The sequence below is a fragment of the Streptomyces sp. NPDC008317 genome (assembly GCF_042955955.1).
In the GTDB taxonomy this organism is placed as follows: Bacteria; Actinomycetota; Actinomycetes; order Streptomycetales; family Streptomycetaceae; genus Actinacidiphila.
The window spans coordinates 56,576-114,246 of record NZ_JBIBFQ010000005.1; the positions used below are offsets into that span (position 1 = coordinate 56,576).

At 72.0% G+C, this 57,671-nt stretch carries 44 protein-coding genes and 2 pseudogenes (1 of these 46 cut by a window edge); 30 read left to right on the plus strand and 16 right to left on the minus strand.

The window, feature by feature from the left end; genetic code table 11:
• The first annotated feature begins 103 nt into the window (after positions 1-103).
• The 3 genes from ACFY9V_RS17390 to ACFY9V_RS17400 are packed head-to-tail and all read left to right on the plus strand — an operon-like array spanning position 104 to position 3,091.
• On the plus strand, positions 104-1,345 hold the full coding sequence (locus tag ACFY9V_RS17390) for an FAD-dependent oxidoreductase (protein WP_391161795.1): 1,242 nt from the start codon (positions 104-106) through the stop codon (positions 1,343-1,345).
• On the plus strand, positions 1,329-1,625 hold the full coding sequence (locus ACFY9V_RS17395) for a 2Fe-2S iron-sulfur cluster-binding protein (RefSeq protein WP_391049958.1): 297 nt from the start codon (positions 1,329-1,331) through the stop codon (positions 1,623-1,625). The genes ACFY9V_RS17390 and ACFY9V_RS17395 overlap by 17 nt, the downstream gene beginning before the upstream one ends.
• Entirely contained in the window at positions 1,622-3,091 is a 1,470-nt protein-coding gene (locus ACFY9V_RS17400) for an FAD-dependent oxidoreductase (RefSeq protein ID WP_391161796.1), read from the plus strand. Before ACFY9V_RS17395 ends, ACFY9V_RS17400 begins: the two co-directional genes overlap by 4 nt.
• 95 nt (positions 3,092-3,186) lie before the next feature.
• Here ACFY9V_RS17400 and ACFY9V_RS17405 read toward each other — a convergent pair whose 3' ends face one another.
• Together ACFY9V_RS17405 and ACFY9V_RS17410 are read right to left on the minus strand one after the other, a co-directional pair.
• On the minus strand, positions 3,187-4,149 hold the full coding sequence (locus ACFY9V_RS17405; protein ID WP_391161798.1) for a helix-turn-helix domain-containing protein: 963 nt from the start codon (positions 4,147-4,149) through the stop codon (positions 3,187-3,189).
• Positions 4,150-4,285: 136 nt separating this feature from the next.
• Positions 4,286-5,797, minus strand: coding sequence for a glycoside hydrolase family 3 N-terminal domain-containing protein (locus tag ACFY9V_RS17410; protein ID WP_391161800.1), 1,512 nt, complete (start codon positions 5,795-5,797; stop codon positions 4,286-4,288).
• 569 nt (positions 5,798-6,366) lie between these two features.
• On the opposite strand from ACFY9V_RS17410, the gene ACFY9V_RS17415 reads away from it, so the two are divergent.
• The 6 genes from ACFY9V_RS17415 to ACFY9V_RS17440 all read left to right on the plus strand — a co-directional run bounded on the left by ACFY9V_RS17415 (position 6,367) and on the right by ACFY9V_RS17440 (position 12,267).
• Entirely contained in the window at positions 6,367-7,428 is a 1,062-nt protein-coding gene (locus ACFY9V_RS17415; RefSeq protein ID WP_391161801.1) for a phytanoyl-CoA dioxygenase family protein, read from the plus strand.
• On the plus strand, positions 7,410-8,729 hold the full coding sequence (locus ACFY9V_RS17420; protein ID WP_391161802.1) for a DUF6271 family protein: 1,320 nt from the start codon (positions 7,410-7,412) through the stop codon (positions 8,727-8,729). Before ACFY9V_RS17415 ends, ACFY9V_RS17420 begins: the two co-directional genes overlap by 19 nt.
• 8 nt (positions 8,730-8,737) lie before the next feature.
• Entirely contained in the window at positions 8,738-9,949 is a 1,212-nt protein-coding gene (locus ACFY9V_RS17425; protein ID WP_391161803.1) for an alanine racemase, read from the plus strand.
• Positions 9,946-10,548, plus strand: coding sequence for a GNAT family N-acetyltransferase (locus tag ACFY9V_RS17430; RefSeq protein WP_391161804.1), 603 nt, complete (start codon positions 9,946-9,948; stop codon positions 10,546-10,548). The genes ACFY9V_RS17425 and ACFY9V_RS17430 overlap by 4 nt, the downstream gene beginning before the upstream one ends.
• Before the next feature lie 5 nt (positions 10,549-10,553).
• A complete protein-coding gene (locus ACFY9V_RS17435; protein ID WP_391049942.1) occupies positions 10,554-11,765 on the plus strand; it encodes an MFS transporter in 1,212 nt (403 codons plus the stop codon).
• A gap of 61 nt (positions 11,766-11,826) precedes the next feature.
• On the plus strand, positions 11,827-12,267 hold the full coding sequence (locus tag ACFY9V_RS17440; protein WP_391161806.1) for a GNAT family N-acetyltransferase: 441 nt from the start codon (positions 11,827-11,829) through the stop codon (positions 12,265-12,267).
• Here the strand turns inward: ACFY9V_RS17440 and ACFY9V_RS17445 are convergent.
• On the minus strand, positions 12,243-12,839 hold the full coding sequence (locus tag ACFY9V_RS17445; RefSeq protein ID WP_391161807.1) for a GNAT family N-acetyltransferase: 597 nt from the start codon (positions 12,837-12,839) through the stop codon (positions 12,243-12,245). The two genes, ACFY9V_RS17440 and ACFY9V_RS17445, sit on opposite strands and share 25 nt — an antisense overlap.
• A gap of 161 nt (positions 12,840-13,000) precedes the next feature.
• Here ACFY9V_RS17445 and ACFY9V_RS17450 point away from each other — a divergent pair, with 161 nt between their 5' ends.
• Positions 13,001-13,903, plus strand: a complete 903-nt coding sequence (locus tag ACFY9V_RS17450; RefSeq protein ID WP_391161808.1) for an oxygenase MpaB family protein — start codon at positions 13,001-13,003, stop codon at positions 13,901-13,903.
• A gap of 73 nt (positions 13,904-13,976) precedes the next feature.
• On the opposite strand, the gene ACFY9V_RS17455 is transcribed toward ACFY9V_RS17450, so the two are convergent.
• From ACFY9V_RS17455 to ACFY9V_RS17490, 8 genes are all read right to left on the minus strand, one after another.
• The gene (locus ACFY9V_RS17455) at positions 13,977-15,233 is read right to left on the minus strand and encodes a peptidase S8 (protein ID WP_391049934.1); all 1,257 of its coding nucleotides are present in this window, start codon (positions 15,231-15,233) and stop codon (positions 13,977-13,979) included.
• A gap of 264 nt (positions 15,234-15,497) precedes the next feature.
• Positions 15,498-18,470 carry a trehalase family glycosidase gene (locus ACFY9V_RS17460; protein WP_391161809.1) on the minus strand — a complete coding sequence of 991 codons (2,973 nt, stop codon included), beginning with the start codon at positions 18,468-18,470 and terminating at the stop codon, positions 15,498-15,500.
• 293 nt (positions 18,471-18,763) lie between these two features.
• A complete protein-coding gene (locus ACFY9V_RS17465) occupies positions 18,764-18,946 on the minus strand; it encodes a hypothetical protein (protein WP_355349108.1) in 183 nt (60 codons plus the stop codon).
• 112 nt (positions 18,947-19,058) lie between these two features.
• Positions 19,059-19,319, minus strand: coding sequence for a DUF5133 domain-containing protein (locus ACFY9V_RS17470; RefSeq protein WP_391161810.1), 261 nt, complete (start codon positions 19,317-19,319; stop codon positions 19,059-19,061).
• Positions 19,320-19,444: 125 nt separating this feature from the next.
• Positions 19,445-20,194 (minus strand): GPP34 family phosphoprotein, encoded by a 750-nt coding sequence (locus ACFY9V_RS17475; RefSeq protein WP_391161811.1) that lies wholly within the window; start codon positions 20,192-20,194, stop codon positions 19,445-19,447.
• A gap of 247 nt (positions 20,195-20,441) precedes the next feature.
• A complete protein-coding gene (locus tag ACFY9V_RS17480) occupies positions 20,442-21,182 on the minus strand; it encodes a hypothetical protein (RefSeq protein ID WP_391161812.1) in 741 nt (246 codons plus the stop codon).
• Between the two features lie 597 nt (positions 21,183-21,779).
• Complete coding sequence (locus tag ACFY9V_RS17485; RefSeq protein WP_391161814.1) at positions 21,780-22,706, minus strand: hypothetical protein; 927 nt, start codon at positions 22,704-22,706, stop codon at positions 21,780-21,782.
• A gap of 204 nt (positions 22,707-22,910) precedes the next feature.
• Positions 22,911-23,189 carry a hypothetical protein gene (locus ACFY9V_RS17490; protein WP_355349093.1) on the minus strand — a complete coding sequence of 93 codons (279 nt, stop codon included), beginning with the start codon at positions 23,187-23,189 and terminating at the stop codon, positions 22,911-22,913.
• 382 nt (positions 23,190-23,571) lie between these two features.
• Here ACFY9V_RS17490 and ACFY9V_RS17495 point away from each other — a divergent pair.
• The 6 genes and pseudogenes from ACFY9V_RS17495 to glgX all read left to right on the plus strand — a co-directional run.
• Positions 23,572-24,033 (plus strand): annotated as a pseudogene (locus ACFY9V_RS17495) (alpha-L-rhamnosidase C-terminal domain-containing protein); the annotation flags it as partial.
• A 127-nt stretch (positions 24,034-24,160) separates the two neighbouring features.
• Complete coding sequence (locus ACFY9V_RS17500; RefSeq protein ID WP_391161815.1) at positions 24,161-25,198, plus strand: alcohol dehydrogenase catalytic domain-containing protein; 1,038 nt, start codon at positions 24,161-24,163, stop codon at positions 25,196-25,198.
• 220 nt (positions 25,199-25,418) lie between these two features.
• Positions 25,419-25,930 (plus strand): annotated as a pseudogene (locus tag ACFY9V_RS17505) (hypothetical protein).
• Positions 25,931-26,165: 235 nt separating this feature from the next.
• Positions 26,166-29,801, plus strand: a complete 3,636-nt coding sequence (locus ACFY9V_RS17510) for an alpha-N-acetylglucosaminidase TIM-barrel domain-containing protein (protein ID WP_391161816.1) — start codon at positions 26,166-26,168, stop codon at positions 29,799-29,801.
• A 103-nt stretch (positions 29,802-29,904) separates the two neighbouring features.
• Positions 29,905-30,948, plus strand: coding sequence for an alcohol dehydrogenase catalytic domain-containing protein (locus ACFY9V_RS17515; RefSeq protein WP_391161817.1), 1,044 nt, complete (start codon positions 29,905-29,907; stop codon positions 30,946-30,948).
• Between the two features lie 166 nt (positions 30,949-31,114).
• Positions 31,115-33,229 (plus strand): glycogen debranching protein GlgX, encoded by a 2,115-nt coding sequence (gene glgX / locus ACFY9V_RS17520; protein ID WP_391161818.1) that lies wholly within the window; start codon positions 31,115-31,117, stop codon positions 33,227-33,229.
• 85 nt (positions 33,230-33,314) lie between these two features.
• Here glgX and ACFY9V_RS17525 read toward each other — a convergent pair whose 3' ends face one another.
• Positions 33,315-34,844: an AMP-binding protein gene (locus ACFY9V_RS17525; protein WP_391161819.1), complete on the minus strand. Its 1,530-nt coding sequence runs from the start codon at positions 34,842-34,844 to the stop codon at positions 33,315-33,317.
• 294 nt (positions 34,845-35,138) lie between these two features.
• Here ACFY9V_RS17525 and ACFY9V_RS17530 point away from each other — a divergent pair, with 294 nt between their 5' ends.
• The 4 genes from ACFY9V_RS17530 to ACFY9V_RS17545 all read left to right on the plus strand — a co-directional run bounded on the left by ACFY9V_RS17530 (position 35,139) and on the right by ACFY9V_RS17545 (position 40,694).
• Positions 35,139-36,833 carry an NAD(P)-binding domain-containing protein gene (locus ACFY9V_RS17530; protein ID WP_391161821.1) on the plus strand — a complete coding sequence of 565 codons (1,695 nt, stop codon included), beginning with the start codon at positions 35,139-35,141 and terminating at the stop codon, positions 36,831-36,833.
• Positions 36,830-37,909 carry an alpha-hydroxy acid oxidase gene (locus tag ACFY9V_RS17535; protein ID WP_355349069.1) on the plus strand — a complete coding sequence of 360 codons (1,080 nt, stop codon included), beginning with the start codon at positions 36,830-36,832 and terminating at the stop codon, positions 37,907-37,909. The genes ACFY9V_RS17530 and ACFY9V_RS17535 overlap by 4 nt, the downstream gene beginning before the upstream one ends.
• The gene (locus tag ACFY9V_RS17540; RefSeq protein ID WP_391161822.1) at positions 37,903-39,345 is read left to right on the plus strand and encodes a cytochrome P450; all 1,443 of its coding nucleotides are present in this window, start codon (positions 37,903-37,905) and stop codon (positions 39,343-39,345) included. Before ACFY9V_RS17535 ends, ACFY9V_RS17540 begins: the two co-directional genes overlap by 7 nt.
• Positions 39,346-39,407: 62 nt before the next feature.
• Positions 39,408-40,694 (plus strand): cation:proton antiporter, encoded by a 1,287-nt coding sequence (locus ACFY9V_RS17545; protein WP_391161823.1) that lies wholly within the window; start codon positions 39,408-39,410, stop codon positions 40,692-40,694.
• 36 nt (positions 40,695-40,730) lie between these two features.
• Here ACFY9V_RS17545 and ACFY9V_RS17550 read toward each other — a convergent pair whose 3' ends face one another.
• Positions 40,731-42,203, minus strand: a complete 1,473-nt coding sequence (locus tag ACFY9V_RS17550) for a serine hydrolase (RefSeq protein WP_391161824.1) — start codon at positions 42,201-42,203, stop codon at positions 40,731-40,733.
• Positions 42,204-42,648: 445 nt separating this feature from the next.
• Here ACFY9V_RS17550 and ACFY9V_RS17555 point away from each other — a divergent pair, with 445 nt between their 5' ends.
• Entirely contained in the window at positions 42,649-44,103 is a 1,455-nt protein-coding gene (locus ACFY9V_RS17555) for a ricin-type beta-trefoil lectin domain protein (protein ID WP_391161825.1), read from the plus strand.
• Positions 44,104-44,354: 251 nt separating this feature from the next.
• Here the strand turns inward: ACFY9V_RS17555 and ACFY9V_RS17560 are convergent, their stop codons facing one another.
• Positions 44,355-44,579 (minus strand): hypothetical protein, encoded by a 225-nt coding sequence (locus ACFY9V_RS17560; RefSeq protein WP_391162235.1) that lies wholly within the window; start codon positions 44,577-44,579, stop codon positions 44,355-44,357.
• Here ACFY9V_RS17560 and ACFY9V_RS17565 point away from each other — a divergent pair.
• The 7 genes from ACFY9V_RS17565 (at position 44,497) to ACFY9V_RS17595 (ending at position 51,801) form a co-directional block, all read left to right on the plus strand.
• Entirely contained in the window at positions 44,497-45,963 is a 1,467-nt protein-coding gene (locus tag ACFY9V_RS17565) for an ATP-binding cassette domain-containing protein (protein ID WP_391162207.1), read from the plus strand. The genes ACFY9V_RS17560 and ACFY9V_RS17565 overlap by 83 nt on opposite strands.
• A complete protein-coding gene (locus ACFY9V_RS17570; RefSeq protein WP_391161826.1) occupies positions 45,960-47,006 on the plus strand; it encodes an ABC transporter permease in 1,047 nt (348 codons plus the stop codon). Before ACFY9V_RS17565 ends, ACFY9V_RS17570 begins: the two co-directional genes overlap by 4 nt.
• Complete coding sequence (locus tag ACFY9V_RS17575) at positions 47,003-48,007, plus strand: substrate-binding domain-containing protein (RefSeq protein ID WP_391161827.1); 1,005 nt, start codon at positions 47,003-47,005, stop codon at positions 48,005-48,007. Before ACFY9V_RS17570 ends, ACFY9V_RS17575 begins: the two co-directional genes overlap by 4 nt.
• The gene (locus tag ACFY9V_RS17580) at positions 48,000-49,010 is read left to right on the plus strand and encodes an ABC transporter permease (RefSeq protein WP_391161828.1); all 1,011 of its coding nucleotides are present in this window, start codon (positions 48,000-48,002) and stop codon (positions 49,008-49,010) included. The genes ACFY9V_RS17575 and ACFY9V_RS17580 overlap by 8 nt, the downstream gene beginning before the upstream one ends.
• Before the next feature lie 67 nt (positions 49,011-49,077).
• Positions 49,078-49,836: an SDR family oxidoreductase gene (locus tag ACFY9V_RS17585; protein ID WP_355349045.1), complete on the plus strand. Its 759-nt coding sequence runs from the start codon at positions 49,078-49,080 to the stop codon at positions 49,834-49,836.
• Complete coding sequence (locus tag ACFY9V_RS17590) at positions 49,833-50,597, plus strand: SDR family oxidoreductase (RefSeq protein ID WP_355349042.1); 765 nt, start codon at positions 49,833-49,835, stop codon at positions 50,595-50,597. Before ACFY9V_RS17585 ends, ACFY9V_RS17590 begins: the two co-directional genes overlap by 4 nt.
• Before the next feature lie 202 nt (positions 50,598-50,799).
• On the plus strand, positions 50,800-51,801 hold the full coding sequence (locus ACFY9V_RS17595; RefSeq protein ID WP_355349039.1) for a LysR family transcriptional regulator: 1,002 nt from the start codon (positions 50,800-50,802) through the stop codon (positions 51,799-51,801).
• Between the two features lie 51 nt (positions 51,802-51,852).
• Here ACFY9V_RS17595 and ACFY9V_RS17600 read toward each other — a convergent pair whose 3' ends face one another.
• Entirely contained in the window at positions 51,853-52,731 is an 879-nt protein-coding gene (locus tag ACFY9V_RS17600) for an SMP-30/gluconolactonase/LRE family protein (RefSeq protein ID WP_391161829.1), read from the minus strand.
• 518 nt (positions 52,732-53,249) lie between these two features.
• Here ACFY9V_RS17600 and ACFY9V_RS17605 point away from each other — a divergent pair.
• Positions 53,250-55,355 carry an MFS transporter gene (locus ACFY9V_RS17605; protein ID WP_391161830.1) on the plus strand — a complete coding sequence of 702 codons (2,106 nt, stop codon included), beginning with the start codon at positions 53,250-53,252 and terminating at the stop codon, positions 55,353-55,355.
• Between the two features lie 381 nt (positions 55,356-55,736).
• The gene (locus tag ACFY9V_RS17610) at positions 55,737-57,305 is read left to right on the plus strand and encodes a UxaA family hydrolase (protein WP_391161831.1); all 1,569 of its coding nucleotides are present in this window, start codon (positions 55,737-55,739) and stop codon (positions 57,303-57,305) included.
• A gap of 21 nt (positions 57,306-57,326) precedes the next feature.
• Here the strand turns inward: ACFY9V_RS17610 and ACFY9V_RS17615 are convergent, their stop codons facing one another.
• Positions 57,327-57,671, minus strand: partial view of a MarR family transcriptional regulator gene (locus ACFY9V_RS17615; protein WP_391161832.1) — the 3' portion only. Its footprint extends 105 nt past the window's final position; 345 of the gene's 450 nt are visible here — the last part of the coding sequence; its start codon lies off the right edge, out of view — the gene reads right to left on this strand; its stop codon occupies positions 57,327-57,329.

Here is a 57,671-nt window from a genome sequence, read left to right on the forward strand (position 1 = left end):
GCCCTGCCGGTGGACCCCCGCCCGCACCCGCCGGTGGACCCCGCGTCCGCACCCGCCCGTGAACCCCACGCCCCGCCCCTGACCTGCGACCGGGAAGGCCGCCATGCGCACACCGCACCCGCCCGCGTCGCGAACGGCGCCGCGCCCGGCCACGGCGTCCGACACCGCGGACCTCGTCGTCATCGGCGCGGGCGTGATCGGGGCCGCCGCCGCGTACTTCGCGGCGCGCGCCGGTCTCGACGTCACGGTCCTGGACCGCGGTCCGCTGGCGGGCGGCACTTCCAGCGCGGGCGAGGGCAATCTGCTGGTCTCCGACAAGGAGCCGGGCCCCGAACTCGATCTGGCCCTGCTCTCGCTGCGCGTGTGGCGTGACGACCTCGCGGAACACGCCGGCCTGTGGGAGTACGAGCCCAAGGGCGGTCTCGTCGTGGCCGCCACCGCGCAGGGTTCGGGGACGCTGGCCACGCTCGTACGGCATCAGCGCACCCTCGGCGTCGAGGCGGTCGAGGTGTCCGGCGACGAACTGCCCGGCTACGAACCGCTGCTGTCGCGGGAGCTGGTCTCCGGCGCGTTCTACCCGCAGGACGCCCAGGTGCAGCCCGTGCTCGTCGTCGCGCACCTGCTGCGCCTGGCCCGTGAGGCGGGCGCGCGGGTCAGGACCGGCACGGAGGTGACCGGTTTCCGCACGTCCGGGGGACGGATCACCGGCGTCGACACCCACCGCGGTCCGGTGCACGCCCCGGCCGTGCTCAACGCGGCGGGCCCGTGGGCGGGCGACGTGGCGGCGCTGGCCGGAGTACGGGTGCCGGTGCTCCCCCGGCGCGGCGCCGTCCTGGTCACCCGGCCGCTCCCCCTGGTCATCCGGCACAAGGTCTACGCCGCAGAGTACGTCGCCGATGTGGCCAGCGGTGACGCCGCACTCCAGACGTCGCCCGTGGTGGAGGGCACCCGCGCGGGCACCGTCCTGATCGGCTCCTCGCGCGAACGCGTCGGCTTCGACCGGCGGCTGTCCCCCGCCGTCCCCGCGGCGCTGGCCCGCAAGGCCATCGCGCTCTTCCCGTTCCTGGCCTCGGTCCCGGCGCTGCGCTCCTACGTCGGCTTCCGCCCCTACTGCCCCGACCACCTGCCGGTGATCGGCCCCGACCCGCGGGCGCCGGGGCTGTGGCACGCCTGCGGGCACGAGGGCGCCGGGATCGGTCTGTCGGCGGGCACGGCCAGCCTGCTCGTCGGTGCGCTGACCGGCCAGGCCGTACCGCTGGACCTCGCGCCCTTCGCCCCCGAGCGCTTCGACACCAGCCCGCCCACCGAGGAACCGCAGGAGGAACCCCGTGCCCCCTCACGCTGACGACCTCGCGGCGCCCTGCACCGTGTTCCTCGACGGCCGGCCCGTCCCTGCCCGCGAGGGCCAAAGCGTCGGCTCCGCCCTGATGGCGGCGGGCATCGTCGCCTGGCGGTCGACCCGCGTCGAGGGCCGACCGCGCGGCCTGTTCTGCGGGATCGGCGTCTGCTTCGACTGCTTGATCACCGTGGACGGCCACCGCGACCAGCGCGCCTGCCAGGTGCCGGCGGCCGACGGCATGCGGCTGGAGACGGCGCCCGCCACGTACGAAGGCGCCGACCGATGACGGGCGCCGCCACGACGGCGGAAGCCGAGGTCGCACGGGCCGAGGTCGCGGTGATCGGCGCGGGTCCCGCGGGGCTGGCCGCGGCGATGACCGCCGCCGAGGCGGGGCTGAGCGTCGTCCTGGTCGACGCGGCGGCGCGCCCCGGCGGCCAGTTCTGGCGGCACGGACCGGGGGGACCGCGCGCCGACGAGGGACACCACCACCTGGGCACGTACGCGGACTTGACGGATCGCCTGCCCCGAGCCGGGGTACGGACGCTGTACGGCCGGCAGGTCTGGCGGGCCGAGCGCGGGGCCGACGGCTTCATTCTCAGGACCCGGCCCGCGCACGACACGGCCCGCGCACCGGCCGTGACGGTGGCCGCGCGCGCCCTGGTGCTCTGTCCGGGCGGATACGACCGCCAACTGCCCATTCCCGGCTGGGACTTGCCCGGTGTCATGGCGGCGGGCGGCGTGCAGGCGCTGCTCAAGGCGGACGGCACCCTGGCCGGGCGGCGGGCCGTGGTGGCCGGGACCGGCCCCTTCCTGCTCCCGGTGGCGACGGGCCTCGCCGCGGCCGGGGCGGACGTACCCCTGATCTGCGAGGCGAACGCGCTGCGCGGCTGGCTGCGCGAGGCCGGCGGCGCGGCGCGGGAACCGGCCAAGGCGGTGGAGGCGGCGCGGTACGCGGCGCTGCTGGCGCGCCACCGTATCCCGTACCGGACGAGGACCGTCGTCACCCACATCCTCGGCGGGACGCGCGTCCGCGCGGTCCGGGTGGCGCCGCTGGGCCGCGACGGCCGCCCCGTCACCGCGCGCGCCACCGAGGTCGCGGCGGATCTGGTGGCGCTCGGCTGGGGTTTCACCCCCGCTCTCGAACTGCCGCTGGCGCTGGGCGCGCGGACGCGGGTGGACGTGGACGGCTCACTGGTCGCGGTGGTGGACGCGTGGCAGCGCGCGAGCGTGCCCGGCGTCTACCTCGCCGGGGAGTGCACCGGGGTCGGGGGCGCCGCGCTCGCCCTGCGCGAGGGCCGGTTGAGCGGGATCGCCGTGGCCGCCGATCTAGGCAGGTCCTACGACCGCGGCGCCGTACGCCGTCTGCGGTCGGGCATTCGGCGGGGTCGCCGCTTCGCCGCGGCGATGCACACCGCCCATCCGGTCCCGGCGCACTGGACGGCGTGGCTCACGCCCGACACGGTCGTCTGCCGCTGCGAGGAGGTCACCTTCGCGGCGCTCGACGAGGCCCACCGCACGCTGGGCGCGGACGACCCGCGCACCCTCAAGCAGCTCGCCCGCCCCGGTATGGGCATATGCCAGGGCCGTGTGTGCGGCTTCGCGACCACCGCGATCAGCGCCGCCCTCACCGGCCGCCCCGCCACCGCCGCCGACCACCGCGGCCTGGCCACCCGCCCGCTGGCCTTCCCCGTGCCGCTGGGCGAGATCGCCGCGGCGGACGGGGACGGCGACGGGGGCGGTCCTGACGCGTAGGAGGCGCGCTCAGCCACGGCGTCCTCAGGCATGGCGACCTCAGGCATGGCGTCCTCAGGCATGCGGCACGACATGGTGCCGCTGAGCCCAGCCGTTTACGGTTCGCTGCTCCCCGTCGCGTGGCGGTAGTCGCGGGGCGAGAGGTGGTAGGCGGTGCGGAAGGAACGGGTGAAGGTGGAGTGGTCCTTGAATCCCCAGCGGGCGGCTATGCGGTGAATGGGGAGATCCCGGAGGGCGGGGTCGCGCAGGTCGCGGCGGGCGCGCTCCAGGCGGAGGCGGCGGATCCAGGCGGCGAGGGTGGTCTCGCGCGTGGTGAAGAGCCGGTGGAGGTAGCCGACGGAGACGTGCAGGGCGTCGGCGATGTGGGTCGGCGAGAGGTCGGGGTCGTGCAGATGCTGCTGGACGAAGGCTTCGACGCTCAGCAGGAGTGTGCGTCCGCGTGAGTCCTCGCGGAGGGCGGCTTCCGCGTCGAGGTGGTGGGCGACGACGGCGGTGAGCAGGTCCTCGGAGATACGGGCCAGCCGCCCGAGGTCGTCGGGGCGGTAGGCCGCCTGCGTGGTCAGGCCGGTGAGGAAGTGCACGAGCATGCCCGCGAACCCGGCCTGTCCCGGCAGGGGCCGGGCCAGCAGGCGTTCGATCCGGTCGGCGGGCTGTCCGAGCTGTGCGCGCGGGATGTGGACGCGTACGAGTGTGGTGGGCTCGCCGCCCGCGCCGAGTTGGAGTCCGAAGGGGCGCGAGCTGTCGTAGAGGGCGATGTCCGTCGACTCCAGGACCGCCTCGCGGCCGAGCTGGCTCATGACGAGCTTGCCCGAGGGCGCCATGGCCAGGCAGAGGAGTTCCGGATCCGCCTGGCGGACCATCTTCGGCGTGCGGACGACCTGCGAGGGCGAGACCCTCAGCTCGACCACGTTCACCGCCGCGAGGTCGACGGTCCTGGCCGACGCCCTGAAGTCCTCCGCCTCCCGGCTGGACAGGCTCATCGGGTGCTCGCTGGTGACGAACAGCTCGTTGAGGGCCGCCAGCCGGTCCGGCGGCGACAGATCGTCACGATCGAACATCGTCCGCATCATGGCTCCCCCTCGGACCGCGGTGGCCGCGTCCCGGAGTCTCCGGCCGCGGACCGCCTCGGGCCAAGTATCCCCCGGTGGTCGTCGGACCCGCCCAAGGCGCGGACCCCGCCGGGGCCCGGCCCGACTACCGCACGCCCACCAGGACTTCCGCCGCGGCGACACCGGAGGCGGCCGTCGCGCCATGCGTGAAGATCTGCGCGGCGCCCTGGACGGAGTCGCCCGGCAGGCCCATTTCGACGACGATCGCGTCGGGACGTGCCCCGGCGAGTTCGGCGAGCGCGCGGCCCATCCACTTGTTGCGGGAGGCGTCCCTGACGACGACGACCAGCGGGCGCCCGGCGGCGGGCGCGAGCGCGTACGACTCCAGGAGGGCGGCGTCGGCGGCGAGTTCCTGGTGGTGGACGCGGACGAAGGTGGTGCCGGGCAGCCGCTCGCGCAGCGGGGCCGCGACGCCCCAGGGGGTCTCCTTGCCGATGGCCAGGTTGGTGGACGGCACCAGTTCGACCACGTGCGGGGGCGCGGTCAGGGGGAGGACGTCGCCCGCGGAGCCGCCGAGGCGTATGGCGCGGCGGGCGGCGACGTAACCGATGTCGCCGCTGACCGGATTGACCGGAACCGCCCGCGCCAGGCCGGTCGACCACTCGGCGAAGGCGCGGACCCGCTCGGACGCCTCCTCCAGCCGCGCCTGCGTGAGGTCGCCCGACCGTACGGCGTCGGCGAGCGCGTCGGTGAGCAGGTCGACGGTGTCGGCCCCGGAGTTCTCGCCGCCGACACAGACCGCGTCGCAGCCCGCGACGACGGCCTTCACCGTGGCGCCGTCGATGCCGTAGCGGTCGGTGACGGCGCCCATCTCGATGGCGTCGGTGACGATCAGGCCGTCGAAGCCGAGTTCCTTGCGGAGCAGCCCGTCGAGGATGCGGCTGCTGAGGGTGGCCGGAACGTGCGGGTCGTAGGCGGGCACGAGGAGGTGACCGCTCATCACGGCGCGCACGCCGGCGCGGACGGCGGCCTCGAAGGGCGGCAGGGCCTGGGCGGCGATGGTCGCGAGGTCGGCGTCGTAGCTGGGCAGGCCGTGGTGGGAGTCGACGGCGACGTCCCCGTGGCCGGGGAAGTGCTTGGCGCAGGCGGCGACTCCGGCCGACTGGAGGCCCTGGATCCAGGCGCCCGCGTGCCGGGCGACCAGACCGGCGTCGACGCCGAAGGAGCGCACCCCGATGATCGGGTTGTCCGGGTTGGAGTTGACGTCGACGCTGGGCGCGTAGTTGAGGCTGACGCCGGCGGCGTGCAGTTGGCGGCCGAGGTCGCGGGCGACGGACTCGGTGAGGTCGGGGTCGTCCACGGCGCCGAGCGCGAAGTTGCCGGGCCGGGTGGAGCCGGTCGAGGACTCGATACGGGTGACGTCCCCGGCTTCCTCGTCGATCGCGATGATCAACGCGGGGTTCTCGGCGCGCAGTTGCGCGGTCAGCCGGGCCACCTGCTGGGGCGAGGCGATGTTGCGCGAGAAGAGGACGACGGAGGCCAGGCCGTCACCGATGGCCCGCAGCACCCACTCCGGCGCCTCCGTCCCCACGAAGCCGGGCTGGAGAACGGAGAGCGCGAGTCGTCGCAGCTCCTTGTCGGGCGTGCTGGAGGACATCAACTGGGCCTTCCACGTAGAGCCAACGCATTTGTGACACGGCGGACATTGGTACAGACCATCCGGATACTCGCCCAGCGTGATCTGGGGTGTCAAGTGCCTGACGCACGTACACCGGCCACATCGGCCGGGGCGTCCGGGAGACCGCGCCTGACCTGGTCCGTCGCCGCCGGGGAAGCCGCGTCACCCGTGGTAGGGCCCGGATCGCGCACGGCGACGAGGTGGCCGAATCGCCGCCTTCGGGCGGCGCGGCACGTCAACTCCACGGTTGACATGGGCGGTTGGTCTAATCCATTTTAGTGGGACGCGAGTTCAGCGAGCGACAAGCGCGGCGTAGTGCCATGAATGATGGGCAAGTTGCGAACGTCCGTTGCCGTACGCACCCACTCGCCCACCGACGGCAACGCACGGTTCCGCCGTGCTTTGACGTAGGCACATGTAGTGGCGGTCGCCCAGAACCACTCTCGGCACCGGACGCGATTGCCTGTCCCCACACGGCCGATCCGTCCCGGCCGAAGGAAAGCCCGGGGGCGATCCGCATCAGAGAACCGAACCCTGGAGCGACTGCTTTGTCGGCGCCTGATCATTCTTTTCGAGCCTCTTCCGAACGCCCGTACTTCAGCTCGGACGGCGAGACCTACCTCACACCGACTCCGCTGCGGAACCTCCGCAAGACACAGAAACTCCGTGTGCTGTCGGAAGAGGACTTCACTTTCTGGCAGACCTACGGATACGTCGTGGTGCGGCAGGCGATACCCGCCGTCGCGGCCGACGAGCTCCTGGAATTCGCCTGGAATTTCCAGGGACTTGATCCGGCCCGCCCGGACACCTGGTACGAGGAGCGGGAGTTCCGCTCGGATCTCGACAGGGAACTGCACATCTACGGTTTCGTCGAGGCTTACCAGCACCAGCTCATGTGGGACAGCCGGCAGTCGCAGCGCGTCTATGACGCCTTCGTCGACGTATGGGACTGCGAAGAGCTGTGGGTGACGCTGGACCGGCTCAACCTCAACCCGCCCAACATCAAGAACCGGGACCGCGCCCACATCGCGCCGACCGAGCGCGGCTTCGACATCACGCTGCACTGGGACATCGACACCACGCTGGAGGTGCTCCCGCAGCGCGTCCAGGGGATCATCGCGCTCAACGACACCAAGCCCGACCAGGGCGGCTTCCAGTGCGCGCCCGACCTCTTCCACCGGTTCGAGGAGTGGAAGGCGCTCCAGCCGGAGGACCGCGACCCGATCCGGCCGAGCGTCGACCGCGCCGAATACCCCGTCATCCAGCCCGATCTCAAGGCCGGTGACCTGCTGATCTGGAACGGGCTGCTCGCGCACGGCGTCGCGCCCAACACCTCGCAGAGCGGCGTACGCGCCGCCCAGTACCTCTCGATGATGCCCGCCCTGGAGTCCCACCAGGAACTGCGGGACTCGCGCGTCAACTCCTGGCGGACGCTCAGCACTCCGGAGTGGAACGGCACGCTGGTCGGCGACGCCACCCGGCACGAGTCCCTGCGGTACGGACCCGCGGAGCTGACCGACCTGGGCGCCAAGCTGCTGGGCCGCGACTCCTGGAAGCAGCCGTCCGCGGACCAGGGGACCGGGGAGCGGACATGCGCCGAATCTGCCTGACGCTTCCCACCAACAGGCCCTGCGCGACAACGATATCGGCGGTGCACGAGGAGGCGGCCCACGCCGCCACGCACTTCGACGTCGAGGTGCGTCTGCTGGTCCTGGACTCCTCCGACGCCGGAGCCCGCGAGCAGCACACTCGGGTCGTGCGCGGTCTGCCGGCCGTACCGGGCGTCGTCGTGCACCACCTCGGCGAGGCGGAGCAGCGCGACTTCCTGCGGCGGGTCATCGAGCGGGCCGCGCCGGACAAGCCCGAGCTGCTGCTCGATCTGATGCTGCCCGCCGGGCTCTCGTACGGCGCCTGCACCAACCGCGCGTTCCTGATCGCCGCGGCGCTGGGCTGCGAGTCCGTGCACCGCAGGGACTCCGACAGCCGCTACCAGTCCGTGGACGGTCTGCCGGTCTTCCCCGTCCACCATGAGCTGTTGTCGCTCGGCAAGCGGGCGGGCGACGCGGCGGCCGGGGTGACCGAGACCGATCTGGCGGACGCGCACACCGGCAAGACCGTCTCCATGGTGGGCAGTTCCTTCATCGGCGAGATGTCCGTCGACATCGAGGAGATGCACCGGCTCGACCGCGACGCCTACTACGACGTGGTCGGGCTGTGGGCGCCGGTCCACTGGTCGTCGCGGAAGAAGCGCGAACTGGTCGACGAGTCCTTCAAGGGCGCGGGCCACGAGCCCTTCGCGGGCGACCACTCGACGCTCACCCTGGTCGACCCGATGCGGGTCGACATGTGCAACATCGCCTTCCACGGGGTCCACGAGCAGGTCCCGTTGATGCCCGCGACGGACACGATCGGCAGTGACTACTTCCTGATCCACCTCGTCCACGACGCGACGCTGCCCGGTGTCCTGCACAACCGGAACATCGTCAATTACCACACCGGTGAGCGGAAGACGGACGCCGGGTTCATGGCGTATCACTTGCGCTTCGCCAAATTCTTCCTGTCGATGCTGTATCTCAACGCCGTGTACGACCGGATGGCCGAGGCCGGTTCCGCGCTGCTGGACGACGACCACCGGATACGGGTGGCCGCGGTCGCCGAATTGCTGCGGGACAGCGCCCTGTTGGACCGTGCGGAGAATGTGGAGCGGCTGGACATCCTCGACCGGTCCTACCGCAAGCTCGGCGGCAGGTACGCGGAATTCGCGGACTCGCTCACGGAGCGGCGCGAGCGGTTGCTGGACGAGGCCCGCGGGGACATCGAGGACTACGCCCTGTTGACGGAAACGTGGTCGGCGATGATTCGGGCGAGCAGAGAAACGGGTCTCGACACACTCCAGCGGCTGCCTGGCTGACGCCGCACATGACGCACGAGAACGCCTCACTGTTCGCCGCTCTTTCGGCCAGCGCCGAGGACCGGATCGTCTTCGATCTCAGCGGTATCGAGGAACGCTACGATTCCCTGCTGCGCGAGCTGCCGGGAATCGCGGTGCGCTTCGCCATGAAATCCTGTCCCGTGGACGAAGTGCTCGCCTGTCTTGTCGCGAAAGGCAGCGGATTCGACGCGGCGAGTATCAACGAGATCGAGCAGGCCGTACGCTCCGGCGTCGCGGTCGGGAGAATTCACTACGGCAACACCGTCAAGTCGGACCGGGACATCGCGGCGGCCTATCGCCTCGGTGTCAGGGACTTCGCCACCGACAGCCTGGAGGACGTCGCCGCCGTCGCGGCGCACGCCCCCGGCTCGCGGGTGTTCTGCCGGCTGGCGACCGACGGTGACGGAGCGCTCTGGGGTCTGAGCAACAAGTTCGGCTGCTCGGCCGAGGACGCCCTGGCCGTGCTGGAGAAGGCGCGGGAGTCCGGGCTGCGGCCGGCCGGGCTCTCCGTGCACGTCGGTTCGCAGCAGATGACGGCCGAGGCGTGGCAGCGGGCGTTCGAGCAACTGGTCGACGCGCTGACCGTGCTCGGCGAGCGCGGTATGCCGCCGCGGTACGTCAATCTGGGCGGCGGCCTGCCCGCGCTCGGCTATCTCGACAAGCGCGGCAGGCCGCTCGACCCGCCGATCGACAAGATCTTCGCCGTCATCCGCGAGGGCATGCAGCGGTGCCGGGAGGCGGCGGGCGACGGCCTGGGCTTCGTGATGGAGCCGGGCCGCCATCTGGTCGCCGACCACGGGGCCGTCCGGGCGCACGTCTCCCGGCTGTCCACCCGGCACGCGGCGGACGGCACGGCCCACCGCTGGCTCTACCTGAGCTGCGGGAAGTTCAACGGCCTGTACGAGATGGACGAGTTGCAGTACCGGCTGGTCTTCCCCACCCACCCCGACACCCCGCGCGTCGAGGCCACCGTGGCCGGTCCGACCTGTGACAGCGACGACGCCTATTCGCGCGAGCACAGCCTGGTCCCGGTACCCGAGTCGGTCGTGTCGGGCGACCCGGTGTGGGTGCTGTCCAGCGGCGCCTACGCCGTCAGTTACATGACCCAGGGGTTCAACGGCTTCAGCCCGCTGCCGTACGTGTGCGTACGCGGCGCGGGCGACGGGCCGGGCCGCCCGCGGAAGGAGCACGACAGGTGAGCGACCGCGAGACATCCCGGCGCGCGGTGACGGAGAACGCGCGCGTCCGCCCTGTCGGCGACGGCGACTGGGCGGACCTCGTCGCGCTCGAAGCCGCCGCCTACACCTCCCTCGGTCTGTCCGAGGGGCGGGCCGCGCTGGAGTCGAAGGCGTGGGCGTCGCCGACGACGTGCTTCGTCCTCGACGTCGAACAGCGGCTCGCCGGTTACCTGTTGGCGCTGCCGTACCCGGTCTCGCAGGCGCCCGACCTCGCCCGCGGCGAGGAGGTGGTCTTCCGTTCGCGCAATCTGCATGTGCACGACCTCGTCATCGCCGAGGATCTGCGCGGCCGGGGCCTGGGCAAACGCCTGCTGCACCACCTCACCGGGCGGGCGCTCCGGCAGGGATACGAGCAGATGTCGCTCGTCGCGGTCGGCGGCAGTCACACCTTCTGGGCGGCGAACGGCTTCGTCGCCCAGAAGGAGGTCGTGAACTCCGAGAGCTACGGGGCCGGTTCGGTGTACATGTCCATGGCGCTGCCGACCGCGCCGACCGTCGAGAGTCCGACGCCGACCAGCGGCCTGCTGAGCGGGGCACCAACGCGAAACGAAGTGGGATAACGCCTGTGTTGCACGTTCACGATCCGTTCCGGCGCGGGCAGTTGGCGATCGGGGCGCTCTTCTTCTCGCTGGGTTTCCAGTACGCCACCTGGGCGTCGCGGCTGCCCGCGATCAAGGCGCATCTGGACCTGACCGCCGCGCAGGTGGGGCTGCTGCTGATGGCAACCGGCATCGGCGCCGCCGCCGCTTTCCCGCTGGTGGCGATGCTGATGCGGCGGCTGGGCTCGCGGCTGCTGTCGCTGCTCTCGGCCGTCGGCCTGACGCTGCTGCTCATCCCGCTGTCCGTCATGCCGAACTACCCGGTCGCGCTGCTCGTCATGGGCTGTGACGGGGTGCTCGTGGCCTGCCTGAATGTGGCGATGAACGCGCAGGGCGCGGCGCTGGAGGCCGTCCATCGGCGCAACGCCATGGCCAAGCTGCACGCGACCTTCAGCGGCGGCTCGCTCGGCGCGGCCCTGCTCGCCTCCGGAATGAACACCGTCACCTCGACGATGGCGGTGCACTTCGGCGCCGCCGCCGTCCTGTTGCTCCTGCTGACCGCGTACGCCAGGACCGGGCTGCTGACGCAAGAGCAAATCGCGGCCAAGGACGAGGCGGCCGAGGCGCAGGAGCAGAAGGAGGACGCGGTCGCGGTCGCGGAGGAACGGGGTGCCAAGAGCCGCGGCAAGTGGACACTGCCCGCCCGTATGACCCTGTGGATGGGCTGCGCGATGGCCTTCGGCACGGTCACCGAGGGTGCGATGAACGACTGGTCGGCGATCTACATGAAGGACGTCGCCAAGGCCTCGGCCGAACTGGCGCCCATGGGCATCGCCGTCGTCTCGGTCATGATGGTGCTCGCCCGGCTCTTCGCCGACGGCTGGCGCAGCCGCTGGGGTGACGGCCTGATCGTCCGCGCGGGCAGCGCCCTGGCCGCGGCGGGCCTGGCCATCGCGCTGCTCAGCGGCGGCGTGGTCCCGGCGCTGATCGGCTTCGCCGCGGTCGGCCTGGGCATCGCCGCCGTGACGCCGTGCGTGTACGTGGCGGCGGCCGGTCAGGGTTCGGACGCGCTGACGCTGGTCGCGACGATGGGCACGACGGGGCTGCTCGCGGGGCCGCCGGTGATCGGCTTCATCGCCAACGCGACCGGTCTGGTCTGGGGCCTGGGCGCCGTGGCCGCCTCGGCGCTGGTCGTGTCCCTGTGCAGCACGCAGATCCGCTGGACGTCGACCGCCTGAGCCGCGGGCCGCGCCCCGAATCACGGTTGACGCCTCGGGGCGCGCCCGCTTCGCTGTGCAGGTGAGCACACTTCGCATCGAACGCGTGCGCCCCGACGCCTTCGTCCAGGACTGGCGCGCCGTCCACAACACGGTCATCCCCACGCATCCGCTGTCCCTGGACGACGTCCGGGAGCGCAGCGGACGCCACCTCCTGGAGGTCGCCTACCTCGGCGACGTCCTGGTCGGAAACACGACGGTACGGCCGCCGACCGACGACGAGCCGGTGGTCACGGTCATCGCGCGGGTCCTCACCGCACACCGGGGGCGGGGCTTCGGCCGGGAGCTGTACGCGCGCGGGCTCGCGCACGCGCGGGAGCTGCGGCCGGGCGCCGTCGAGACGGTGGTGCTGGAGTCCAATGAGGACGGGCTGCGCTTCGCGCTCACGCGGGGCTTCGTCGAGGTCGAGCGGTATCTGCTGCCGGGCGACACGATCCGTTACGTGACGCTGCGGCTGCCCTGAGCGGCGTCCTCCGCGCCGCCGCCGTGGCGGCCGGGGCGCAGGTCGAGCATGTGGAACACCTTGTCGTAGCGGCGCGGCCCGACCGCCACGAAGTCCGGCAGGCGGCCGTACTCACGAAAGCCCAGTGATTCGTAGAGGCCGATGGCGCGGGTGTTGTCGCCACGGGCGTCGAGGGTGAGCACTTCGATCCCGGCCCGGCGGGCGTCGGCGACCAGCGCCGCGGTCAGGGCGCGGCCGATGCCGTGGCCGTGGGCGGCGCCGTCCACCGCGAGCCGCTCCAGGTCGGCGTGGGGGCGGTGGGTGGGGCGGGTGTACCGCAGCCAGTAGCCGAAACCGACCAGGTCCTCGCCGAGATACGCGGCGCGCAGCGACCCGTCACCGGCCCGTACGGCGGTCAGGACCCGGTCGAGGAGGGCCGTGACCTCGTCGGGGCCGGGCGGCTCCAGCCAGCCGAGCGGGGCGCCGCCCTGGACCAGCGGGGCCAGCAGCGCGTGCGCCGCTCCGGGGTCCAGCGCTCGCGCCCGCTCGATGCGCAGCCCGTCCCCGAGCGCGCCCGCCTCAGCCGTCGTCATCGCGTTCCGCCTCTCCCGCGCAGGTGCTTCCGTCCGTGGGCCGCCGCGCCCGGGTACCGCCGGGGTCCGGCCGCCTGTTTCCGTCCCACATCATCTCCGGCGGGACCTCGCCGACACCTCCCCGCGCGACCGCGTTCACGCCCGAGTCGTACAGTGGCGACATGGCCGTCAGTATTCTGGACATTCCCGGCGTCGCAGCCGTGCGGCAGCGGTTGCGCGCGGAATTGCTGGCGCGGGTGGCGGGGCCCTCGGGACCGGAGAACCGGGCGCGCATCCAGGACGCGCGGGGGCCGCGGTGGTTCGGCCCCGAGCGGCCGATCCGCGTGGTGCACGGTGACGCGTCGATGTTCATCGGGGGCTTGCGTGCGCTGCTGTTGCAGTCGCTGCATCCGCTGGCGATGGCCGCGGTCGCCGCGCACTCCGGCTACCGGGGAGATCCGTGGGGCCGGCTCCAGCGCACCAGCACCTTTCTCGCGGTCACGACCTTCGGCACCGCCGAGGACGCGCGGCAGGCCGTCGAGCAGGTACGGGCGGTGCACGCGCGCGTCAGCGGCACGACCGCGGAGGGGGAGCCGTACCGGGCCTCGGATCCGCATCTGCTGGGCTGGGTGCACGTCGCCGAGGTGGACAGCTTCCTGCGCGCTCATCAGCGGTACGGGGCACGGCCGTTGGACGCGGCGGGCTGCGACGCCTACGTGGCGGACACCGCGCGGGTCGCGGAGGCCCTCGGTGTCCTCGACCCGCCGCGCGACCAGGCGGCGCTGACCGCCCGGCTCGCCGCGTACCGGCCGGAGTTGCGGTCCACGGCCGAGGCGCGGGACGCCGCGCGTTTCCTGCTGCTCGACCCGCCGCTGCCGTGGGCCGCCCGCGGCCCGTACGCGATCTTGGCCGCGGGCGCGGTGGGGCTGCTTCCTTCGTGGGCCCGCAGCCCGCTGCGGCTGCCGTATCTGCCGATCACCGAGGCGACCGGCGTCCGGCTCGCGGGACACGGTCTGACCAGGACGATCCGCTGGGCGATGGCTCCGGAGGCCGCCGCGCGGTCCGACGGGCCGTCAGAAGGCTGACGGGCGGGGCCGGAAGACGGCGCACAGGCGGGGCGGACCGGTGTCGGTCCGCCCCGCCCGCGAGAACGGGAGGTCAGCCCGCGAAGGCCGTCGTCCCGGCCGGGGTGCCGAGACCGGTCGGACCGTCGTAACCGGCCTTGCCGGTGCACAGGTAGCTGCCGGAGCAGCTTCCGTTGGAGCCGCTGGTCACGTCGTTGAGCGCCGTGGTGTGGGCGTACGGGAAGGACGTCGGGTACGAGCCGGAGGACGGGTTGCCCGCCAGCGCGTAGACCGAGGCGATGATCGGCGAGGAGACGCTGGTGCCGCCGAAGGTGTACCAGCCGGCCGTGACGCCGTAGGAGTCGTAGACCGCGACACCGGTGGCCGGGTCGGCGACCGCCGAGACATCGGCGATGGTCCGCTTGGAGCAGCCGGTGTCCTTCTGCCAGGACTGCTTGGCGTCGTAGGCCGAGCAGCCGGAGCCGGAGCCGGACCAGACCGTCTCCGTCCAACCGCGGGTCGTGGACGACTTCTTGAGGTTGGTGCCGCCGACGGCGGTCACGTACTTCGAGGCCGCGGGGTACTCGGCGCCGTAGCCGGAGTCACCGGCGCTGACGGTGATCGCGACACCGGGGTGGTTGAAGTACGAGGAGTCGTAGCTGGTGTCGGAGGACGACTCGGAACCGCCGTAGCTGTTCGAGACGAACTTCGCGCCCAGGGCGACGGCCTCGTTGACCGACTTGCCGAGGTTGGCCATGGAGGCGGAACTGGCCTCGACCAGGAGGATGTTGCACTTCGGGCAGATGGCGCTGGCCATGTCCAGGTCGAGGGAGATCTCCTCGGCCCAGCCCGAGTCGGCGCTGGGCAGGGACGTGGTGGAGCCGGTCTGGCTCACCTTCTTGAAGCAGCCGCTGGCCACCGTGCAGGCGGGCAGACCGTAGTACGACCGGTAGGCGGCCAGGTCACTGGCGGCGTTGGGGTCGTCGTACGCGTCGACGATCGCGACCGTCTCGCCGCTGCCGTTGGTGGACGCCGCCGAGGTGAGGCCGTAGGCGGCGCGCAGGTCGGTGGGACCGTAGCCCGACGGCGTGGCGGCGGTGGCCGCGTCCGGCGAGACCGTGGTGGTCCGCGCGGCGTGCACGGTGCCGCTGGTGACGCGCAGCGCCTTACAGGCCATGTCGCCCGCCTTGGCGGGCGTGGCACAGGCCCGCGCGGTGTGGACGGGCTGCGCGGCGGCCGGCGTCTGCGCGACGGCGGACGGGGTGAGGGCCAGCGCGGAAGCGGCCAGAGCGGCGACCGCTGTGAGGGGTAGACCGGCGCGACGTATCGCCGGATTCAGGGTGATGCGCAACGAACTGCCTCCTGTGGTGGGTTACCTGGGGGCCTGCGGATGCAGTGGTGCCTGCGGTGCCAGATGGGGTGACTGAGGCACCGAACCGCCACTATGGGTGACGCGGTCACGTCAATACAGGGACCGGGCGAAGTCTCTACCTCCGCTTTGCCTTCGTCAGTTCGCCTTGGGGAAGACGTGGTCGAGAAATGACCGCGCAGGATGCATGGATTCCACTTGCGTGGTTTCGCAACTCCCCTGCGCGGTCCGCCGCTTGGGTCCGCCCTACGACGTCAGGTAGCAGGATTTGGCGACGTTCGGGATCGGGTCACCGCCGCCGAAGGCCGCGGTGGTGCAGGGCGTGCCCCCGGTGAACGTCGCGTAGAGGTAGTCGCCCGCCGCCCCGTACGCCACGGTCCTGCGGCCGGTGAAGGCGCAACTGCCGTTCTCCGCCGAGCAGGTCGCCGGAAAGCCGGGCGGGGCGCCCGCGTACGTGGAGCAGCTCTTGGCCACGCCGAAGACCGGGTCGACCCCCATCGTGTCGTTGCCGCAGGTCGTCGGGCCGTTGGAGCGGCCGGTCCAGAACGCGCCCGCGGCGCCGTACGCGACGGGCTGCGATCCGGTGGCCGCGCAGACGGACTTCTCGGCCGCGCACTGCGTCCAGTTGCCCGCGGGCGGCCCGTTCGGGGCGGCCCAGCAGCTCTTGGCCGTGTTGTACAACGGGTCGGTGCCGAAGGCGTCGTTGGTGCAGGCGACGCTGCCGGTGACCACCTGGAAGCGGAAGGCGCCGTTCGCGCCATAGGCGACTTCCCGGGTGCCGCTGACCGCGCAGGTCCCCTTCTCCGCCGCGCACGAGGTGTAGCCCGCGGGGCCGCCGGACGGGGCGAGGTAGCAGGACTTCAGTACGCCGTAGGCCGGGTCGGCGCCGCCGAAGGCGGAGGCCGCGCAGAGCGTCGCGCCGCTGACGGACCGGTAGGCGTACGCGCCCGCGCCGTAGGCCATGACCTGGCTGCCGGACGGGGTGCAGGTGCCGCCCTCGACGGCGCACAGGGTGTAGCCGGTCGGCAGCGTCGTGCCCGCGACCGAGGTGGCGAAGGGCACGGGGGCGCCGAGGCCGGTGGCGGACACCGCGTACGTCCCGGCGGGGACGCCGGTGAGGTAGACGTAACGGCCGTCGCTCGACCCGCCGTTGATGCCCGCGCCCGGGTGGAAGGCGCCGCCGCTCCACACGGTGGCGCCGTTGACGGTGACGGTGGCGTCGGCGGAGCCGTTGGTGGGTACGCCGATCCGGCCGGTGGTCCCCGCCGGGCTCGTCAGCGACTCGGTGAGGGTGCCCGCGGCCGTGTCCCGGTCCCAGGAGCCGGTCACCGTGCCCTGCGGCATGGTGATGGTGCCCTCGGTGTGGGCGAGGTCGCCGGGGTGCGGCACGAAGTCGTAGGCAGCGGTGCCGGTCGGGGACAGGCCCAGCAGGTAGAAGGTGAGGGCGGAGGTCGGTCCGGTCCCCCAGCCGTGCGCCAGGCTCATGTACGTGCCGCCGTAGTCGAAGGACCCGTCGGAGCGGAACCCCTCCCAGAACGTACTTCCCGTGCCCGTGGGGCTGCCCAGCATGTAGCCCCACTCGCGGCGGATCAGGGCCAGCGCGTTGATGTCGTCGTCGGCCGCGAAGTGGGCCTGGACCTCCATCGATCCGGGGAAGGTGCCGATGGCGCCGCCGTCCTTCTCGGGGCTGGCCGCGCCGTGGTCGTTCCACCGGGCGGCGAGCGCGTGCGCGATGGCGGTGTCCTTGTCCGCGCTGTCGGTCAGCCCGTACCAGACCGCGAGCGAGTTGCCGTCCTGCGGATAGAGCGTGCTGGTCGGGTTGTCCCGGTAGAGGCCGACCGCGCCGTTCCAGAGCCGCTGGTTGACGGCGGACTTCACGGTGGCCGCGCGCTGACGCCAGGCGGTGGCGTCCGCCGTGTCCCCCTCGACGGACGCGAGCGTCGCACCGCTGGTGAGGGCCGCGTAGAGCAGCGCGTTGGCCTCGATGTTCTCGCCGCCCTGGCCGCCGCGCGCCCAGTCGTTGGCCCCGGTGACGTTCAGCAGGCCGTTGCCGTCGATCTTCGCGGTGATGAAGGACATGCCGAGCCGGTAGCGGCTCCACACCGAGTCCAGCCACGCCTTGTCGGCGGAGTAGGTGTAGTACGACGCCGACCCGATGAGCGTCCATGTGTGATAGGTGTCGGAGCCGTAGAAGTTGACGGCCGGACCGCCGTACTCCAGCTCACCGGTCGAGGAATTCTGGTGCTGGTAGAGGCTGTTGAGGGCGTTCTTGGTGGACGCGATGTCATGGGTCGAGACGTATTCGGTGGGTGTCGACACACCGAGGTCGCCGGGCCAGACGGCGCGGTCGCGCTTGGCGCCGTCGCTGAGGATGCCCGCGCCCGTGCCGATCACGGCGTTGTTCTCCCACCCGGAGGCGGGCGGCGGATAGGCGCGGCCGGTGTCGGGCGCGATCGTGTCCATCTGGACGGTGTAGGCCCCGGCGTACCAGATCTTGTTCAGCAGCGGGTCGCTCGAATAGAAGTAGTTGGCGTACGCGGCGGGGTCGCTCATCCCGGCCGCGCCGGTGAACGCCAGCGAGACCCCGTTGAGGTCCACCCAGCCGGACGTCCCCATGAAGACCGTCAAGTAGCGGAAGCCGCCGCGCAGTTTGTCGGTCGGCATGGTGTACGTGCCCGCGCCGTCGACGGTCGCGGTCAGCGCGCCGTCGGTGCCGGAACCGGAGTACACGGTGCCGCTGCTCAAGTCGCTGACCGGGCCGACGTACAGCGACGACTCGCTGAAGGCCAGGCCGACCCGCTGCCCGCTGCCGCTCGCCCCGGCGAATCTCAGCGTCACCAGCCCGCCGACCTCCTTGCCGAAGTCGAGGACCAGATACGCGTTCGTCCCGGAGATGCGGGTCGAGGCGCCCGACAGCACGTTCCCCGGTGAGGTGACGGACCCGGACGTGCCCTTGACCGCGACCGGGGCGAGCGTCCTGCTGTGCGGGGCGTAGATGTACGCGTCGCCCGCCGACCGGCCGGCGAGCCCGGTGGGGGCGGCGGCCGGAACCGCGGGGGCCGCGGCGGTACGGGCATCAGAGGTGCGGGCATCGGCGGACGCGGGCGGCGTGGTCGACAGGCCGACGGCGGCGCACAGGGTCGCGAGGAACAGCGCGACCCTGAAGCGGCGGGAAGCGGATAAGGGCGATCGTCGCCCTGGGGGGTGGGGGAAGGGCATGGCTCCGGCCTCCGTGCGAGGTGGGGGGTGACTCAACGGCAGACGCGAGTGAATCGTTTCATTCATGCGGTGCGTGGGGAACATATGAGAGCGCTCTCCCGCGCGTCAAGGGATCGGACAGGGGGGGCGGGCGCGGCCGTCGCGTCGGGGGGTGACCGCGAGCGTCACGCCAGGGGCGGGGGCCGGGCTCGTATCGCGGCGGGCGGGACGGCATGGCGGGGCGGGCTGGCGGCGGACTGGGACCGCCTTGTCGGCACACCGGGACGCGAGGGGGGCAGCGCGCAGGCCGCCTTTCACTCCTCGCTGTCGGCCGGGTCCTCGGGGGCCGCGCCGGTGAAGTACGCCATCGCCTCGGGTGCGCCCGGCCGCGGCTCGGTGTCGAAGCACGCCCACGAGCAGAAGGTCGTGGGGTTCCAGTCGCTGGTGCGCCCGCATTCGGCGCAGACCATCACCGGGTCGTCGTCAAGATCAGCCATGCGGTGAGTGTGCCCCGTCGGGCCGGTTCACAACGGGTTTGGAGCTGATATGTGCCGGTCCGTGTACCGCCGCCCGTGGGCGCGGGAGGTGACGTGGGGTTCGGGAGGGGCCCTAAGCCGCCGCTTCGAGGGCGGTGGTCGCGTCTCCGGCCTCGTCGTCCAGCGCCTCGGCGTCCCCGGCTTCGGCGAGCAGGGCGCGGGCGGCGGCCAGCGCGGCGCCGATCTCGCCGGTGCCGGTCGCCACGCACAGTGTGTAGGCGGTGTCACGCAGGAGGTCGCGGATCCGCGGCTCGGAGCGGACCTCGGGGCTCTGGGAATTCAAGTGCTCGTACCGCTCGACCAGTTCACGCAGCGCGGCAGGGTGGGCCGACATCGTCACAGCCTCTCGTGGAAAATTGCTCACCCCGTGTCACGGGGCAAGAGTCGCCTACCCCGTAACAGGCCGTCCACTCCCCTAAATCGTGATTGATCGGGAGCGGGTGACCGACCGTCAGACCGTCAGTAACCGCGGCTGCGGTAGGTGGCGTTGGCGCGATCGAGTCGGGTGGTGCGCAGACGGCGCTCCTCGGCCAACTCCTCGACGGCGTGCCGGAGTGCGCGCAGCACCACCCGCGACGGGCTGCCCGTGGGGACCTCGTCCGGCGGCGGCTCGTCGCCCTTGACCCCGATGAGGGTGGCGAGCGCCCTGAGGACCGGCGCGTCCGACGCCCAGTGCTGGGCCGCCCGGCGCCGACCCGGCGTGTCGGCGAGGACGCGTCGGCTGGTGGGGAGCAGGCCCCAGCGCCGGTGCCGCTCGGGGACCAGCGTGCCGTCCTCTTCAAGCGCGGCGATGTACGCGGTCGGCAGGTCCCGGCCCCGGCGCCACAGCCAGTCCTCGACGCGCTCCCCCGGATTGTCGTCCGCGCCGCTCTCCGCGGCCGGTTGCGCCCGCTTCCCGGTCGGCCTGTCCCCCGCCTCGCCCGCCGCTCTTTCCGTCGCCTTGCCCGGGTCGCGGTCGGCGGCCTCCGCGGAGCGCGTCGCCGTCTCGTACGCCGTCAGCGCCTCCTCCAGCAGCCGGTCCGCGGTGCGCCGCTCACCCCCCGGCCGGGGTACGGGCACCACGCGGTCGCCGCGCAGCGTCAGTTCCTTCGCCGCGATGAGGTCGATCAGCTCGGCCCCGGCCAGGGCGAGGGAGAGGTCGCCGCGGTCCACGAGGAGGTCGGGCGGCACGTCCATGGCGACGACGATCAGGTCTCGTGGTGTGGTCATCGCGCTGCTCCGCATCGTGGGCGGCGCGGCCGGGCCGCCGGACGGCGGTCGCCGGCCCGGAGGCGGTCCGGCCTGGACCGCTGTGAAGGACGTGCCACAAAACTACCCAACGCGACCGCGACCCGGCGGGTACTCCGGCGGCGGGGCTCTCAAGGACACCCGATAGGGGCGAGGGCCCGGGTCGGCGTGGCCGCCGCCTCCGCCCCGACTGTCATGTCCGTCCGGGACGTCACCGTTGCCGTGCCCGCTACTTCTGCCCCTTCATCACGTTGCGCACCGTGGCGATCAGCGCGGGCTGGTACGCCCGCAGGTCGGTCTCGGAGGTGCTGTCGCCCTGCTGCCCGTCCACGCTGGTGGCGAGGTAGTTGTAGCCGTTGAGGGTGAGGGTGAACACCGCGCCGCCGTCGAGGACTTTGAGCTGCTGCGACCCCGCGTTGATGGTGAGGAAGTACGCCTTGTCCCCGAGGTCGGGGACGGATTCGGTGGTCGTGACGGGGATGAGGTCGGCGGTGTCGAGATCGCGCTGGTCCTCGAATTCGGCGGCGGGGTCGGTCGCCTTGTGCAGGTCGACGCCGACGACCACCTCGTAACGCGCCGTGCCGCCGCGCAGCGGGATCGGTGACGTGGTCTCGATCGTGCAGCGGATCTGGTCGAGCGCGGGGCCGAGGTGGACCACCGCGGGTGAGACGGTCTGGGTGTCGGTGGCCTTGAGCGCGTCGGTGAGCGGCTTGAGGGTGAGTCCCGCGCACGGGCTGCCGTGCAGGACGTAGCCGTGCATGTCCGGTGCGCCGCTGTGCCGCGGGCCGTACGCGTACAGGCCGCCCGCCCACGCGGCGGACGCGACGAGGGCGCCGCCGAGGCCGACCGCCCACAGGCGCCTGCCGCCCGGGCCGAAGGCGGCCGGTCGGGGGGCGGGGTCCCCGTCGGAGACCATGTCCGCGGGCGTGGGCTCGTCGAGTCCGCCCGTCAGTTCCGGCTCGGATATCACGGCTGCTCCTCGCGGTGCGCCCGGTCGTGCGTCCGGCGGTGCGCGTTGGTGTGGTCCGTCGTGCGCTGCACACGTCGATCGCCTGGTCAGCAGATTGTCGCCGCCGCCCCGCTCGGCGCACCAGTGACCGTACGCCCTGTCGTGCCCCGGCAACGCCCGAATCGTCCAGGCGGCACGGGAGGGACGGGCGGGAAGGGGAGGACGGGGCGCGGCGGGGGCGCGTGTCGGGGTCCGGCGGGGGCCCGGGCGGCAGCACGATGCCCCGGCGCGGGGGCCGGGGCAGGGGGCGTCGGTTCGTACGCGTATGCGGAGGACGTGCGTCCGCACAGGGCGCGGCCGAGGGCCGTGGCGTCGCGTCGCGGGACCCGCGGAACGGACAAGCGAAGGTCCCGCAGCCGGGGGGGGTGGCTGCGGGACCTCTTCTACCTTGGCACACGTGGCGGCCGCACGCACGCCGACGGGCGAATGACCGCCGCCATTCGTGGCGGCACCGGCCGGGCGTCAGCCCGCTGGCACCGCCTGCGGGCCGTCAGCGTCAGCCCGCTGGCACCGCCTGCGGGCCGTCAGCATCAGCCCGCTGGCACCGCCTGTGGGCCGTCAGGCGTCGGTCGCGGCGACCGTGGGCTTGTGCCTGCGGAGCAGCGCGGAGCCCGCCAGGGCCGCCGCCACCGCGGCGCAGGCCAGCACCGTTGTGGTGGACCCGGCGAAGGACCGGCCGAGGCTGTCCCTGAGCAGGTGCACGGGCCCGAAGCCGGCGGCGAGCGAGTGCAGCACCAGCGTGCCCACGGCCGCGGTCGCGCTGGCCGCCCACGTCCAGACCGTGTCCTGCACGGTCAGCATGACCGCCAGGACCAGGCAGAGGACGGTGATGGCCAGGGACACACCCGCCGCGAGGTCGCCGGCGCGCAGGCCCGCGATGTCGGTGGGCAGGTGGATCGCGGCGACCGCGAGGAGCGCGACGGCGGCGGGCCAGCGCAGGACGGAGGCCAGGGCGGGCGCCGCGCGGCGGGTCCGCGCGGGGCCCGAGCCGGGGCGGCGCCCGGCGAGGCGGCCCGCGCCGCCGCCCGTGGCGGGCGGCTCGTCGGTGCCCTGCCCCTCCCCCTCGGGTCGCTGTTCCGGCCAGGCGTGCCCTGACGTGTCGGGGCCGGTCGGCTCCGGGCCGCGGATCGGCGAGCCGTCGCTCTCCGGGCCGAAGATGGTGACCAGGTGGGCGACGTCCTCGATGGGACGGCCCATCGCCGCCGCGCGCAGGGTCGTACCGGCCTCGCCGTCCGCGTGCGGCGGTTCGTTGAGCAGGACGACCAACTGCCGTACCTCGTCGACCGGTCGGGACACGGCGGCCAGCCGTAGTGCCTCGTCGGCCGGACTCGGCGACTCGCCGTTCTGCTTGAGGAGGTTGACCAGACTGGCCACTTCGGCCAGCGGGCGGGTGGTCGCCGCGGTGCGGAGCAGGGTGTGCCTGGGCTCGTCGCGCGTGGCTATGGGGGATCGCTCGTCGTGGGATGAGCTGGGATCAGATGACATGGTGCGTATTCCTTTGCCGAACTACCAGGGGTGAGACTTCCCCGGCGGTCGCTGTGCGTCACGAGAGACGCACGCTTAGTACCATGACATCCGATATGTCCATATTGCGCCATCCGGGACCGTTCCGGAGCCCGCAGCGGCCGACTCTCAGCACGCTGTCTTCCCAGCTCAGTGGCGGTGCGAACGGTTTCCGCCGGACTCCCGCTACGGCTTCCAGTACGGGGCGAGCGTGCACTGCATGTAGTGCGTCCGCGCCCAGCGCTGCCAGACCCGCGCGTGGACGGTGCCGGGTCCCGCCGCGTACTTGCCGCATTCGGGGCAGTCGGGCAGGGGTTCCGGCTCGGCGTCGTGGTCGTCGAGCTGGTGGGTGGCCCAACCGTAAAGATACGCACCGGGGTTGACGGTCGACGGATCCCTGAACCGGGCCTCCAGCTCCGCGCACCGCACGCACTCTTCTTGCTCAACACCCGTCAGCCGACTCACGTGTTCGAGACTACGTTCCGCACCGCGGCTCGCGCACGTTTTCCAGGTCGGTGTCCCCTGACCGCGTCCGGCGTGCGAATCCGCGAGCGCGGCGGGACGGCGCCGGTCGGCGGCGAGTGCCCTTGCCGGACCCGGCCGCCGCCGCTTCCCGTTCCGCACCGCCCGCGGGCGGGTGCCCGCGGGCGGGTGTTCCCGTCACCATGGAGCGCGCACCCCTGCGAGCCGCCCCGACGGGCAGGCTCGTGCGCCAGAGCCGGCCGAGGAGGACCCGATTCCCCGCCGAGCCGCCCACCTGCTCGGTGTCCCCGCCCCCCGGTCATCCGCCCGCCGCCGCCCCGTCGTTGTGTAAGCGCGGCAGCGCGGCCGGGGCGCGGGCGAGCCCGAACTCGCCGACCGCATGCTGCTGGAGCGCGACTGCCCGTCCTGGCCGTATTCGGTCACCATGGGCGCCACGACGGTGGGGGAACGCTGGGACTCCGTGCCGCCGGACGGCTCCGTCAATCCGGGCGGGGGGACGTCGTTCAACCACTACGCGCTCGGCGCCGTCGCCGACTGGCTGCACCGCACGGTCGCCGGGCTCGCCGCTGCCTCCCCCGGCCGGCGGCACATCCGCGTCGCGCCCGTGCCCGGCGCCGGTCTCACCCGGGCCCGCGCCGCGCACGAGACGCCGTACGGCAGGGCGGAGGCCGGCTGGCGGACCGAGGGCGGCGCCCTCACCGTCACGGCCGTGGTCCCGCCGAACACCCCCGCCGAGGTGCGCCTCCCCGACGGCCGGGCGCCCTTCGGCGTGGGCTCGGGACGCCATGCGTTCTCGCTCCCCTCCTCCCCCGCGCCCCGGCCATGACCGCGTCCGGCCCTAGGGGGGAGAGATCTCTCCCTGGGCCCGTCCGCGCGTGGGTGCCACGCTGAAAGAGACCTGATCAGCAGGTCTGCGAATGCACCCTTCCAGGCAGAGAGCGAGACGTACCCCCATGCGGGCAACGTTCATGTACAAGGCCGGGGACGTGCGCGTGCAGGACGCGCCGGACCCGACGATCGAGCAGCCCACCGACGCGGTCGTACGCGTCGTCCGTTCCTGTGTGTGCGGCAGTGACCTGCACCCCTTCCACAGCCTGTCCGCCACGGACGGCCCGGTCCCCATGGGGCACGAGTTCCTGGGCGTCGTCGAGGACCTGGGCGCCGAGGTCTCGGGACTGAGCGTGGGCGACCTGGTGGTCTCCCCGTTCGCCTTCGCCGACAACACCTGCGAATTCTGCCGCGCGGGCCTGCACACCTCGTGCCCGCACGGCGGCTTCTTCGCGGCGGGCGGCGTCGGCGGCGCCCAGGCCGAGGCGGTCCGCGTCCCGCAGGCCCAGGGCACGCTGGTGAAGCTGCCCACCGGAGTCGACACCGCGCTGCTGCCGTCGCTACTGACGCTGGCCGACGTGTACGGCACCGGCCATCACGCCGCCAAGCAGGCGCGGGTACGTCCCGGCGACAGCGTCACCGTCATCGGTGACGGGGCCGTGGGCCTGCTCGCGGTGCTGTCCGCCAGGCGGCTCGGCGCCGAGCGCGTCATCCTCATGGGCCGCCACAAGGTCCGCACCGACCTGGGCCGTGAATTCGGCGCCACCGACGTCGTCGCCGAGCGCGGCGAGGAGGGGATCGCCAAGGTCCGCGAACTGACCGGAGGACACGGCGCCCGCGCCGTCCTGGAGGCGGTCGGCCACATGCCCGCGTACGAGACGGCCGTCGGCGTCGTCCGCCCCGGCGGAGTGATCAGCCGGGTCGGTGTCCCGCAGTACGCGAACGCGCCGGTCGGTTTCGGCAGCCTCTTCGGCCCCAACGTCACCCTGACCGGTGGCCCGGCTCCCGTGCGCGCCTACATCGAGGAGCTGCTGCCCGGGGTGCTGGACGGCACGGTCGACCCCGGCCGGGTCTTCGACCAGACCGTGTCGCTGGAGGACGTACCCGAGGGGTACCGGGCCATGGACGAACGCACCGCGCTCAAAACGCTCGTCATTCCGTAGCCGCTCCCCCGCGGGACCGATGCGGTGAGGGACGGAGGGAGGCCGTGTCACGGCCTCCCTCTTCGCGTGCGCCGGGTATTCCATGGACCCATGGAGTACCCCAACCTGGGAAGCTCAGGACTCAAGATCAGCCGTATCGCCCTGGGGTGCATGAGCTTCGGGCGGTCGGGCACCGGCCGCGGCTGGGCGTTGGACGGCCCCGAGGCCGAACCGCTCTGTCCTGCGCGCCCGTCGTACCCAGACCAGCCCGCGGTCCGCCGGCCTCACCCCCGGTCCGGGGGTCCGCCGCACGCCCGGCCTGCGCCGCGAGGAACTGGCCACGCTCTCCGGGGTCAGCATCGACTACTACACCCGGCCGCCCGCGAGGTCTTCCCCGACTGGGCGGGCCAGGTCCACGGCTGTGTCGCCCGGCTGCGCGCCCTGGCCGGGACCGACCCCGACGCCCCCGGCCTCACCCGGCTCGTCGGCGAACTCCTGCTCAAGAGAACGGACTTCGCGAGCCTGTGGGAGCGCTACGACGTCACCGGCCGCAAGGCCGCCACCACGACCTTCCAGCACCCCCAGGTCGGCAGGATCACCCTCGCGTTCCAGGGCATGGCCCTCGAAGGCACCGCGGGCCAGCGCATGGGCATCTACACCGCCGCCCCCGGCACCCCCGACCACGACGCGACGCTCCTGCTCGACATGACCGCCCCCCGTACCGCGCCGACGCCGTCCCGGCAGGAGCGCTGAGTGACCGTACGGCCCTGCCCTGCCCGGCCACACGCGCGGTGGTGCGGCGCCCGCGCGGCTCGCCGCCGGATGCGGTCCTGGCCGGGACATCCCGGTCACCGTGGTGGCCGTCGCCTACGGCGCGTCAGATCAGCTCCCTGTGACGGGAGTGGTACCTGTTGACGGACGGTCGGGTGGGGAGTTCACTCTGCGAGCGGTTTGCCTACGGTTCCGGTCCTCGACAGGAAAGAGATCCGTGTCCACACGTCTCTTCGCCCCGCGTGCCGTCAGCGGCCGATCCTTACGCGTCAGGGCGTTCCTCACCGTCCTGGCGACTCTCCTGGCCCTCGTCACGGGCGCCGTCGTGGCAGGACCCGCCGCGTCCGCCGGGACGAGCGGGCCGAGCGGGCCGAGCGGGCCCAGGGAGCTTCCCGCCGGGAATGACGCGACGACGGGGAAAGCCCGCACGGCGACCCTCGCCGCGCCCTCCGCCGTCGACACCTCGGTCGCCGAAGCCGCCGTCACGCGCCTGCTCGGCCCCGATCACGCGCGCCAGATCGACCTGCGGGGCATCGCCGCCGGGTCGGGCCAGGACCGCTATCTGATCGAGGCGGCGGGCGGGCGGGTGCGGATCAGCGGCACCACACCGGGCACGCTCCTCGCGGGACTCGGCCAGTACCTGCGCGTCGTCGCCCACGCCGACATCTCGCTCAACGGGGAGCAACTGCGGCTGCCCGACCGGCTGCCCCTGCCGTCCTCCCCCATCGGCCGGTCCGCGAACGTCGCCCACCGTTTCGCCCTCAACGACACCGACGAGGGGTACGCGGGCGCGTATCCGACCTGGCAGCAGTGGCAGCGGCGGATCGACGTGCTGGCGCTCGACGGCATCAACGAGATGCTGGTCTACGAGGGGCAGGAGGCCGTCTACGACAAGACCTTCCAGCACTTCGGCTACTCCGACGCCGAGATGCGCGCCTGGATCCCGCAGCCCGGCCACCAGCCGTGGTGGCTGCTCCAGAACATGTGCTGCGAGAACGGCCCGATCAGCGCGCAACTCCTCGACCAGCGGGTGACGCTCGGCCGCCGGATGACCGGCTATCTGCGGCAGCTCGGCCTCACTCCGGTGCTGCCCGGCTACTTCGGCACCGTCCCGCCGGGCTTCGCCGCGAAGAACGCGGAAGCCCATGTGATCGCGCAGGGAACCTGGAACGGCTTTCCCAGGTCCGACTGGCTGGACCCGACGACGGCGCTGTTCGGCCAGGTCGCCGACGCGTTCTACGGCGAGCAGAGCAAGCTGTTCGGCGACAGCTCGATGTACAAGATGGACCTGCTGCACGAGGGCGGCCAAGCGGGCGACGTCGACGTCGGCGACGCCTCCCGGGCCGTACAGAACGCCCTCGACCGGGCCCACCCCGGAGCGATCTGGGCCATCCTCGGCTGGGAGAGCAACCCGCGCGAGGAGACCCTCCGGGCCGTCGACACCTCCCGCATGCTCGTCCTCGACGGCAACTCCGACACCACGGGCGCGACCGACCGCGACCAGGACTACCTCGGTACCCCGTACGCCTTCGGCACGATCTGGAACTTCGGCGGCAACACCAACATGGGCGCGAGCATGGCGCTGTGGAACACGAAGTTCCATGCGTGGCTCGCCAAGCCCCGCACGGCCCTGAGCGGTATCGCGTTGATGCCGGAGGCGATCGACAACAATCCGGTCGCCGTGGAGTTCTTCGCCGATCTGGCGTGGGAGTCGTCGGCGGTCGACATGGACACCTGGATGGCCGCGTACGCCACGGCGCGCTACGGGGCCGCCGACCCGCACGCGGTGGCGGCCTGGCAGATCCTGGGCCGTACGGCGTACTCCTGGCCGGGCGACGCCGGGACCAGGCACACCAGCAGCATCTTCTCGATCCAGCCCGGTCTGTCCGCGACGGCCGGTTCGGTCCCGTACGACCCGAAGGACGTCCAGCGGGCGTTCGGCGAACTCCTCCGGGTGGGACAGCCGTCGCGCGGCAGCACCGCGTACACGTACGACCTCGTGGACCTCGGCCGTCAGGTGCTGTCCAACGACACCCGGACGCTGCTGCCGCGCATCCGCCAGGCGTACACCGCCCGCGACACCGCCGCCTTCGACGCGCTCAGCGGGCAGTGGATGACCAAGCTGAATCTGCTGGACACGCTCCTGGGCGCCGACGGCACGTCGCTGTTCGGCGTCTGGCAGAAGGAGGCCGCCGCGCAGGCACCGACTCCCGCGGAGGCCAGGCGCCTCGAGTACGACCTGCGCACGCTGGTCAGCGACTGGACGGAGACCCATCCGATCCAGGACTACGCGGGGCGCGAGTGGAACGGCCTGGTCGGGGACTACTACGGGGCGCGCTGGCGGACGTTCTTCGACTCGCTCCGCACCGCGCTCAGCACCGGCGGTCCGCCGCGGGCCGTCGACTGGCGCGCGGTCGCCTCGACATGGGTCCACAAGGTGGCGCGCTATCGGAGCACGCCCACCGACGACGCCTATCAGCAGGCGCGGAAGGTCGCCGCGTACCCGGCGGGGCACGTGGACCTGGCCGCGGACCCGAAGGCCGGGCCGCCCGGCGCGACCGTACGGCTGACCGCGGTCTTCACCAACGACAACGCCCTGTGGTCCACCGGCGCCGCGAGCTTCGCGCTGACCGCGCCGGACGGCTTCACCGTCCGCCCGGTCGGCGGTGCCACGCCGTCGGTGCCCGCGGGCGGGACGGCCACCGCCGCCTGGGACGTGACGATTCCGAGCGGCGCCGCACCCGCCGGCCTGGCGCGTCTGACGGCGACCGTGCGCTGGTCGCCGGGCGGAGCCGACGACGCGGTGTCGGCGACCGCGGCCGACACGACCGACGTCCTGGTGTCAGGACCGGTGGCCGAGCCGTATCGCACGGCGTCCTCCGCTTCCCCCGCGTCGATCGCCTTCGCCCAGCACGGCGACGTCTTCGGCATGGCAGGGGGCGGCGCGGACATCGGCGCGTCCACCGACCAGTACGGCGCCGTCTACCGCCCGCGGTGGCTGACCTCCGGGCAGGCCGTCGGCACGGAGGTGCTGGAGCAGGACGACAGCGGCCCCTGGGCGCGCGCCGGACTCGTCGTGCGCGCCGACCTCGCGCGGCCGGGAAGCCCCGGTTACGCCGATCTGGCCGTCACGCCGGAGCACGGCTGCGTGTTCATGTGGGACGCCGACGGCAACGGAACCCTTGAGCACTCCGCGTCGAGCGGCGGATTCACCGGTCCTGTCCACCTGCGGATCAGCCGCGACGGCGACACCTTCACCGGCTGGTGCAGCCAGGACGACACCGACTGGACCCGGGTGGGGTCGGCGCCGCTGCCCGGCGCCGCGCCCGCCGAGGACGCCGGTCTGCTCTTCTCCGCGGTCAACGCGTCCACCCACCGCCAGGGCGCCGCGCGGTTCGACGGGCTGACGCTGGCACCGTTCACCGCGCGGGACACCTCGGGCGACACCGTACTGAGCCTCGGCAGGCCGACGACCGCCCTGTCCTACGAGGCGGGCAGCCCGCCCTCCGCGGCGGTCGACGGCGACCGCACCAACAAGACGTACTGGGCGAGCGCGATGGCCGGCGGCGACACCTGGTGGCAGGTCGACCTCGGCGCGGCCCACGACCTGTCGGCGGTCAACGTCCGCAATTACGTGGACGGCAAGCGCGCCTACACCTATACGTTGACCGGCAGCCTCGACGGCGTCCGCTGGTTCGCCCTCGGCGGCAAGAACACCGCAGCGGTCGCCACGGACGCCGGGGACACGTTCCCTCTCACGGCCGTGGCGCGCTACATCCGTGTCGACGGCCTCAGCAACACCGCCAACACCTCCTTCCACCTCACCGAGGTCACCGTCACGGGCGCGGCCTGACGCCCACGGGGTGCGGCGGGGTGCGGCGAAGTGCGGCCGTGCGCGAGGGTAGGGCGCAACGGCAGGGCGGGACGACTGATGTGACGGCAAGGTGGTGGCGGGCGTGCGGGCTGTGGTGTTCGAGGAATTCGGGCGGGTGCCGGAGGTTCGGGAGGTGGCCGATCCGGGATGTCCGCCCGACGGGGTGGTCGTACGGGTGGAGGCGACCGGGCTGTGCCGCAGCGACTGGCACGGGTGGCTCGGGCATGACGACGGGATCACGCTGCCGCATGTGCCGGGTCATGAATTCGCGGGCCGGATCGAGGAGGTGGGTCCCGGGGTCAGCCGGTGGCGGGTCGGCGACCGGGTGACCGTGCCGTTCGTCTGCGCCTGCGGGAGCTGCGCCGCCTGCGCCCGCGGCGACCAGCAGGTGTGCGAGCGGCAGGAGCAGCCGGGCTTCACCTACTGGGGCTCCTTCGCGGAGTACGTCGCCGTCCCGCACGCGGACGTCAACCTGGTGGGGTTGCCCGACGCCATGACGTACGCCACCGCCGCGTCGCTCGGCTGCCGCTTCGCCACCGCGTACCGCGCGGTGGTCGCGCAAGGCCGTACGCGGCCGGGCGAGTGGGTGGCGGTGATCGGCTGCGGCGGGGTCGGCCTGTCGGCGGTGATGATCGCGGTGGCCTGCGGGGCACGCGTGGTGGCGGTGGACACCTCGGCCCAAGCACTCGGCCTGGCACGGAAGTTCGGCGCCTCGGTGGGGGTCGACGCCTCGCGGTCCGATGTCGACACGGCGGAGGCGGTCCGCGCGGCGACCGACGGCGGGGCGCATGTCTCGGTCGACGCGCTCGGCTCCCCCGCCACCTGTGCGGCCTCCGTGGCGGGGCTGCGGCGGCGGGGCAGGCATGTGCAGGTCGGGCTGCTGCCGTCGGGCGGTGTCGCCGTCCCCATGGACCGGGTGCTCGCGCTCGAACTGGAGATTCTGGGCAGCCACGGCATGGCCGCGCACGCGTATCCGGAGATGATGCGGCTGGTCGCGGCCGGGACGCTCCGCCCCGATCTGCTGGTCGGCTCGGTCATCGGCCTGGACGCGGCACCGGGCGCGCTGGCCGCCCTCAGCGACGGGTCGGCCGGCGGCGTCACCGTGATCACGCCGCAGAAGAAGTGAGCGCGGGCGTGGTGGGCCCGGGCCCGGCGGTCAAGGGCACGACGTTGTAGGCGCGGGCTCGACGTTATGGGCGCGGGCGCGGTGTTGCGGGCGCGGGCGCGGTGTCACCCGTACGGACGCGGCGTGCGTCGGCGCCGTCGTGCCGCGGAGCGGTTAGCTTCGGCGAATGCAGAAATGGTCCGGACTTCCGTATCCCCTGGGCGCGACCTATGACGGCTCAGGCACCAATTTCGCCCTCTTCTCGGAAGTGGCGGAGAAAGTCGATCTGGCCGTCATCGACGCGCGCGGGCGTGAACAACGCACCCCGCTGGCGTCGGTGGACGGATCGGTCTGGCACGCGTATCTGCCGGGCGTCGGTCCCGGCCAGGCGTACGGATATCGCGTGCACGGCCCGTACCGGCCGGACAGCGGGCACCGGTGCAATCCGGCGAAGCTGCTGGTGGACCCGTACGCGAAGGCCATCGACGGCCAGCCCGACAGCCACCGGTCGCTGCTCGGTTACCGCGACGACGGCTCGGACGAGCCCGACACCGCCGACAGCCTCGGCCACACCATGCTCTCGGTGGTCGCCGACCCGGCGTTCGACTGGGGCGAGGACCATCTGCCGAAGCGGCCGTACCACGAGTCGGTGCTGTACGAGGCGCACGTCAAGGGCCTGACGGTACGTCACCCGGCGCTGCCGGAGAAGCTGCGCGGCACCTACGCGGGAATGGCGCATCCGGCGATCGTGGAGCACCTGACCGAACTGGGCGTCACCGCCGTCGAATTGATGCCGGTGCACCAATTCGTGCAGGACGGCCATCTGCGCGACCGTGGTCTGTCGAACTACTGGGGCTACAACACCATCGGTTTCTTCGCGCCGCACAACGCGTACTCCTCCAGTGGCACGCGCGGTCAGCAGGTCACCGAATTCAAGGAGATGGTCAAGGCCCTGCACCAGGCGGGCATCGAGGTGATCCTCGACGTGGTGTACAACCACACCGCGGAGGGCAGCGAGCTCGGCCCGACGCTCTCCTTCCGCGGTATCGACAACGCCTCGTACTACCGGCTGGTGGACGACGATCCTCGGCACTGCTTCGACACGACGGGCACCGGCAACAGCCTGCTGATGCGCCACCCCAACGTGCTGCAACTCATCATGGACTCGCTGCGCTACTGGGTGACCGAGATGCATGTCGACGGTTTCCGGTTCGACCTGGCGTCCGCGCTGGCCCGGCAGTTCCACGAGGTGGACCGGCTGTCCGCCTTCTTCGACCTGGTGCAGCAGGACCCGGTGATCAGCCGCGTCAAGCTCATCGCCGAGCCCTGGGACGTCGGCGACGGCGGGTACCAGGTGGGCAACTTCCCCGCTCTGTGGAGTGAGTGGAACGGCAAGTACCGTGACTCGGTACGGGACTTCTGGCGTGGCGCCCCTTCCACCCTGCCGGAGTTCGCCTCCCGGCTGACCGGTTCCTCCGACCTGTACGAGGGCAGCCGCCGTCGCCCGCGCGCCAGCGTCAACTTCGTCACCGCCCACGACGGTTTCACCCTCCGCGACCTGGTCTCGTACAACGACAAGCACAATGAGGCCAACGGCGAGAACGGCAACGACGGGGACGGCAACAACCGTTCGTGGAACTGCGGCGCCGAGGGCCGGACGGAGGACAAGGAGATCCTGGCCCTGCGGGCCCGGCAGCAGCGCAATTTCCTCGCCACGCTCTTCGTGTCCCAGGGCGTGCCGATGCTCGCCCACGGCGACGAGTTGGGCCGCACCCAGCTCGGCAACAACAACGTCTACTGCCAGGACAACGAGATCGCCTGGGTGGACTGGGACCTGGACGAACCCCGGCGCAATCTGCTGGCGTTCACCCAGCGCGTCATCGCCCTGCGCTCCCGGCATCCGGTGCTGCGCCGACGGCGCTTCTTCCGCGGCGGGGACGGCAAGGGCACGCCGGATCTGGTCTGGTTCCGCCCGGACGGCCGCGAGATGGAGGAGGCCAACTGGCTGCGTGAGGACGCGCACGCGGTGGGCGCCTTCCTCAACGGCGACAGCATCCCCGAGCCCGGCCCGCACGGCGAGCGCGTCACCGACGACTCCTTCCTCGTCCTGGTCAACAGCCATGACGAGCAAGTGGACTTCACCGTCCCGGCCGGTGCCTTCGGCGACGGCTGGCAGATCGTCGTGGACACCGCCGTCGAATCCGACACGGGCGGCCCGGACGGACCGGGCATCCCGGCCAACGCGGTGGTGCCGGTGCACGCGCGGTCGATGACCGTCCTGATCCGTCCGCGCACCGACTGAACCGACTGAGCGGCGAGCCGAACGCCCGGCCCGGTGGACTGACTGACGGCCGGGTCGACTGACGGCTGGGCGGGCGCGAGTCCGCTCAGCCGGTCGTCGTCACCGGGGCGCCGGGCGGACCCGGGACACCGTGCGCACCGGGGAGGAGCGCCAGCAGGGCCCGCTTGTCGGGCTTGCCGCTGGGTGCGACCGGCATCGCGTCCAGCACGGTGACGGTGGCGGGCACGGCCGCCTCGCCCAACTCGGCGCGTACGGCGCCGCGCAGGATGTCGGCGGTCGGCGTGCGCCCCACGACGGGTACGACGAAGGCGTGGGCGGCCTCACCGGTCGTCTCGTCGGGGGCCCCGACCACATAGGCCTGGTCGACATCCGGGTGGGCGGCGAGCGCGGACTCGATCGCTCCCGCGTAGTGCAGGATCGCGTTGACGAAGATGACGTCGCGGGCGCGGCCGACCAGGCGCAGATAGCCGTCGTCCGCGAGGGTGCCGAGGTCACGGGTACGGATCCAGCCGTCGCTCACCACCTCGCGGGTCTGTTCCTCGTCCTGCCAGTAGCGCGACATGGCGCCCGCGCTGCGGACCCAGATCTCGCCGGGTGTGCCCGGCCGCACGGGGCGCCCCTGGGGATCGCGCACGCTGACATCGACGCCGGGCATCGGCCGGCCGACCGAGTCCATCACTTGCTCCGGACGCTCGGCCAAATCCTCGGGGGTGAGGAGCGCGAGCATGCCCGTCTCGGTCTGCCCGTACCCCTGGTGGACGGCGGGGCCGAGCCGGTCGGCGGCCTCGGCGAGCCGGTGCGGCGGCAGCGGTGAGCCCGCGACGAGCAGGACGCGCAGGCTGCTGGTGTCGATGTCCTCGGTGCGCAGGGTGTCGAGGATCTGGTAGAGCCGGGGGACGGTGCACAGGCAGGCGGTGATGCGGTGGCGCTGCCAGATCTCCGGGAAGGTGAGCGGCGGTTCGGGGATCACGGCGGTGCCGCCGTCGAGCAGACACAGGGAGAGGTGTTCGAGCATGACGGCGCTGGTGAGGGTGCCGAAGACGAGGTAGCGGCGGTATCCGGCGGCGAGTCGGGCGGTAATCGCGCTCCACCGCGCGGGCTGCCACGACCAGTGTTCGCTGAGCGCGCGGTAGGTCTGGGCGCAGCCCTTGGGGTGGCCGGTGCTGCCGCTGGTCAGGGTGATGAGTCCGATGTCGTCGGGGCGGCCGTGCGCGGTCAGGGCGTCGGGCGATGTGTCCGCCGGTGCGGCCGACAGGTCGCGGTCCACGTCGAGTACGGGGCGGGTGCCCGCCGCCGCCAGAAGCGCGGGGGTCGCGGTCGAGTCGTCGGCGACGACCGCGTCGATTCCGGTGGACAGCACATGGGCGAGCTGGCTCGGCGTCAGTCCGGGGCGCAGCCCTGTGACGCGGCATCCCAGCAGGTGGGCGGCGATCTGGGCGGCGAAGCCGCGCGGGGTGACGGCGGTGGTGACGGCCACTCCCCCGCCGGGGCCGAGTCCGGCCGCCCGCAGTCCCGCGACGCAGCGGCGTACGAGGTCGAGCACCTCGCCGCGGCTGACGGGATGTGACCGGAATTCGAAGGCCGGGGTGCCCGGATCGCGCAGGAAAGCGTCCACGAGTGGCTGGGGAAATACCGATTCGGCCGGATTGTTCACGGCGCTCTCCGATCCGGTGGGGCGGTCACGGGGTCGCGTTTCGGCCGCGGACAACTGCAATGCCGGGAGGGAAACCTCGGCGGGCATATGTGCGCACGGCTCGCACGGCACACGTCGGGCACTTGCGCCGAAGCTGAAATTATCCGCCCGAACACCAAGGACCGCGGTGTGATATGGATCACATCTCTGCCTATAGATGTCTCCTTTAACTCTCAACTACGGTGACTCCGTCCATCTCAGGAGCCGGGAGGCCCAGTGTCCGGAGAAGAGCGGATCGATTACCTCGTCGTCGGTGCGGGACCCGCGGGAATCCAGGCGGCATATTTCCTGGAACGCGCGGGACGCGACTATCTGGTCGTCGAGGCGGGCGCGGCTCCCGGCACCTTCTTCACGAGGTTTCCCAGACACAGGAAACTCATATCCATCAACAAGGTGCACACCGGCTGGGACGATCCCGAGCTGAATCTGCGCACCGACTGGAACTCGCTGCTGTCCGACGAGGGCTCGCCGCTGTTCACCGCGGTCACGCCCCGGTACTTCCCCGACGCCGACGACATGGTCGGCTATCTCGCCGACTTCGCCGGCACCCACCGCCTGCGGATCCGCTACGGCACGCGGATCACCCGTATCTCCCGGCGACCGGCGCAGGACGGCGGCCCGCGCGGGGACTTCGAGACCGTGGACCAGGACGGCACCGTCCGCAGGGCCCGGCGGCTGATCATGGCGACCGGCGTGTCCCGCCCCTACATCCCGCCCATCGAGGGCGTGGAACTGGCCGAGCGGTACGACCTGATGCCGGTCGACCCAGCCGGGTTCACCGGGCAGCGGGTACTGATCATCGGGCGGGGCAATTCGGCCTTCGAGACCGCCGACAACCTCATCGAGACGGCCTCGGTCATCCATGTGGCGGGACCCGGCTCGCTGCGGCTCGCCTGGCAGACCCATTTCGTGGGGCATCTGCGGGCGGTGAACAACAATTTCCTGGACACGTATCAGCTCAAGTCGCAAAATGCCCTGCTCGACGGGGAGATCATGCGCATCACCAGGGACGGCGAGGACGGCCCCTACCGGGTCCCGGTGAAATTCGCGCGGGTGAACGAGGTGGTCAAGGAGATCACCTACGACCGGGTTATCCTTGCCACCGGTTTCCGCTTCGACGCCTCGGTCTTCGCCGGGGAATGCCGCCCGGAACTGACCATCAAGGACAGATTCCCGGCGCAGACGGACGCCTGGGAATCCCCGAACGTACCCGATCTGTATTTCGCCGGCACGATCACTCAGGTGCGGGATTTCAAGAAGTCCACCAGCGGTTTCATTCACGGCTTCCGCTACGGTGTCCGCGCGCTGCACCGCATCCTGGAACAGCGTTACCACGACCGGCCGTGGCCGCGCCGGGAACTGGCCGCCGATCCCGCCGGTCCCGGCGACCGCACCGACCGCACCGACCGCACCGACCCCGCCGGACTCCCCGGGACGATCGCCGAAGCGGTGATCGAGCGGGTGAACCGCAGCTCCGCCCTGTGGCAGCTCTTCGGTTTCCTCGGCGACGCGGTCATCGCCTCCCGAGGATCGTCGGGCGAATCGGTCGGCTATCACGAGGAGGTGCCGGTCGACCATCTCCACCAGGCGGTCGGCGACGGCGTCTTCGGAGACGTCGGCCGCTATCTGACGGTCACCCTCGAATACGGCGCCGACCACGACAAGGTGAATCCGTTCGATATCTCCGTGGGCCGGGTGTCGCAGCAGGCGACCGCCGGGCTCGACGGCCGCTATCTCCACCCGGTGGTGCGGCTGTTCGAGAACGGCAAGCCGGTCGCGGAGCACCACATCACGGAGAATCTGGAGAACGAGTGGGACAGCGAGGAGGTCCACCGCGCCCCGCTCGTCCGCTTTCTGACGGACCATCCCGTCACGGGTGACGCCCCCGTCCCCGCCGCCGACCCGTCGTGAACGGGGTGCTGTCGGCGCTGCGGGACAGGGCCCGCGCCCGACTCGACCCGGTCCACTGGGACTTCTACGAGGGCGGCGCGGGCACCGAGACCGCCCTGGCCGAGAACGAACGCGCCTTCGCCCGGCTGGCCTTGCTGCCCCGGGTGCTGACCGGCACGGGCCACCCGGACACCAACGTGTCGCTGCCCGGCGGCCGGGCGTCGATGCCGGTGGTGGTCTCCCCCACCGCCTTCCACCGGCTGGCCCATCCGGACGGCGAACGCGCCACCGCGCGCGCTGCCGCGGCGGCCGACACCGTACTGATCACCTCGCAGGCGGCCACCACCGCCGTGGACGAGGTCACCGCCGCCGCCCGCTCGGTGCGGTCCGACGCCGTGGTGTGGTTCCAGCTCTATCTCCAGCCGGAGGCCGAGGTCACCGCCGCGCTCGTCCGGCGCGCGGAGAAGGCGGGCTGTACGGCGCTGGTGGTCACGGCGGACTCGCCGGTCTTCGGCCGCCGCGGCCGGGACGAGCGCAACGGCTTCCACGACCTGCCGCCGGGACTGGCCGCCGAGAACATGCGGGATCTGCCCGGCGCGCCGCCCGGCCGCACCCGCGACATCGCGATGTCACCGGCCCTGTCCTGGGACGACCTGCGCCGCCTGCGGGACGTCACCGGCCTGCCGGTCGTGCTGAAGGGCGTTCTGCACCCCGCCGACGCCCGGCGCGCGGTCGACGAGGGCGTACAGGCGCTGATCGTCTCCAACCATGGCGGCCGTCAGCTCGACGCGGCACCGGCCACCGTCGAGGCGCTGCCCGCGGTGGCCGACGCGGTCGGCGGGCGCGTCCCCGTGCTGCTGGACGGCGGGGTGCGCGGCGGCTGCGACGTGGTGGTCGCGCTGGCGCTCGGCGCGGCGGCGGTCGGCATCGGCAGGCCCGTGCTGTGGGGCCTCGCGGCGGACGGCGAGGCGGGCGTGACCGCCGTACTGGAGGAGTTGCGGGCCGAGTTGGCGCATGTGCTGACGCTCTGCGGCAGCGCCGACTGCCGCGGCCCGGCACGCGATCAGGTCGTGGCGCGGGGGGCGAGGGCGTGCTGAGGCGCGCCGGGGCGGCGGCGCTCGCGCTGTCCGTCCCCTATTGGCTGCCGCGGACCGTCGTCGCCCTGCGGGTGTGGGTCTTCGCCCGGATCAACGGCCCGGAGGGCGTGGTCGTCCCCAACCCGGAGGTGGCCGCTGACCGCTTCACCGAGTTGTACGAGCATCCGGCCGCCAGCGGTCGCAGCAAGGGCGCGGCACTGTCCGATCTGTTCTGGTACTGGCTCTCCCCCGGTCCCGAGGTCCACCAGGAGCATCTGGAGCCGGGGCCCCGCTACGACGCCGTCGCCCGGACCACCGCCGCGATCCTCGCCGGGACCAGCGCCGAACTCGCCGCGGCCGCGGCCCGGCGGACGGCGCGGGTGCTGGACGAACTCGTGCCGGGCGACGCCGCGTTGGTGCGGCTGCGAGATCTGATGATGCCGGTCTGGGCGGAGTTCTTCTACGGCCTGGTCTTCCGCGAGCCGTGCCCGCCGCACGCGCGCCGGCTCATCGTGGCCAATGCCGAGGACGTCATCAACTCCCTGAAGAACACCCGCCTTCGGCACATGCGGCGGCGCGAGCGGCTGACCCGCTACCTGCTGCGCAGGCTGGCCGCGGGGGACGTACCGCACGCGCTTCCGCCGGAGTTGGAGTCGCCGAAGGACCGCGCGCACTACCTCCAGGGCACCTTCTTCAACACCGCGGTCGTGCAGATGTCGGAGGCGATGGCGCATCTGCTGCTGATGCTCGCCGCGGAATCCGACGTCCAGCAGCGGCTGGCGGACCACCCCGAGGACGACCGGTACCTGTCCCACGTGATGAACGAGACGCTGCGGATGTACCCGCTGTTCGGCATCGCGCACCGCGTCACGGCCGAGGAGATCGACCTCGGCGGCGGCGCGCGCTATCCGGCGGGCACGGTGCTGTGCTTCGACTATCCCGCCTACCACGCGACGGGGTACGCCGATCCGGACACGTTCGACCCGGAGCGGTGGAATCGGACGTCCGCCAAGCACGCGCACCACATCCCCTTCGGGGTGGCCGCGAACCGGCCCTGCCCCGCCTGGCGGCTCGCCCCGCTGATCATGCGGGCCGCGACCCGCGAGGTGCTGGCCCGCTTCACCCTGCACACCGCGGTGTCGCACACCCGCTCCATCCCGCACCGCGCGCCCTGCCTGCTGGTGCGCCGCGACCGGCCGCTGCCGCGGTACCGGATCTTCGCCGTCCGGGCGTTCCTGCGGGTCCGCGACCGCTGGGAGGACGTCGGCCGCAGTCTGCTCCAACTGGCCTTCGGCACCTGGATGGTGCTGGACGCGCGGCGGCAGCGGCCGGCAGAGCGGTGGTTCGCCGCGCACGACACGCAGGGCCGCCCGCTGACCGGCGCGCGTCCGGGCGGTCACGGCCCGGACGACGACGCGTCCGGCGGGCCCGCGGACCGCTGTCCTCACCCCCACTGACCCCGGCAGTCACAGGCACTGCCTCCCCCCATGAATCCGCACCCGCCGAAGGGCAGCCCGCCATGTCCGCGACCGCGCTCGGCCCCGCCTTCCTGCTCGCCGTCGTCGTCATCCTCCTCACCTGCCGGATCGCCGCCTGGGCGCTGCGCCCGCTCGCCCAGCCGCCCGTCGTGGCCGAGATGATCGCGGGCGTGCTCCTCGGTCCCTCCGTACTCGGCCTCGTCGCCCCCTCGTGGGAGCACGCCGTCTTCCCCGCAGACCTGCGGCCCGTGCTGTACGTGGCCGGGCAACTCGGTCTGGTGCTCTTCATGTTCCAGGCGGGGTACGAATTCCGCGTCGACCGGATCAAACCGGTGGCCAGACCCGCCGCGCTGATCTCGACGGCCGGGATTCTCGTACCGCTGGCACTGGGCACCGCGCTGGTGTGGGCCGTGCGCGATTCGGTGCACACCGCTCCCGCCGGTGTGCCGATGTACGTGGCCGCGCCCTTCGTCGGCGTCACACTGTCGATCACCGCGTTCCCCATGCTGGCCAGGATCATCACCGAACGCGGCCTGACCGACACGGCGTTCGGCACCATCTCGCTCGCGGCCGGCGCGCTGGACGACGTCGTCGCGTGGATTCTGCTGGCGGGCGTCCTCAGCCTGTCGCGCGGCACCTCCGGGCCCGTCGTGCTCGCGGTGGCGGGCGCGGCCGGTCTCGCGGTGGTGCTGTTCGCACTGGTGCGGCTGCGCGCTCCCGCGATCCGGATCGCGGAGCGGCTGCCCTCGGATCAACTGCTGCTGGTGACCTTGCTGTTGCTCTGCCTGGCGGCCTGGTACACCGACCGGATCGGCCTCTACGCGGTCTTCGGCGCTTTCAGCCTGGGCGTCGCGTATCCGAGGGCGCCGAGGATCGACCGTACGCTGGAGGCCGCGGCGCCGGTCAGCCGCGTCCTGCTGCTGCCGCTGTTCTTCACGTACTCCGGGCTGAACACCGACACCGGTCTGCTGACCGACCCGACGCTGCTGCTGTTCGCCGCGGGCTGCACGCTGGCCGCCGTGGTCGGGAAGTTCGGCGCGTGCTGGCTGGCCGCCAGGCTCGCCGGGCAGAGCGGTCCCGTGGCGCTGCGGGTCGGCACGCTGATGAACGCGCGCGGGCTGATGCAGCTCATCGCCATCAACGTCGGGCTGGCGGAGGGCGTGGTGACGCGGTCGATGTTCACCGTGCTCGTCCTGGTCGCGCTGGTGACCACGGTGATGGCCACGCCGCTGCTGGCGCTGTGGGACCGGCGGGACGGCGGCGTCCCGGACGCGCCCGCCGTCCCCGCCGCCCCGCCTCCGTCGAAGGTCTCCGCCGTCAGCGAGTGAGGACGCGGCCTCGCCGCCGGGCCGGACGCGGCGCGGTCAGCGGGGCACGCCGAACGAGCTGAGCGGTGTCGGACGCAGGGGCTTCCCCTGCCAGGACGCCGTGAAGTCGCGGGCGGCGAGCGAGCACGTGAGCGTCAAGTGATGCGGGGTCTCCAGGAATCCCAGCTCGGCGACGAAGGTGTCGGCGTCGGTCCAGCCCGCGCTGACCGCGGTCGGTACGGGGACGGCGGGCCGTTCGGCGACCGCCCAGCCGGTCCCGGCGAAGCGCAGCGCGAACGGCGGCTCGTCCTCGTCCTTCGCCTGGTCGAGCGTGAGGATCCAGCCGTCGCCGTCGGCCGACAACTCCACCGCTGTCAGGCTCGGTTGGGCCTCGGCCTCGCCGTCGCGCGGCGCGAACCGCACCCCGGACCACGCCTCGGTGTCGGCGGGCGCCGCCTCCCCCTCGACCGTCGGGAGGACGAGCCGGGACAGCCGCTCGCGCAGCGCCGCGTCCTCGGCGCTCTCCGCCGCGTCCTGCCCCGCGGCGCTCACCGGCTCCGGCCCGAAGGCGGGCAGCAGGTGCTCCCAGATCATGTCCATCACGGACTGCATGAGATCGGTGTTCGCGGTGATCGCGATCACCACGTCCTGCTCGGGCAGCACGACGCAGAACTGCCCGACCGCCCCGTCACCGCGGTAGCCGTGGCGCGACATCCAGAACTGGAAGCCGTATCCCTGCGCCCAGTCCGAGTTCCGCGCCTCGGGCGAGCCGTCGCTGTTGTCGACGTGCGCGCGGGTCGCCTGCTCGACCCAGGACGCCGGAAGGAGCTGCTCGCCCTCCCACACGCCCTTGTCGAGGTAGAGCTGGCCGAGTCGGGTGACCGCGTCGGTGGCGGCGTGCAGCCCGCTGTAGCCCAGCTCGCGGCCCGCCCTGTCGCGCTCCCACAGCGTCTCGCCGATGCCGAGCGGATCGAGCAGCCGGGGCCGCAGGTACTCGGTCAGCGTCTGTCCGGTGGCGCGCTGGATGATGGCGCCGAGGGTGTACGTGGTGGGCTGGTTGTACGCGAACACCGAGCCCGGCTCGCGGTCCGGCGGGATCAGCAGGAAGCCGCGGACGGGCTCTTCCGCGTCGATCGCGTGCGCCTGGACCACGGTCTCGGACAGGTGACCGCTGGCCATGGAGGCGATGTGCCGCACCTTCATGGCGCGGCTTCCGGGATCGGTGATGTCGGCGTCGAATTCGGGGAAGTAGGAGATGACCCGGGCGTCCAGGTCCAGCAGTCCCTCCTCGATGGCGAAGCCCACGGCCGATCCGGTGAAGCTCTTGCTGATCGAGTAGAGCCGGTGCGGCCGGTCGGCGGTGAAGGGAGCCCACCAGCCGGAGGCGACCACGCGGCCGTGCCGCAGGATCATCAGGCCGTGCGGTTCGACACCGGGCGCCGCCTCGATCGCGTCGAGGAACGCCTGGACTCCGCGGGCGTCGACGCCTTGCGCGGCCGGGCTGCTGACGGGCAGCGGGTGAGCGGTCATCGGGCTTCCTCCTGCTGCTGGATCTTCGACGGCCATCCTCGCCGCGCCCCGGCACGGGTGTCCAGGGGGGGTGTCGTCGGCGGGCCGCCGGACAGATCCGCGCGCGGGGCCGCCGCGTCCCCTCCGCCGGGTCCCGTACGGCCCCGGTGACGCGGCGCGGTCGCGCCGAATAGCGGGCATTCCGCATTCCGAATGGCCGCCATTCGCATAACGGGTGCGGATTTATCGGCGGCCCGACCGTCGAGAACTCCCGCTATTCGTCCCGCGGATGACCGCCTTCCGAAAGACGCGATCGACGCAGATGGGAGGCGTCGATACGTTCATCCCCAACTTGTCGACGGCGCGTTGCCGCCCACGTCGGGCCGTGTTCAGCAATTCGCGCCACGCCGGAGAGGACGTCATGTCACCCCCCCACCCCATGGTGATCGCACCCGCTCCACCCCGTATGAGCCGCCGTCTGCTGACCTGGGTGCTGACCGCCCTGGCCATGCTCACCGTGGTCCCGCTGATGACGGTGACCGCCGCGACATCGGCCACCGCCGCCGAAACCCCCCTCAACCCCAGCCAGTTCCACGGCGTGCACTGGTCGCGCCTCGGGGACAACTTCACCTTCGACAGGCTCGTGCTCCAGGGCCTGTCGGCCAACGACGACTACAACTCCGCCAGGACCAAGGCCGACGGTATGTTCGCCGCGTTCCAGAGCACTCTGGGCGCCAACACCGTGCGGCTGCCGATGAATCCCGCCACGGTCAACTGGAACACCTACAACGCCGTGATCGACGCGGCGACGGCCAAGGGCTTCAAGGTCATTCTCTGTTACTGGTCGGAGGACGGCAGCAACACGATAACCAGCGCTTACCTGCCCACCTGGAATCAGATGTGGGACACGGAGATCGCCCGGTATCTGAGCAATCCGCTCATCTCCTTCGACCCGATGAACGAGCCCGTCGGCATGACCACTCCCCAGTGGCTCGACTTCGCCGCCAACTGGATCGCCCGGGCGAGCGCGGCCGGGCTGCCCAGGAGCCGGATGTTCATCGAGGGCGCCCAGGCCGACGGCGGCGGCTGGGGAAGCGACCTCAGGCCGCTGTGCAACGACTCCCGTTTCAACGGGGTCTATCTCGCGATGCACCGCTACGCCTTCCCCTACGGCGCGCGGTCGTACAGCGACTGGGTCAACGACATCAAGACCTACATGGGCAACTGCTCCTCGCGCACCGTCATCGAGGAGTTCGGCGCCGACGCCGACAACGGCATCAACTACGACGCCACGCCCAGCAGCACCACGCCCAAGGAAGTCGCCTTCCTGCGGGCCGTCACCGATGTCGCCCGCCAGTACAACCTGGGCACGATCTGGTGCCACGGCATCGGCGGCAGGACCACCAGTTCCGACCACGACTCGCTGAACATCCTCAGGCTCTACAGCGCGTACGGCGGCGGCACCCAGAATCTGCCGCTGTGGGTCCCGAACCAGACGGCCGTCAACCGCCTCGAATACGCCTGGGGCGCGTCCGGCGCGAGCACGACCCGGTTGCGCGATGTCGGGTACACCGCGTGCCTCGACGTCCCCGGCGCGTCCCACGTCAATGACGTCCAGCTCCAGGTGGCGGGCTGCGGCGCCGGCGACAATCAGCAGTGGACGCGCCAGTCCAACGGCGCGATCAGCGTCTACAACGGGACGAAGTGCCTGGACGCCCAGGGCTTCGGCAAGACCAACGGCACTCATGTCATCAGCCACGACTGTCTGGGCACCGCCAACCAGCAGTGGCTGTTCTTCTCCGACGGCACGGTCCGCGGCGTCGACTCGCACCTCTGCCTGGACGCCGACCTCTACAGCGCCCAGAACGTCCAGCTCTGGTCCTGCGGGAACGGCACCAACCAGAAATGGCAGCTCCTGTGACGAGGACGCCTGCCGGGCACATGCGCCGCCGGTCGCGGAGACTCCACCCCGCGGCCGGCGGCGCTCGCCGAGTCGGCGGGCGGCGGCACCGCCCGGAGGACGGCGGAAGCCGCCGCTCCGGGCCATTCGCTTAACGGATTGACGCCTCCCGAAACACGAACTTCACACGCACGACTCTTGGCCTTAGCGTCATCCGCATCCTGACAGGCCGATATACGGCGTCCGGAGATCAGGTGTACCGGGGCGTCAGATCAGGTGTACCGGGACGTCCCCATCACTTCACGGAGGAAACATGTCTGCCGGAATTGCGAGCCGAGGATGACGGGCGGGGCGCCGGCGATCGTGGTGCGCAATGTGTCGAAGTCGTTCGGCGGTGTCGCGGCGGTCCAGAATGTGTCCTTCACCGTATCGGGCGGCGAAGTCGTCGCATTGGCGGGTGAAAACGGCGCGGGGAAATCCACGGTGAAGAACATCATCGGCGGAATCCTGCGTCCCGACACCGGGCGGGTCGACTTCGGCGGGCCCGGCGCCGACGCCGACAAGGCGGGTGCGGCGGGCGGTGCGGCGGCCGGAACGGGCGCTGCGAGAAAGCGCTCAGGTGTTGCCACGGTGCACCAGGAGACCAGTCTCTTCCCGGATCTCACGGTCGCCGAGAACATCCTCATCGGCCGGCTGCGCGACGGCCGCTCGCTGACCGTCAGGCCAGGACGCCTCAAGCGGCTCGCGGCGCCCGTCCTGCACCGTGTCGGCGCGCGCTTCGGCCCGGAGGCGCTCGTACGGGACCTGTCCGCCGGGCAGCGGCAGTTGGTGGAGATCGCCAAGGCGCTGGCCACCGAACCGCGGGCCATCGTCTTCGACGAGCCGACCGCTTCGCTCAACCTCGCGGAACGCGAACTGATCATGCGGATCATCGAGCAGTTGCGCGCCGACGGAGTGGCGGTTCTCTACATCTCGCACTACCTGGAGGAGATCGCGCGGCTCAGCCAGCGCATCGTGGTGATGCGGGACGGACAGGTCGTCGGCGACCGCCCGACGAGCGAACTGGACCGCAGCGCGCTCGAAGCCCTCATGGTGGGACGCGAACTCGCCCGGGGATACCCGGCGCTGCCGCGTCCGCGGTCCGAGACCATGCTCTCGGTGCGGGACCTCGACGACGACGCACGCGTCAGCGGGGTCTCGTTCGACATCGCCAAGGGCGAGATCTTCGGGCTCGCGGGGCTGATGGGCTCCGGTCGCACCGAGGTCGCCAGGGCCGTCTTCGGGCTCGGCGGCAGGACCGGGCGGATCGAGATCGCGGGGCAGCCGCTGCGCCGCGGCGACGTCCGCGCGGCCATCGCGGCCGGAATCGCGTTCGTCACCGAGGACCGCGCGCACGAAGGGCTCTTTCTGGAGCGGCCCATTCGGGAAAGTCTCTCCCATGTCGACCTCGGCTCGGTCTCCGCCGCGCGAAAGGGCGGCTGGCTCGACCACCGGGCCGAACGGCGTCTGGCCCAGGAACTCGCCGCCAAGGTCGGGCTCGTCGCCCGCGGCGGCCTGGAATCCGGTGGGAATTCACTCAGCGGCGGAAACCAGCAGAAAGTCGTCATCGGCAAGTGGCTTGCCAGGAAACCACGTCTGATCATTCTGGACGAGCCGACCCGGGGAATCGACGTCGGCGCCAAGGCGGAAATCTACCGTCTTCTCATCGATCTGGCCGACAGCGGATCGTCCATCCTGCTCATCAGTTCGGAAATGGAGGAAGTGCTCGGCCTCAGCCACCGCGTCGGGGTCATGCACGACGGCAGATTGGTTGACATTCTCGACAGGTCCCAGGCCACTCAGGAAACGGTGATCAGGCTCGCCACGGGCGGCGTCCGATGAGAACCCCTTCGTGGCTGTACGACGGCCCCCGCGCGCTGGTGCGGCGACAGCCGCTGCTGCCCGTGCTGGCGGTGCTGCTGATCGTTCTGTCGGCGTCCTACGACGGCTTCGCCGGTACGGCGAACTTCCGCAACATCGCCGTGCAGGCGAGTCCCCTGACCATCGCCGCGGTCGGCGCGACCTACGTGGTCATCACGTCGGGAATCGACCTGTCCGTCGGCTCGATGCTGTTCCTGGCCGCCGCCATCGAGTCCAGCGACGCCCTGATCGGCAGGCCCGCGGGCGTGGTGTTCCTCGCCGTCGCCGCGGCGGGGGTGTGCATGGGGCTGCTCAACGGCGCCGCGGTCGCGACGAGCCGGGTGCCCGCCCTCATCGTCACCCTCGCCACTCTCCAGGTGTTCCGCGGCGCCGGGGGTCATATCACCGGCCAGCAGAACATCAACCTCCCGGCGAATCTGCGGCACATCGGCACATCGGCGGTGCTGGGGGTTCCCGCGCCGGTCTGGCTGGCGGCGGCCGCGGCGCTCGGCGGGGGCTGGGTGTTCAGCCGCACGCTGTTCGGTCGGTATCTCCAGGCGGTGGGTTCCCACCGCGACGCCGCCGTCAACGCGGGCCTGCCGGTGAAATGGGTGACCGTCGGGGCGTACGCGCTGGCCGGGCTGCTGGCCGCGCTCGCGTCCCTCACCCAGACCGGCCGCCTCGGCGCCGTTCAGCCGTCCATCGGCCAGGGCTACGAACTGACGGTCATCACGGCCGTCGTCCTCGGCGGGACGAGTCTGTTCGGTGGCCGCGGCAGCATCACCGGCACCGTCCTGGGCGCCCTCGTCCTCACGACCGCGCAGACCGGTCTGGTGTTCTCCGGGGCCTCTCCCTATGTCTTCGACATCGTCCGGGGCGCCGTTCTGCTCGTCGCTGTTCTCGCCGCCGCCGTCCGGTGGCGCAATCCGGTCCGGCTGTTCGGTCCGACCCGTCCCTCTCCGTCGGACGGCCCCCGGACCGTGCCCGCGGAGGCCGGCGCAACGAAACTGAAGGAGCTCAGATGAAGCCGAACCTGATCACAAGATGCGCGGCCGTCGCGGCCGTGGCCTGCCTGGCGCTGACGGCCTGTGGCTCGTCCTCGAAATCCGGGGCGGGATCGACGTCCGGGGGCAAGCACGGCACGATCGGGGTCAGTTTCGATCTGCTCAACGCGATCCGCACCTCGGAGAAGGTTTCCATCGAGAAGGCGGCGGCAGCGGCCGGTTACAAGGTCGTCTTCTCCGTCGCGGACCAGGACGCGCAGAAGCAGGCGTCGCAGATCCAGGATCTGATCCAGACACGCAAGGTCGACGCGCTCATCGTCATCGCGCAGGACGGGAAGCAGATCGCCTCCTCGATCAGCCTGGCCAAGGCCCGCCGCGTTCCCTTCGTGACCATCGACCGGGCGGTCGCCGACGTACAGGACGTCACGTTCCAGATCACCGGCGACCCCAAGGCGGACGGCAAGCTGGCGGCGGACGAGTTCGCCGCGGCGGGCAAGTCCAAGCCGTTGAAGGTGCTGGAGCTGGTGGGCGCGCTCACCGACCAGAACGCGATCGGCCGCAGGGACGGCTTCGACCACACACTGGACGGCAACCCCGACGTCACGGTGGTCAGCCGGGTCCCCACCAACTGGGACCCGTCCCAGGCGCTGGACGGCACCTCCAACGCGCTGCAGAAGGACTCCGGCATCAACGCGATCTTCGTTCCGTCGGACTTCCTTCTGCCGTCGGTGCAGTCGGCGCTCACCACCGCCAAGCGGCTCGCTCCGATCGGCGACCCCAAGCATGTGTTCCTGGTGACGATCGACGGTGACGAGAACGGCTGCAAGGCCATCAAGGACAAGACCCTCGACGCCGACATAGCCACCCGCGTCGACCAGTTCGGCAAGGAGGCCGTCGCGTCGATCGCCACGGCGCTGGCCAAGCAGACCGTCAACCCCAAGACGGTCCAGAGCGCGGGCGTGACCCTCGACCAGGCCAACTTCGCGGCCGTCAGCTCCCAGGTGTGGGGTTGCGGTGCCTGAGACCGCCGACACCGGATCGCGTCCGGGCCGCCTGTCGTGGCTGCGTGATCCGGCCCGTCGTCCCGCCTGGTTCGGCGATCTGTCGATGCTGCCGGCCCTCGCCGTGCTGATCGCCGTCCTGAGCCTGACCACCGACGGCCTGCTGACGTCGTCGAACATCACCAATGTGTTCAGCCAGTCGGCCGTCGTCGCGATCGCCGCCATCGGCGCGACCTTCGTGATCCTCACCGGCGGCATCGACCTGTCCACCGGGAGCGTGATCGGCGCCAGCGGCGTCGCGGGGGCGTGGGTCATCACCACGACCGACAGCGTCGCGGCGGGCATCACGTTCGCGCTGCTGACCGGGGCGGCCATCGGTGTGCTGGTCGGACTGCTGGTCGCCAGGCTGCCCGTCGTGCCGTTCGCGGTGACGCTCGCGGCGCTGTACGTCGTCAGCGGCGCCATGACGCTGCTCAGCCACGGCAGGACGATCGCCCCCGTCCCGACCGGTTTCGTCGACTTCAGCATCGACGGGCCCGGCGGTGTGCCGTACGCCGTGTGGATGACGGTCGGGCTGTACGTGGTCGCACAGGTCGCCCTGACGCGGACGGCGTGGGGCCGCCGGGTCCTGCTGCTGGGAGCCAGCGAGGAGGTCGCCCGGATCAACGGGGTCAACGTCCCCCTCATGAAGACCAGCGTGTACGCGGTGGCCGGTCTGTTCTCGGCGCTGGCCGGTGTCGTGCTGACCTCGGAACTGGCCGGGGCGGGAGCGAGCATGGGCAGCCCCCTGCTGCTCAACGTCGTCGGCGGCGTGGTCCTCGGCGGCACCAGTCTGTTCGGCGGTCGGGGCAGCCTGCTGCGCACCGCGACAGGGGTGCTGTTCCTCGGCTTCCTCTCCAACGGCATGAGCCTGCTCGGACTGGCCTCCTACGACCAGCAGATGGTGACCGGCGCGCTCATCTTCGTCGCCGCTTGCGGGGACGGTCTGGTGCGCTGGGTACGCCCACGATCGGCCACCGCCTGACCGCCGCCGTCACAGCCGCCGTACCTCACTCAACAACTCGACCCATGGACGAAGAAGCAGGCGATCAATGAGATTCACCCACAAAGTCGCGGTGGTCACCGGCGCCAACTCCGGTATCGGCCGGGCCACCGCCGTGCGGCTGCTGGCCGAAGGCGCCCAGGTGCTCGCGGTCGACCTCCGCCACGACGCACCGTGGCCCGAGCCCGACCGCGACCGGCTGAGCACGCTCACCCTCGATGTCGCGGCGGCGGACGCCGCCGACGTCCTGACCGACACCCTGCGGTCGCGCTTCGGGCGCGTCGACGTGCTCGCCAATGTGGCGGGCATCCTGCGCATCGCGCCCTTCCTCGACGTGAGCCGCGCCGACTGGGACCGCGTCCTCGCGGTGAACCTGACGGCGCCGTTCTTCCTCGCCCAGGCGGTGGCGCGGATGATGGTCGACACGAAGACTCCCGGACGCGTCGTCAACGTCTCGTCGGTGCACGCCGTCGTCTCCGAACCGGGCGCCGCGCCGTACACCGCGACCAAGGGCGGTCTCGAGGCGATGACGCGGACCATGGCGTCCGAACTCGCCCCGCACGGCATCACGGTCAACTGCGTACGGCCGGGGCCGGTGCGTACCGGCATGAGCGACCCGATCTACACACCCGCCGTCGAGCGGGCGCTGGAGTCCCGCGTGCCGCTGGGCATCGCGCCGCCCGAGTGGATCGCGGCGGCCATCTGCTACCTGGCGTCCGACGAGGCGTGCTACACCACCGGAGCCGGTCTCGATGTCGACGGAGGGTACGCGATGGACGGCGCGCTTCCCGGATTGGCGTACTCGTGAGCGCCCGGGAGCCGCGGGTCGCGGTGGTCACCGGGGCTGCGTCCGGCATCGGCCGGGCCACGGCGCTCCGGTTGGCGGACACCGGATACGACCTCGCGGTGCTGGACATCGACGCCGACGGGCTGGCGCGGACCTGCGCGGAGATCGAGAAGGCGGGGGGTACGGGCCGCGCCTTCCCCGTCGACCTGCGCGATCCCGACGCGGTCGGCTCGGTCACCAGGGAAGTCGCCGTCACGCTGGGGACGCCCGCGCTGCTGGTGAATGTCGCGGGCACCGGACTCGCCGCGACGGTGCTGGAGACCAGCGACGAGGACTGGGACCGCGTCCTGTCGGTCAATCTCACCGGGCCCTTCCTCACCACCCGCGCGATGCTGCCGCTCATGCTCGACAACGGCGGTGGCGTGGTCGTCAACGTCGCCTCGGTCGCGGGCCAGGTCGGCCTCGCCCGGCGGGCCGCGTACTGCGCCTCCAAGGCGGGGCTGGTCGGGCTGACCCGGGCCATCGCGGTGGACCACGCCAAGGACGGTATCCGGTGCGTTGCGGTCTGCCCCGGCACCGTCGCGACCGAGTGGATCGACAAGATCGTCGCGAACGCCCCCGATCCGCTCGCGGCCCGGCAGGCGATGGCCGCCCGCCAACTGGACGGACGGCTCGGCTCGCCCGAGGAGATCGCCGCCACGATCGCCTTCGTCGCGGGCCCGGACGGCCGCTTCATCAACGGCGCGGCGCTGATCGTCGACGGCGGCCTGACCGCGGCGTGAGCCGTCCTCGGAAGGGGACCGGCCGTACGCCGGGGAGTGACGGTCCGGGGTCCGCCGGGGCCGCCTCTCGCGGACGACGCCGTCCGAGAGAGGCGGCCCCGGTACCCGGCCGGACCGCGCTGATCAGGCATTGATGTCCCGCACGCCCGTAGTGGCCCGGGGGGCGATCGGGTAATTTGGCCGCACACGAAAGGAACCGTCAGTGACCCTGTCCACAGGTGACAACGACGTCCCGTCCGAGCAGGGGACGACGGTTCCCCGCGACGCGATGTCTCTGCAGACAGCGTGGCTGCGCAGCTTCCTCGCGGTCGCCGACCGGGGCGGATTCGGCACCGCCACGCATACTCTGCACCTTTCGCAGTCGCGGGTCAGCGCGCACATAGCGGCGCTGGAACACGCCCTGGGGGTCACGCTCTTCGACCGCAAGGCCCGCCCGGTCTGCACCACGCAGGCGGGTGACCTCTTCTACGGTCACGCGCGGGCGGCGCTCCAGGAACTCCAGCGCGGTGTCGACGCCGCCCGCAGTACGCAGGACCAGATCGTCGCCCACCTCACCGTGGCCAGCTACCCGTCGGTCAGCTCCACCTATCTCCCGACGCTCCTCCAGGTCCTCAAGGCCGACCATCCCGGTCTCACCGTCGAGCTCTGGGAAGGGACCGCGGCCACGTTGGAGGAGGCCGTCGCGACGGGCACGGTCGACATCGCCTTCCGGCCGACGCTGCCGAAGATGCGCGAGCCCACGCTGTGCCACCGCACGATCTGGCGGGAGGACATCGTCGCGGTCATGCGGGACAACGATCCGCTGGCGACCAAGGCGACCGTCCGCGTGGACGACATCCTCTCCCGGCCCCTCATCGGCAATCCGGCCGGTTCCGAGGAGGAGGGCGGCGGCTACGACCTGCGGCACATGCTCGGGGAGTACGAGTCGAAGGCGGACATCGCCTATCTCACCGATCATCCCGCCACGCTCATCGCCCTTGTCCGGTCGGCGTTCGGCATCGGGATCATCAACCAACTGGCCGTGGAGACAACGACGACGGACGGTCTCACCGTCCGCCGTATCGAGTCGCCCACCGCCCACCGGGACGTCGCGCTGTTCTGGCCCCGCCGGCGTTCGAGCAACGCGGCCGTCTGCGCCTTCCTCAACGCGCAGGGCCGCACGCCGCTCCCGGCGAGCGTACGGCCCCTTCCGCCGACGGCCTGAGCCGGTCGCCCGGACGCCGCCGCCGTACGCGCCCGGAGCGGCCTTCCCGTCTCAGCCGCGGAAGGCCGCCACGGGGACGCCGCGCGTGTCCGTGGCGACGACGAAGACGGAGCCGGACAGCGGGGAGCGCTCCAGATCCTCGGCGGACAGGCCCTCGCGGGCCGAGGTGACGTACAGCCTGCCGTCGGCGCCGAAGGCACAGCTCGTGGGCTGCGGGACGGGCACCGGTACGCGTCCGATCACGCGGCCCGCCGGGTCGTAGCGCCGTACCTCGGCGCCGCCGTGCATGGCTGTCCAGAAGCAGCCGTCGACGTCGACCGCCAGGCCGTCGGGGACCCCGGAGCCCTCGGTCTTCGTCAGGACCTCAAGGCCGCCCAGTTCCCCGGAGTCGGCGTCGAACGCGCTGCGGTAGAGCAGTCGGGCGTAGCTGTCGGCCAGGTACATCACGGTGTTGTCGGCGTTCCAGCCCAGTCCGTTCGGCAGGACCAGCCCGTCCGCGACGACGACGCTCGGGGCGTCTGCGTCCCAGCGGTGGAGCCGTCCCTGGCCGGGGGCGAACCGCATGTCGTTGCTGCCCGCCCAGAACCGTCCGCGGGCGTCCACCTTGCCGTCGTTCATCCGCAGGTTCGGCTCCGGCAGGACCGGGTCGACGACGGTGGTCACGCCGTCGACGAGGAAGCCGAATCCGCCGGCCACGGCGGCGGCGAACCCGTCGTCGTGGGCCCGCGGCGCGACCGCGCCCACCATGACACCGACCTCCGTCACGGTCTGCCGCCCGGTGGCCAGGTCGTCCTCGTAGACCGTGCCGCCGTAGATGTCGACCCACACCAGCCGGCCGGTCCTGGGGTCGAAGACAGGGCCCTCCCCCACCTCGGAGGTGTCGCTGCGCACCGCGACATCCAGATCGGTGTAGGTCCGCACACTGCCCATGACGACTCCGTTTCCGCGTGACTTCCACGTTTTCCCGCGTGTTCTTCGGCCGCGTGCCTCTTCTGCGTGCTGTTCCGGGCGGTCGCGGCGGCCCCTGCCGGACAACTTCGCCCGCGGCCGTGGCCACTGTCAACGGCGGATAGCGGATGGCGGGGATCCGGGCCGCGAATGGGCCGTTTCCCATGGTCACGCGCGGCCCAATTCACCACGGTGGCACGGCGATCGTTCACCCCGGCCGGGGCGCGTGCAGCACGGCTCTGATGAAGGCGCGGGCCGCCGCGCCCAGCGGCCGTTCGGAATGCCACCGGGGCCCTCGCCAGGTCCTGAGCCCGCACGGGGACCTCGCACGGGACCCCGAGCAGGACCCTGCACGGGGACCCCTCACAGATAGGCAGGCAACCTGCTAATCTATTCGACAGGCAGCCTGCCTATTCAGGGCCGCTGCGACCCGCCCTGGACCGCGCCCGAACGCGGGCGGCAGGGGACCGGCGGGCGCGGGACGCGAGAGGAGTCACGCGGTGAAGGTCATCGCACGCGGTGCCGTACCGGTCAGCGGGGCGCCCGGCGACGGGCGGGGAAAGCCCTTCGGCGCGCGCTTCGTGACCCCGCTGTACACGGGGGCCGCGCTCAATCCGGTCAACAGCTCCGTGATCGCGACGGCTCTGGTCCCCATCGCCGCCTCGCTGGACATACCGGTCGGGCGGACCGCGATCCTGATTTCGAGCCTCTATCTGACCAGTGCGATAGCGCAGCCCGCGGCCGGACGGCTGGCGGAGGTGTTCGGCCCGCGCCGGGTGTTCCTGACCGGCACACTCATCGTGCTCGCCGCGGGCGTGATCGGCGCGATCGCCTGGAATCTGCCCGTCCTGGTGCTCTCCCGCGTCCTGATCGGCGCGGGCACGTCCGCCGCCTACCCCTCCGCGATGCTGCTGATCCGCCGCCGGGCGACCGCGGTCGGTCTCCAGGATCCGCCGGGCAACGTCCTCGGCGGTCTGGCGGTCGCCGGTGCGGCCACCGTGGCGATCGGCCCGGCCGTGGGCGGGCTGCTCGTCGGCGGGCTCGGGTGGCAGACCGCGTTCCTGGTCAACGTGCCGGCCGCCGGTGCCGCCTTCGCGATGGCGCTGCTGTGGATCGACAAGGACCCCGCCCGCGCCGGGGGCCGCTCACCGCGCGAGTTGGCCGTACGCATCGACGTCGTCGGCATGGCGGGCTTCGCGGGCGCCCTCACCTCGCTCCTGGTCTTCCTGACCGGGCTGCCCACGCCGGACTGGACCGCGCTGGCGGCCGCGGTCGTCCTGGCGGGAGCACTCGTCGCCTGGGAACTGCGGGCCGCCCGTCCGTTCCTCGATGTGCGGCTGCTCGCCTCGAAGCCCGCGCTGACCCGCACGTATCTGCGCAACGGGCTGACGCTGATGGGCACTTATGTGATCCTCTACGGTCTGACCCAGTGGCTGGAGGCCGCGCACGGGCTGTCCGCGTACCAGGCGGGCCTGGTCCTCGTCCCGATGGGCGCCCTGTCGGCCGTCACGGCCCGGATCGCCTCGCGCCGCACATCGGTGCGGGGCGTGCTGATCGGCTCCGCGGTCCTGCTGCTGCTCGGCGCGGCGGCCGCCCTGCCGCTCACGGCGCACACACCGGTCGCCGCCGTCGTCGCCGTCACCGCGCTGTTCGGCCTCACCTCGGGGGCGAGCACCGTGGCCAACCAGACGGTCCTCTACCGCGAGTCCCCGCCCGAGAGCGTCGGCACGGCCTCGGGGCTGCTGCGCACCTTCGGGTACATCGGCTCGATCGCCTCGGCGGCCATCACCGGGATCGCGTTCCACAGCCGCGTCGACGACACCGGCCTGCACCGTATCTCGTGGTCGCTGGTCGCCATCGGCGCCGTCGTCCTCCTCATGACCGTCTTCGACCGCCACCTGGCCGGTGTCCGACAGGGCTCCGCGGCGGCGGTCGATCCCCCCGTCCGACACGACCACACCGCTGAACCGCACCGCTCAGGTGATCCGCGTCTCTCAGAAAGTACCGACATGACCACCCCCGCCCAGCCCGTCGTCGCCTCCCGTACCGCCCTGTTGCTGATGGACTTCCAGCCCGCGGTCCTGGCCGCCGTTCCCGACGGCGAGGCCGTGCTCTCCCGCGCCCAACAGGCCCTGGCCTGGGCACGTTCGCTGGACATCCGCGTCGTCCACGTCCGCGTCGCCTTCGCACCGGAGGACTTCGCCGCCGTGCCCGACCGCAACAAGTCCTTCGCCCCCGTCGCCCGGCACGGATTCCTCGCCGACGGCAGCCCGGAGGCGGACCTGCACGACGCGCTCGACGTACGGAAGGGCGACATCGTGGTGCGCAAGGTCAGGGTCGGCGCGTTCTCCGCCGCCACCGGACTCCACCCGACGCTGCTCGGCCAGGAGATCGACACCCTCGTCCTCGCCGGGCTCTCCACCTCGGGCGTGGTGCTCTCGACCGTGCGGCACGCCGCCGACGAGGACTACCGGCTCTACGTCCTCAAGGACGCGACCGGCGACCCCGATCCGGAGGTCCACCGCGTGCTGACCGAGAAGGTGTTCCCGAGCCAGGCGGACGTCATCACCACCGATGATCTGTCCGCGCTCGGCAAGCAGGCTTGAGCCCCGCTCCCGACGTGAAGTCGGTATCCGGAAATCGGATCGGGCCCATATGCGATACGGGTCGGCGGTGTTGTCCGGGCAGTGCCCCGCCTCCCGGCTCTGAACTGGGCCGATCCGCTTTCCGAATAGGGCTGTTCCGACATCCACGCTTCACTGTCGCCGCAGTGCGCACGTATCGTCCTGAGGTATGGACATCCCACTTTCCAGTCCCCTGTGCGCAATTGAAGAGTTGCCGGAAATCCGCCGCGGTGGATTCACGGAACGGGACCCTGAATCAGCGCACACAACGGATGAGTGGGTGAGCTTTCCCTCGGTGTTCGGGGATCTGCCGCCGGATTCCGGCGCGGGTCTCCTTCCGAACTCCGTCCGGCCGGTGTGCGCATGACGAACGTGCGCGGAACGGACACCGGCGCGGCGGCGCCCGCGCGGACGGCCGGTGAACCGGCCGTCCCGCTGGTCGCACGGCCCGGCATTGACAACATCGGGCTGGTGCGGACGGACGTGGCGGCGGGCACGCCCGTACGGGCAGCGCGGGGTGTGGTCCCCGCCGCCGACGACATCCCCGCGGGCCACAAGGTGGCCGTCTCCCCCATCGCCGCGGGCGCCGAGGTCCGCAAGTACGGGGAGGTCATCGGTGTCGCCGCCCGCGACATCCGGCCCGGCGAACACGTACACGTCCACAATCTCGGCCTCGGCGACGCCACCGCCCGCGCCGGGGCGCCGCGGCCCGCTCCCCCGGCCTGGCGGCCCCCGGCCGAGGCCACCCGCGACCACTTCCTCGGCTACCGGCGCGCCGACGGCCGTGCCGCCACCCGCAATTACCTGGCCGTGCTCCCGACGGTGAACTGCTCGGCGACGGTGGCCCGGATGATCGCCCAGGCCGCCAACGACCGCCACGCCGGGGCGCCGGGCCTGGACGGCGTCATCGCCCTGACCCACGACCTCGGCTGCGGCATGGCCGAGGGCACCGAGGGCGACGACCTGCTGCGGCGCACCCTGCGCGGCTACGCGCGCCATGTGAACATCGCCGGTGTGCTGACGGTCAGTCTCGGCTGCGAGGTGAACCAGCCGGAGAACGTCTTCGGCGACGATCCGGCCGTGCGCACGCTCACCATCCAGGCGCTCGGCGGCACCGCGGCGACCGTGAACGCCGCGCTCGACCGCGTCGCCGAGATGGTCGGCGGCCTGGCGACGCTGTCCCGCGAGCCGGTCGGCCTGCACGAACTCACCCTCGGACTCCAGTGCGGCGGCAGCGACGCCTATTCGGGGCTGACGGCCAATCCGACGCTGGGCGTCGCCGCCGATCTGCTGGCCGCCGCGGGCGGGCGGGTCGTCCTGGGCGAGACCCCGGAGATCTACGGCGCCGAGCACCTGCTGCGCGACCGCGCCGCCACGCCCGCGATCGCCGAACGCCTCGACGAGTTGATCGCGTGGTGGCAGCGGTACGTCACCCGGCACGGCGCCGCGCTGGACAACAATCCCTCCAAGGGCAACAAGGCCGGGGGCATCACCACCATCTGGGAGAAGTCGCTCGGTGCGGTACTCAAGAGCGGGAGCAGCCCGCTCAACGGAGTCGTCGGCTACGCGGAGCCGGTCACGGCGCCCGGTCTGACGTTCATGGACACGCCCGGATACGACCCCGTGTCGGCCACCGGCATGGTCGCGGGCGGCGCGAACCTGCTGGCCTTCACCACCGGTCGCGGCTCGCTGTTCGGCTCACGGCCCGTGCCCTGTCTGAAGATCAGCACCACCAGTCGGCTCTACCAGCACATGAGCGGCGACATGGACTTCGACGCCGGCCCGGCGATGTCCCGCGACGAGCACGTGCGGTACGGCACCCGGCTCTTCGAGACGCTGGTGGACATGGCCTCCGGCGCGCCGAGCAAGTCCGAGGCGCTCGGCTTCGGGGCCGAGGAGATCGTGCCGTGGCGCATGGGGGCCGTGCTGTAGGAGCCGGACCCCGGCGGCGGGTCAACGGTCGCTGTCCGCCAGGCGGTTCATGATCTCGGCCGCCTTCAGCAGCGTCCTGCGCTCGTCGGCCCGGAGCAGATCGCGTACCGCCGCCTCCAGCCAGGCTTCCCGGACGGCGGGGATGGTCTCGACCAGCGCCCGGCCCTCGGCCGTCGCGTGCAGGAGCGTCTTGCGGCCGTCGGCGGGGTCCTTGCCCGAGGTGATCAGCCCGCCGTCGCGCAGCGCCGCGAGCGTCTCGGCCATCGACTGCCGCCGTACGTGTTCGGCCGCGGCCAGATCGCTCGCCGTGGTGGGGCCCTCGTCCACGATGCGCCCGAGCGTGGTGATCTGCGACCAGGTCCACCG

Bases quoted from the DNA above. Each gene is read 5' to 3' on its own strand.
- ACFY9V_RS17475 (WP_391161811.1), bottom strand. From the start codon at position 20,194: ATGACCACACCACGAGACCTGATCGTCGTCGCCATGGACGTGCCGCCC.
- ACFY9V_RS17570 (WP_391161826.1), top strand. From the start codon at position 45,960: ATGAGAACCCCTTCGTGGCTGTACGACGGCCCCCGCGCGCTGGTGCGG.
- ACFY9V_RS17485 (WP_391161814.1), bottom strand. From the start codon at position 22,706: ATGTCATCTGATCCCAGCTCATCCCACGACGAGCGATCCCCCATAGCC.
- glgX (WP_391161818.1), top strand. From the start codon at position 31,115: ATGCAGAAATGGTCCGGACTTCCGTATCCCCTGGGCGCGACCTATGAC.
- ACFY9V_RS17460 (WP_391161809.1), bottom strand. From the start codon at position 18,470: ATGCCCTTCCCCCACCCCCCAGGGCGACGATCGCCCTTATCCGCTTCC.
- ACFY9V_RS17390 (WP_391161795.1), top strand. From the start codon at position 104: ATGCGCACACCGCACCCGCCCGCGTCGCGAACGGCGCCGCGCCCGGCC.
- ACFY9V_RS17575 (WP_391161827.1), top strand. From the start codon at position 47,003: ATGAAGCCGAACCTGATCACAAGATGCGCGGCCGTCGCGGCCGTGGCC.
- ACFY9V_RS17465 (WP_355349108.1), bottom strand. From the start codon at position 18,946: ATGGCTGATCTTGACGACGACCCGGTGATGGTCTGCGCCGAATGCGGG.
- ACFY9V_RS17450 (WP_391161808.1), top strand. From the start codon at position 13,001: ATGGCCGTCAGTATTCTGGACATTCCCGGCGTCGCAGCCGTGCGGCAG.
- ACFY9V_RS17400 (WP_391161796.1), top strand. From the start codon at position 1,622: ATGACGGGCGCCGCCACGACGGCGGAAGCCGAGGTCGCACGGGCCGAG.
- ACFY9V_RS17555 (WP_391161825.1), top strand. From the start codon at position 42,649: ATGAGCCGCCGTCTGCTGACCTGGGTGCTGACCGCCCTGGCCATGCTC.
- ACFY9V_RS17500 (WP_391161815.1), top strand. From the start codon at position 24,161: ATGCGGGCAACGTTCATGTACAAGGCCGGGGACGTGCGCGTGCAGGAC.
- ACFY9V_RS17425 (WP_391161803.1), top strand. From the start codon at position 8,738: ATGACGCACGAGAACGCCTCACTGTTCGCCGCTCTTTCGGCCAGCGCC.
- ACFY9V_RS17410 (WP_391161800.1), bottom strand. From the start codon at position 5,797: ATGTCCTCCAGCACGCCCGACAAGGAGCTGCGACGACTCGCGCTCTCC.
- ACFY9V_RS17470 (WP_391161810.1), bottom strand. From the start codon at position 19,319: ATGTCGGCCCACCCTGCCGCGCTGCGTGAACTGGTCGAGCGGTACGAG.
- ACFY9V_RS17560 (WP_391162235.1), bottom strand. From the start codon at position 44,579: ATGATGTTCTTCACCGTGGATTTCCCCGCGCCGTTTTCACCCGCCAAT.
- ACFY9V_RS17545 (WP_391161823.1), top strand. From the start codon at position 39,408: ATGTCCGCGACCGCGCTCGGCCCCGCCTTCCTGCTCGCCGTCGTCGTC.
- ACFY9V_RS17405 (WP_391161798.1), bottom strand. From the start codon at position 4,149: ATGTTCGATCGTGACGATCTGTCGCCGCCGGACCGGCTGGCGGCCCTC.
- ACFY9V_RS17550 (WP_391161824.1), bottom strand. From the start codon at position 42,203: ATGACCGCTCACCCGCTGCCCGTCAGCAGCCCGGCCGCGCAAGGCGTC.
- ACFY9V_RS17420 (WP_391161802.1), top strand. From the start codon at position 7,410: ATGCGCCGAATCTGCCTGACGCTTCCCACCAACAGGCCCTGCGCGACA.
- ACFY9V_RS17600 (WP_391161829.1), bottom strand. From the start codon at position 52,731: ATGGGCAGTGTGCGGACCTACACCGATCTGGATGTCGCGGTGCGCAGC.
- ACFY9V_RS17610 (WP_391161831.1), top strand. From the start codon at position 55,737: ATGACGAACGTGCGCGGAACGGACACCGGCGCGGCGGCGCCCGCGCGG.
- ACFY9V_RS17585 (WP_355349045.1), top strand. From the start codon at position 49,078: ATGAGATTCACCCACAAAGTCGCGGTGGTCACCGGCGCCAACTCCGGT.
- ACFY9V_RS17445 (WP_391161807.1), bottom strand. From the start codon at position 12,839: ATGACGACGGCTGAGGCGGGCGCGCTCGGGGACGGGCTGCGCATCGAG.